A 57406-nucleotide genomic window follows, 5' to 3' on the forward strand; every position below is an offset into this window, starting at 1 on the left:
TCATTTTGCATAAGCTGCGTATTCTTCCGGATATACGGCAACAGCCATTTGAATTAATGCGTCCACTACATGGTGGTTCGGAAGAGAGCTTGCCGCATTATCAATCTGGAAGATTTGATCGTTCTTTACTGCGTTGACTTCGCTCCAACCCTCTGCAGCCTTGGCTTCACCGACCGGGTCCGCAGTATAATTGACATTAGTCAAAATTACATCCGGATTTGCAGCAATGGCAGATTCCTCAGACACTGCAACCCAGCTTTCTTGGTCAGCTAAAACGTTTTCTGCGCCAATGACCTCCAACATCTCATGCAGGAAAGTACCCTTGCCGAAGCTGTAAATACTCGGCGAAGGAGCAATTTCAAATAAAACGGTTTTCTTGTTGGTAATGGTCTTACCAATTTCAGAGATCTCATCAATGGTTGTCTGCATATCCGCGTTAATCTTGCGGACTTCCTCCGATTTACCAACACAGTCGCCAATAAATTGATTATCCAGCTGAACCCCTTCGAGGCTGGTGCTGGAGGGGATATCCACTACACAGATGCCAGCATCACGAACGCTTTTGAGCGGGTCTGTCCCACCGACATAGCTGATGCCAGAAACAAAGACAATATCCGGCTTCAAAGCAATTAAGGCTTCGGCATCAATATTCATCATATCAAACTGCGGCAGTCCTTCCTTCAGCTGATTGCTGTACATGGGCGACTGGGTGTCGATGCCGACAATCTTATCGGCCACACCAAGATCTGAGAGTAATTGTGTGACAGAAGGAGCAAGGGAAACAACAGTATTTACCTTTTCAGGAACAATAATATCGTTGCCAGCTCGATCCTTAGTCGGCAGCTGAGCAGCCGTGGATGCTCCCGAGGAGGCTTCTGTGGTAGTGGAGGAGGGGGAGGAAGCAGAGGAAGAGTCATCACCAGGCGAGCAAGCTGCAAGAGAGAGCAGCATGGCCACAGCCGTTAAGGTTGCCATAAATTTTTTCATCATATCCATTAATCTCCTTTGATTTTACTGGCATCAGGCAACAAAAAACCGTATTATGTTGCCATAATACGGGGGTGCGAATAACCACTGTTATTCCATAACAGAAGCCTTTCGAACCTTCTTAAATCCCGAAGAAGATGTCATTCGAACGTCTTCGGGCCGGTCTTCTGACTTTGAAACCGTAATAGCTGTTTTTTGCCTTCCCAGGAACCCCCAGTGGCCGTGCTCTTTCTAATGAAATTAAAAAGAGGACGAACATAAACAGCAGTTTCTTACAGCAGCGTGGCTCTGTTGGGGATTTGCACCCCATTCCCAGCGGCTTAGAGGCCGCATACCCGAAGCCAGTATTAAATTCATAATGAAAGTAACATAAAATAAAGAGCTTGTCAAGGAATCGGTAACAGGTTTGGTATTTTTTCAAATTATTCTAAAATTTTTCCATAAAATAAGTTTGAGACGCCAAAATAAGGCGGTAAGGCTAATTAATCCTGTTTTTTAACATTTGTTCGCCCTGTCCGCTGTTTAACATGAGAGAGAGGATTCTTCAATGCGGCATCCTCCATCTGCTGGCTGGATAAGTGGGTATAGATTTCGGTAGTGCCGAGATTCTCATGGCCTAAAATATCCTTAAGTACTCGAATATCCACATGCCCATGCTGGTACATCAAGGTAGCGGCCGTGTGGCGCAGCTTATGTACAGAATAACCCTGACCGCCTAAATCGATTTCATTCAAATATTTTTTTACAATATACTGAACCGTTTTCGGGCTGATCCGTTTTTTCTGTTTGCTGATGAAAAGTGCTTTTCTGTCTTGAAGTCCGTCTTTGGGGCGAACAGTCAAATAACGCTGAATTGCGGATACACAGGACTCGTTTAAGTAGACAATCCGTTCTTTATTGCCCTTACCGACAATGCGAAGGGTCTTGTTGCTGTTATGGACATCGCTGATATTCAGGCCCACCAGCTCCGAGAGGCGCAAGCCGCAATTGAGAAAAAGGGTAAGAATACAATAATCTCGTTCGGCGGTAGGGCCTTCTACTTTGGACAATAGTTCGAGCGATTGTTCCAGGGTTAGATATTTCGGCAACGCCTTCTTATTTTTAGGAGTCTCCAGTTCTTCAATGGGATTAACCTCCAGCTTATTGACCTTATTGGTCAGATACTTAAAAAAAGTCCGTAAGCTGGAGACTTTGCGGGAACGGGACGCGGCCTTATTTTGCCTATCCGTCCGCAAAAAGTTCATGTACTCATATACTTTTGTCAGTGTAATGGTTCGAATTAATTCAATGTTCACATCGCTAATTGTAATATCCTGAAATTCTGTTTGTTCAGAAACCAGATGTTCGCTTTGTTTGATATAACGAAAAAAAGTTCTCAGGTCTAAATAGTATTCTTCAACTGTATGCTCGGATTTACCCTTAACTGTTTCCATATATCCCAGAAACTCCTTAAGAATTTGTGGAGCTTCATCATAGATTGAGGTTCTCATGGTAGTAGCAACTCCGATCCCTTCCCTTAATTATACAAAATATTCATTTTGTATAATTAAGTATATCATAAGATTTCTTAAAAAGCAATGCCCCTATCCTCTTTTCTTTTCAGAGCCATAACATTTTTAAATCAAAAATAAAAAGCCGCCAATAAAAAATTTGGGCAGCTTTTGCTATTTTGTTTATTCCATGCGCAGCGCATCAACCGGCGCCAATTTTGAGGCCTTATAAGCCGGATAAACACCAAAAACAATCCCCGTTACAAGTGAGAACACCACTGAGGGCAGAATAGTTTTGCTGTTTAATGGGAATGTAATTTCCATTAAAGTAGCCCCGGAGGCTGAGATTGCATAACCCAGGAGTAAACCGGTCAAACAACCAATGAGAGAAATTAGAACGGCTTCGAACAAAAATTCAACCATGATGGACGAACGGCTGGCGCCAATGGCCTTTTTGATGCCAATCTCTCTTGTGCGTTCATTAACAGACACCAGCATGACGGTCATAATGCTTAAACTGGCGACCAACAAGGAAATGGCGCCTACCGCAGTAAGAATTAATGTGATAATCTCAAGCATATTAGAGAGATCATCGCGCTGCTTTGCCAGATTATTGGCGGCAAAGGCATTCTGTACACTGTTATATTGCTCCAAAGAAGCTACAATTTGCTTCCCGGCTTCTTCCAAGTCGGAACCTTCTTTTACCTTGACAACAATCTGGTCAAAGCTTTCCCGTCCAAGTGAGCGTTGAAAGGTTGTATAGGGCACATAAATAAATGTAGGAATATAGTTCCCCATAAAATTTTGTAAAAGCCCGCTGCCCGTCTTAATAATGCCGATAACCTCAAATTCCTCCAGCGTACCATTACAGGAAATTTGTATTTTTTTGCCGATGATATTATTTCTGCCGTATGCATTTTTTGCAAATGATTCATCGACTAAACAAACATTCGAATAAGAGCGGATGTCTTGCTGGTTCACCATCCGGCCGTGTAAAACTTTTAATGAAACAATTTCACGTGCTGATGGCTCTATACCCCAAACAAGGGCCTGCGTAGCCAAACGAGCTGTCGAAACCTCTGTGCTTTGTACAATGACCGGGGTGGCCTGTTCGATCTCCTGCAAAGTGCGAACCGCCTCCAAATCATCCGCCCCCAGCTGAACATTGGTTGCTTCCGGTAAAACGCTGACGGATAACCCATTCAATCCCAGTGAGTCCAGCTCCGCACTGACCGCCTCTGTTCCGAATTGGCTGATATTTCCGATAATAATGACCGATGAAACCCCGATGGAAACGCCCAGCACGGTTAAAAGGGTGCGAAAACGTTTGCGCCCCAAATTATGAAAGGCCGACTTAAGCAGATCAAGCATGGGAATCCTCCTCTGCAGAGGAATTTTTTACCCAGGCTCCTTCCTCTATGCCGGTAGGGTCATGAATGACCTCTTCCCCATGCTCCAGGCCTGAAAGAACAGCCACGCCGTTTTCAAATTCATCTCCAGTAGTGATGCTATGCTTAACGGCACGGTTATTTTCGATGGTCAGCACATATTCCGTACCGTCTTCCTCGGCCTGAATTGCCTCATAGGGCAAAATAACGACATGCTCCTTTTCCGCGGTGGTAATTTTGGCTTTAGCGGTAAAACCGGGTTTAATTTCGTCAGCAGGATTTTCAAGCGAGACCAATACCTCAACAATTGTATCCACACCTGAAGAAGAAGTCTTCTGCTTTGCTTGGTCGGAAATACGCTGAACTGTTCCGTAATAGGTGTTTTTAAAGCCGGATCCGGTAATTGTGGCCCGCTGCCCAACCTGTACATCCTGTATCTGTGTTTCGGGGACAGCAAGCCGTACCTGCATGTCCTCATTTTCTACAATGACAAACGAAGCCTGGGTTAAGTCCGTATGTTCCCCTTCCTTTAAGGAAACGGCAACCAGCCTGCCGCTTACCGGGGCTCGGATCTCTTCTGCTGCCTCCAGCTTCTTTTGAGCTCCACTACTGCTTTGAGAACTGGAGGAGGATAAAAATTTCTCATAGGCTCCATAGTCAGCATAGCTATCAGTGGATAAAGAGGTAGAGATCGGCGTTACCTTGGCCAATAGTTGGCCTTGCTGAACTTCTTCCCCCACAGCAACATAAATATGCTTAACCACCGCAAGCGAGTCGCTGTAAATATTCCTGGAAGAGACCCATTCGATGGTTCCTGTACAGGAAACGGAGTTTTCAGCTGTGATGCTTTCTGGCTTTACAAGCGAGACTGAAACCACCGAGCTCTCTGAAAATTTACCAATACAGAATATGCCAATAATTAAAATCAATGTAAAGAATATTAGCATCACATATTTTTCATTTTAATTCCCTCCATCCTATGGCTTTTAGTCTTTGATGCGGATGAGGTTTTATGAATTGAAAAACAAAAAAATTATGGAAATTGTATGCATAAAAATGAGCCGGCGACCTAAAATAAGCACTGAGGTGAACGAAAATGAGCATTATTCAATGTGATGAGGACTGCATCTATCAGAAGGACGGCTATTGCCAGCTGGAGTTGCCCTCGGCAATTACCAACTATACTGGAGATGGCTGTGTCCACTGCATTCGTGTAGTTCCTAAAGATCAATATGAAGCCGCCCGTTTTATCAGGGCCACTGACGCTCCTACGACTCAGCCAGCGCCTCAAACGCCTCCCGCACCGTATTGACGCCGATCAGTTCGATTTCACAGTCGCTCACCGGCCGCTTTTTTAGACAGTTGGCGGGTAGAATACAGCGGCGAAATCCTAGGCGCTGCGCTTCGCTGATACGCGCCTGGACATGGCTGGTCATGCGCAGCTCTCCTGCCAGACCGATTTCGCCGAATACAAGGGCATCTTCCTTAATGGGAACATCCTTTAAGCTGGAGATCAGCGCCATGGCGACAGCAAGATCTACCGCGGGTTCATCAAGCCGTAAGCCGCCTACAACGTTTACATAGGTGTCCAGGTTTGAAAAATAAAACCCCGCCCTCTTTTCCAGCACGGCAAGCAGTAAATTCATCCGGTTATAATCAAAGCCAGTTGCCATACGGCGCGGGTTGCCAAACCCGCTGGTCGTCGCCAGTCCCTGGATCTCGGCAAGAATGGGGCGTGTTCCCTCCATAACGCAGGTGACACAGGTACCTGAGACATGCACAGGCCTTCCCGAAAGCATAGCCATGGAGGGGTTGTCCACCTGTTGAAGGCCGTTTTCCCCCATGTCAAATACGCCAATTTCATTGGTGGAGCCAAAACGGTTCTTTACCGCCCGCAAAATGCGGTAGGTCATTTGACGGTCACCCTCGAAATACAGCACAGCATCGACAATATGTTCCAGCACCTTAGGCCCTGCAATGGCGCCATCCTTGTTGACATGCCCGACCAGAATCGCGGGAATTTCAAAGGATTTTGCTACATGCATAATCGCATTTGTGCATTCCCGTACCTGCGTAACGCTGCCTGGTGAAGAGGACAGCTCGGTATAATTCATGGTTTGAATGGAGTCGATCATAACAATATCGGGTTTTTCGGTGCGGATATGTTCAATTACAGCTTGAATATCGGTTTCTGTCAGAATATACAGGTTTTCACTGTGAACGCCCAAGCGTGCGGCGCGCAATTTAATCTGCCGGCCGGACTCCTCGCCGGATACATAAAGAATCTTCAGGCTGCGGCCTAAGTATTCGCAGATTTGTAACAGAATGGTCGACTTGCCAATACCGGGGTCTCCGCTAATAATCGTCAATGACCCTTTTACAATCCCACCGCCCAATACACGGTCAAGCTCTGAAAACCCAGTGTGGTAACGAATTTCTTCGTCGGTACTGATTTCATTAATTGCCACAGCTTTTGCCCTGTTCTCAGCATTCCTGACAGGCGCAGAAAATTTGCTCGGCGCCGCCTGAATTTCTTCAGTCAGGGTGTTCCATTGACCGCAGCCAGGGCATTTCCCATACCATTTAGGCGATTCGAAACCGCACTCCGAACAAATATAAATATTTTTTGCTTTAGAAGCCAATCTTTTTCACATCCATTATTTTGATTTTTTTAAGCTTAATCCGACAAATAATCCACCAGTCCATTATAGATTACAAAGGCCATCTGACGCTGATATTGGGTGGTGACCAGCTTGGCGGCCTCAGACTCGTTGGACAAAAAGCCGCATTCCACCAAAACCGCAGGCATATCCGCGTGCCATAACAGATAAATCGAGCTGGTCGCCGGCTTACACTCACGCTTGTTCTCCGGTTGGATCAGCGCAACCGTTTGTTCGCGTATGGACTCCGCGAGCTCTTTGCTGGTGGAGTCATTTGTGGAATAAAAAATTTGTGTTCCATAATAACGGCTCTCTGAAAAATGGTTTTGGTGGATGCTGACCAGGATGCAGTTCCCCTGCTCCTTCGTGATCTTCATGCGATTGTGGATATCACTGACCTTGCGTTCCCTGATTGTATCGAGCCCTTCATCATTTATTGCCCGGTCAGTTTCCCGCGTCATCACGACCCTGTAACCGGATTTTTCCAGCATCTCCCGCAGATAAAGGGACACATTTAAGTTGATCTCCTTTTCAAGGGCGCCGGTTGCCGCCGATGCTCCACCGTCCTCTCCCCCATGCCCAGGATCCAGAACAATAACCGGCGGGGTATTCTGAACAGCATTTGCTGCTGCCATGCGGTCCAGTTTCTGGCAGGATAAAAATGAGAATAGCAAAAATGCCAGGCAGCTAATGACAAGAACAATAATTGCAGATAAATAATTTTTGGTGGTTTTCAATCTTCTCACCCCATAGTTATTCTATGACAGTGAAAAAACGGTTATGCCCGGCGGCACTGGCTGTGTATGGAAATGCCGGAAAATCAGTGCTAAAAGGGAAGCTTATTCCCTTTTTCCAGCTGTCTCCGTGTCCAGCCATTCAAAATGCCGTCCCCTTCCTTTTCCATACAGCGCACTAATTCCAGGCGCATGCGGTCCAAAAGTGGTTTTGAGTCTGCCACTGCTGCCAGGTTATTAAGCTCGTTGGGGTCTTGCTGCATGTTATAGAGCTCGTCGATATCGGTCGGGTTCCAAATATATTTCCAGTTATAGCTGCGAAGCATGCGCTGCATATAAAGGCCGAATTGCTGCCCATTATAGGTACTATAGACGTACTTGCGCCAATTTTCCGGCACCTCTCCACCCAAAAGCGGCTGAAGGCTTTCTCCCTGCAAGAAATCCGGCTTTGGTATGCCGAACCAATCCAGTATCGTCGGCGGAATATCCAGCATATTGGTCACCAGCGCATGGCTTACCGTACCGGCCTTAATTTCAGCCGGGTAACGAATAGCCAGCGGCACACGTACAACATCGTCATACATAACATAATGCTTGTCGATCATATGCCTGTTGCCTGCCATGTCGCCATGATCCGCAGTGAAAAGCACAATAGTACGGTCCAGCTGCCCGGTCTGCTCTAAATAAGAAAGCACACGGCCGACAGCATCGTCTACCTGTGAGATATAACCATAATAAAGCGCTACCATGCGGCTGCACGCCTCCCAGCTCAGGTTCTGGGTCTCCCAGTTATATAGCTGCTGCCGCTGGATATACGGTTTATTGGTTAAGGGGTCATCAAAAGCCGCCCATTTTTCAATATCCTCCGGTTTATACATCGATGCAAAGGGTTCGGAAGGCCTGCATGGCAAATGAGGTTCAACAAAATCCATTTTTACATGCCAAGGTACTTCTTCCTTTGAAAATTCATCTATATACCGGATAATCTCCTCCGCATTCCTATGGGTACAGGAATCCTCCAGGGGAACCGGGTTCTTATCGCCGTAGAAGCCATGTTCATAGACTATACCGGGATACTCCTGTTCGATTCGAGCCTGGAGCTCTGCGGTTGGAACATAGTGCTCATAGCCAAAATCGAGCGGTGTATATTCCGGGCTCCCATGCCACGCTCCGACATAGGCGGTATGGTAACCGGAACGCTGAAGCTCCCGGGCCCAGGAATAGGCCTCCTTTTCCAGTGAGCGGACTGGAATGCCCTGGTCATAATTCCACAGGGCGCCGAACCTTTCCGCCCGCTGCCCGCAAACAAGGGACTGCCTGGCCGGGCAGCAGATGGGTATGGGGGTATAGGCCTGATCAAACCAGATGCCTTCATGCGCAATTCTGTCGATATTTGGCGTTTTAACCGGCCGGCGTCCGGAATAGCCTACACAGTCAAAACGTTGCTGGTCGACGCTGATGAATAAAAAGTTGGGTTTCATGTTTTAACAACTCCCCGGTTAATTATTTGGTGTTCTGGCAGAGTCTTTTATAAAATTGCCGAAATTAAATTGTTTTCAACCACGAAGCATGCTATAATACCCCCATCATAAGCAGGCGCTCAACAAGGAACGTCTGCCATCCTGAAGGGAAGTGTATTGATGAAAGATTATGCAAAGGTACAAAACCGGAACAGCTGGCTCCGGCATCCGACATTGGGCGACCCCTCCTTTGATACATTTGAAAAACTGGGCGATACGGTACACCGCTCAAATCCGCCTTGGGAATGGGGGGTAAACGGTTCCCTCTTCCGGGACCCCAAAACGGACAACTGGTATTATTATGCTGGCGTTTACCCCTATGGCTATGCCGTAGGGCCCGACCTTCCCCCCAGCACCTTTATCATATACCGTTCCTGCGATAAAGGCAAGTCCTGGGCCTGTTTGGGGCCAGGTTTTCAGCAGGATTTTTACCTGACAATCGACGGCCAGCAGGCTTTGATTAAAAGTCACCCGGATGTCGTGCTGCAATATGATGAGGAATGCGACCGGTATTGGCTGGCCTATGACTGGGGCAGCAGCGGAAATACCTGGGAAAATGCACACAGCAAAAACGCCTCTGATTCCGACTCCGGCGCCGGGCTTGCCTGGGCGATGTCACCAGAGGGGCCGTTTCACCCGCTGGAGATCCCATTTTTCAGTAATAAGAAGCAGTATGGACGTTTGGGTGTGTTCAGCCGCGGCTATGCTTCTACCGTTTTAAAGCGGAAAAATGACTGGATTGCTTTTATTCTCTGCGATGCAGATCAGCATTTTTGTTGGGGGTTGGCCTGCATGACGGCTCCGTCTCCGGAGGGCCCCTGGTCCGATGTGCATATCCTGCTTTCTGACGAGAGAGCCGAGTATTACCCTGCCCCTGTTGAATTTTACCCCTGTTTTACCCATGATGGTATTGTCTATGCACCGGCGACGTCGGTTTCTAAAAACCGTAATTATCAGGCGGTATTCCGTGCTGTGTTGGAGGAAGCGCATCGCCCGGAAGCATGGAGCTTGGCCTGGGACGGCGGTTTCTGGCATAGCCGGAATTTGGAAGACGAAAAATATGGCATCTGGGGGCAAACCATCAATGGTTTTGTCGAAAACGGACAATTTTATGTGATGTATCCCTCTAAGGATTCCAGGGACTACGGCACACTCTCGGTTGCCTCCCGTCCCTGGGCCCAGCCCTTTAGCGATGGGTTTACCTTTTCAGGACATGCAGGGAAATCCATCTCGCCTCTGCTGGCCGCCTACAAGGATTTTACACTGAATATGGAATTTACCTTTACCGGAACGGTGGGAGTCGCTTTTGATTACCACGGTATTTTAGGTTCGCATGCTCATTCCTCGGATGCCGTGCCGCATGTCTCTTGTTTCGATGGTTGCTATGCGATCATGCTGGATGAGTCCGGAACCGTTCGCCTGGAACGCAGAGGCCAATCGAAAGAGGCGCTTCTTTATAAACAGGAACGCTTTGTGGAGAACGTTCAGGCGGTTCATCTGCTTATTGAAAACCGGGACGGCATGCTTAAGATCCAGGTCAATGACAAATGCTTCTGGAGCGGTCCGGCAGAGGTCTCACGGGCGTGCCCGCTGGCCCTTATTGCACATGAATTTTCAATTCTGAACTGCAAAAAATTCCAGCTTACCGGGCCTGTGTTCCCCTATGAATTCAGCTATAACGCCTTTGAGGCGCTGTTAGGGGCAGGACAGCTTATGAGCAATTGGCAGCGGCCTGACAATTTGAAATTTGCCGGTACGGATGGTTTTGTCGGGGAGGGCGGCGTTTCTGCAAAATGGAACTTTATCGGCAGCTGGGTTTCATTATACGCCCCAAAATCACCGGACTTGGGTGAGATGGATATTCTGATTGACGGATATTTCTATACAACAATTTGTCTTACCGCTGAGGCTTGCATTCCCTCCACCCCGGTGTACAGGGTATCCGGACTTTCTCAGGGGCGCCACTGCTTGAGCATTAGGCCCAGAACTGGGAAAATTGCCTTGGACATTATAACCTTCGGTGGAGAAATAAGCCAGGAGTAACCCGCGCCCAATATAAAAAGAAAGAACTGGTAGGAGATCGGCGCTCCGCCAGTTCTTTTTATATGCCGAACGTCTAAAAATCCACTTGGTCCGGTTCGGGCGCAGCCCCACAGCCGCTTTCTATCTGTGTAATAAAGTTCATGTCCGCATCCGAAAGAGAAAAATCAAACAGTTGGGTATTTTCGAAAATACGTTCCGGTGTAACGGATTTCGGCAAAGGAATAAAGCCGTTTTGAATATGCCAGCGCAGGCAAAGCTGAGAGATGCTTTTTCCATATTTCTCCGCCATTTGTTTGAGCTCCGGCTGCTGGAAAACCGCACCGCCGCCAAGGGGGCTATACCCTTCTAATAAAATTTGATGCGCTTTACAGTAGCGGGTCACCTCTGGTTGAACACTGCCTGGACAAAGGCGTATCTGGTTAACCGCGGGTACTACCTTGGCGGTACAAAGCAGCGCATCGAGATGGTGCGGCATAAAATTACTGACGCCAATTGCGCGTATTTTTCCAGCTTGGTACAATTCCTCCATAGCCTGCCAGGTTTCTGCGTTGCTTTCCTGCCAATGGGAGCGAAACGCAGCAGGATTTGGCCAATGAATCAGGTATAGGTCAACATAATCCATTTGCAATGCCGCCAATGAACGCTCAAACGCCAGTTTTGCGGCATGATAGCCGTGATCGCTGTTCCAAAGCTTGGTGGTGACAAAAAGCTCGTCACGGGGAATCCCACTTTCTCGGATTGCTTGCCCTACACTTTTTTCGTTGCCGTAATAAGAAGCGGTGTCAATATGGCGAAAACCTAATTCAAGCGCCTTTTTTACCGCATTGACAGCCATTGCCCCCTCTTCCGCCAGCCAGGTGCCAAACCCAACGCAGGGAATAGAGACGCCGTTGCGGCAGGCTAAGCCGTCTGCCACGGAATATAATTGCATATACTCTCCTCCGTCCCAATTATCAATAATTTTTATATTCTATTTTTTATTATATACCGATTGTAAGCCATTTACAATGTACAATGCGGTAGGAGGGCTAAGCGTGCAATTTGTCCGGCGCCTTTGCGTAATAAACCGGCCTGCGTGGGAAAGCCCATCGCCTAAGGGCGGCAAAAAAGCAAGCGTTGGTTTTCATACCAACGCTTGCTTTTTCTGTGCAATTTATTCTATAGACAACAAGGCGCTATTCGGCTTCCTTTTTAATATGAAACATCTTTCTCAGAAAAAAACTAACAACCTTAGAACTACGCACAACAACCACTTTCATCTCAGCCAGCCTCCAATCATGACTATGTTTTCACATAAAAATTATGTGGGCGGTTTAGGCCTTGAGCAAGGCAATTCCTAACGCCACCATGATGACGGCAACAACGAATAAAATCAGCCCTGTTGGGCAAAAACAAGAAAGCACTAGGCCCAGGCCAAAAGCAATTGCGTATTGGGGCCGAAAACATTTACAATTTGGCCTCCTCATTAATGATCCTCCACCCTTCCTGCCGTCTTAATAACAGTATATACGGCGGGAAGTATTTTGGTGATAAGGAAAATATTAAACCTTGTTATTGAGCATAATCAGCGCGTCGCCCTCGTGCACTTCCACTGTAGCGGTGTTTTCAATAATAATATTACTGACTCCCATAGGAAAACCGTCCGCATACAGGCGGACATGGTCAAGTGGATATAGAAGCCCCTCATAAGTTACTGTACAAAAGCGGCAGCCAAACGGGAAGACGGAAAGCGTTTTTCCTGTTTGATTTTTAAACAGCATTTTTTTATTTCGAATCAGATAAATACTGGCGTCTGCATCGACAAGGCAGGCCTCTCCGCCCTGGGAAAGAATGTATTGCATAGTACATAAATTGGCGTAGGTATGGTCCAAACGGCCGCCGGTTGCACATAAAATGGTAAACCGGCGATAGCCTCTTTGTAAACCGGTTTTGACGGCAGCCATGGTATCGGTGTCATCCTTCATGACCGGCAGTTTAAGCCGCTCAATGGCTTCGGGTAAATCGGCGTCAAGTGAATCGAAGTCTCCTACCAGTAAATCCGGTAGGATTCCACAGGCCATTGCATGCTTCAATCCCCCGTCCGCGCAGATGACGAAGTCCCTATCCTGAATATAGTTTTTTATATAGGAAACATTTGAAACCGGCGCCGCGCTGATAATAACGCAAGCTGCTACCTTTTTTTCCATTCTTTGAAATCCTTTACTTCGTTGTACATGGCGGCATAGCTCTCATGGCGGGAAGGATTGATTTTACCCTTGTGCAGCGCCTCTAAGACAGCGCAGCCTTTTTCCTGCGTGTGAGAACAGGTTTGGAAGCGACAGTGCCCAAGATAGGGGCGAAATTCGCGAAAGCAATGCGGCAGGTCCTCTTTTTTAACCAAATGAAATGACTCCATCTGTATGGAAGAAAAGCCGGGTGTGTCGGCCACAAAGCCGCCGTCCTGTAAGGGAAACAGCTCCACGCTGCGGGTCGTGTGCCGCCCTCTCCCCAACTTTTTGCTGGTTTCACCGGTTTGTTGGCACAAGCCCTCTCCAAGCCCATTTAGCAAGGTGGATTTTCCGACGCCGGAATTGCCTGCGATGGCGGTTACCTTTCCTATCAGGCAATCCTTAACGGCTGAAAAGCGCTCGGGTTCTATTAAAGAAACGCAAAATACCTGAAAGCCTGCCTGCTCATATATTTCCCTGAGCCAGCGCTCATCCCCCAGATCTGTCTTAGAGATGACCAAAACAGGTTCAATTGAAAGATCCTCCGCCGCGGCGATGATCCGGTCGATCAGCAGCGGCTTGGGCGCCGGGTCATCTACGGATGCTAAAATAAGCATCTGGTCAATATTTGCAATAGGTGGCCGGACCAGTTCGTTTTTTCGCTCTTCAATTTTGTCGATGATACCACTGCCGTCGGCTTCAACGTGAAATTCCACATGGTCGCCCGCCAGGGGCTTTTGCTGTTCCTTGCGAAAAACACCGCGTGCGCGGCACTCATATACTGCATCAGCGGCTTTTACTGCATAAAAGCCGCTGATGCCCTTCAAAATAAGTCCCTGCATACGTTTTTCAAGTCCCCTGTTCCGGGGCTGGGGGCTCGGGAGTTATATTCGTACTTTCGTTATCACCCGTAGACTCCGGATCGCTCAGGTCATGATATTCCTCTTGCTTGAATTTTCCATCGTCAAAAAACAGTGTATAACGCGCCAGCAGTTCCCCGTCAATCATTACCCGAAGCTCATGCGTGCCGGTGTTTTCAAAGGTCAGCGACAAAAATTCGCCCGGAACGGCTGAGGGATTCAGCCCCTGCTTTTCCTGGACCTTTACGCCATCGATATAGGCGACCAGCGTAACGTCGCGGTTGATATTGGGCATCCGGATCGCAACCTCCAGCTTTTTGTTGGGCACCGAGGTTACCTTACCGGAGCTGTAGACCAACGTTACCTTGCTGTTCTTTTCCAGCTTGGTGCCCGGCAGCGGGCTGCATTCGACAACAACCCCCTTCTCCTTGCCTGTGTCGTCTTTTGGGGTGGCATCTACGACAAAACCAAGGTTTGTCAACGCCTTGCGCGCATCCTCCAGCTGCATACCGATGATCTCTGCAGGAACAGCAATGGTATTATCCTCTGGGCCGCCGCTGATATACAGATTTACGGTGCTGCCTTCTGCGACCGATTCTCCCTTGGCCGGGTCCGTGCGTACAACATGGCCTTCCGATACGGTCTCATCAACAATTTCAATCGAATTAGGAACCAGGTTCCGGTCCTGTAAAATCTTTTCAGCGTCTTCCTTTGTATAATTGGTCAGATCCGGAATTTCCTGCATGGTATTGCCCACATTTACATAAAGGGTAATTTCAGCGCCTGGTTTGACCTTCATACCCTCCGCAGGGCTCTGATCCAGGACCTCGCCCACTTCCTTTGAGGAATCCTGCTTCTGCTCCTCTTTAAACACAAAGTTTTTCTTGTACTCTTCATTTTCGTAGATTTCCGCTGCCTTCTGCCCAATAAAATTAGGCACTTCAATATCCTCCGCCGGCTGTTCGGCCTGGCAGCCTCTGAACAGAGCGGCAAACCCGAGCGCTACGGCAACAATCAGAAATGCCGCCAATACTCCCGCAATCACCAAGGGGGCCACATTTTTCTTTTTAGCGGCGGTGTCTGCTACCTCTTCATATTCATAATTGTCGTTATAAGCCGGGTCCGTGTTGCCGCGGACATTATTGATGGCGTCGATATATTTCGTCGGTTTTTCATCCTGAAAATACTGATATTGAAAGCGAATGCTTGGGTTTTTGCGAAACTCCGCAATATCCTCCAGCATTTCCGTTGCAGACTGGTACCGCTGCGCCGGATTTTTCTGCATAGCCTTCAGCGTAATTTCTTCAAGCCCCTCGGGAATATCCGGGTTGATTTCACGTGGCGGGCGGGGGTCTGCCTGCAGCTGCATGATTGCTACCGAAACGGCATTATCCGCCTCGAAGGGCAGCTGTCCGGTCAGCATTTCATAAAGCATAACACCGACGGAGTAAATATCCGTCTTACCGTCAACGACATCCCCACGCGCCTGCTCGGGCGCGATATAGTGGACGGAGCCAATAGCCTTATCTGTCATGGTTCTGGTCTCGCTATGCGCAAAACGGGCAATGCCGAAATCGGTGACTTTAATCGTGCCGTCCTGAAGCAGCATAATGTTCTGCGGTTTGATGTCGCGGTGTACAATTCCCTTTTGGTGCGCATGCTGCAAGGCGTTTAAAATTTGGACTGTAAAATGGATGGCTTCCTTCCAGGGGATTTGCTTTTGTTGCTCCAGATAATCCTTTAGTGTAATACCGTCAATATATTCTTCCACGATATATTGAATACGGTCGCCAAAACTCACATCATAAACCTTGACGATGCTGGGGTGCGACAACACCGCAATAGCCTTTGACTCATTCTTAAAGCGGCGGATGAACTCTTCGTTTCCCAGAAATTCATCCTTTAATATTTTTATTGCAACCGTTCGGTCGTCGATGGTGTCATATGCACGGTAAACCAGGGCCATGCCGCCAACGCCAATCAATTCATGGATTTCGTAACGACCGTCCAGCCGTTTTCCGGTATATTTATCCATTCTCTGTTCCCTCCATTAAAATCTCATGGCTACAACGGTGATGTTGTCTCCACCGCCGCCGTTTTTGGCGGATTCAATCAATGCGTTGCAATATTCCTCTAAGGTTTTTCCGTCGCACTCACTTCCCATAATTTCTTCATCCACATAATTTGTCAAACCGTCCGTACATAGGAGCAAAATATCCCCGGACTCCAGGCAAGCCTCTCGATAATCCACTTTTATGTCGGGGTTTACCCCAAGCACACGCGTAATGATGTTTTTATGAGGATGAAATTTGGCCTCCTGCTCGGTCAGATCTCCGTTGTCCACCATCTCCTGCACCATGGAATGGTCTGTGGTAAGCTGGCGGCTGATTCCCTGACGAACCAGGTAAGCACGGCTGTCGCCAGCATAAGCAATATAATAGGAGCCATTGACGACAACCGCTGCTACAATGGTGGTCCCCATTCCGCGCAGCGTTTTATTTTCCTGTGAAGCCGCGAATATAGAGGCGTTTGCCTTTCCGATGGTAGAGGCGAGCAAGCCCTGCAGCGCCGCCGTGTCCATGCCGGCACAATAGGCTGAAACCAGTTCGCAGGAAACGCTCTTTACCGCAATATCACTGGCAACATCCCCTCCATTGGCTCCGCCCATGCCATCGCAGACCACCATCCAAATGGCGCCATCCTCAAAGCTGCCGAAACGAAACGCATCCTGGTTTGTATTTCGGATTAAGCCGATATCCGTCTTACCGTATAGTTCCAATGTGATGTCCCTCCTCAAATTCTACCCTGCGGCGAAGCTGCCCACACGAGGCGTCGATATCCGAGCCCAGCGTCCGGCGTACCGTAGCGGTAATACCCCGTTCCCCCAGAATATCAATAAATTTCTGAAGGCGCCCCGGCGCACTTTTTTTATATGAATTTCCTGTGACATCGTTGACAGGAATAAGGTTGACATGGCACAACATACCGTGCAGCCGCCCGGCCAGCTCTTTAGCACAGGCATCGCTGTCATTCATATGCTGAATCATCGCATATTCAAAAGAAATACGCCGCCCGGTCTGCCGCGTATAGTACCGGCATGCCTCCAGCAGCTCCTCTACGCCCCACCTGCGGTTGATTGGCATCGTTTGTTCACGCAGCCTGTCGTTAGGCGCATGCAGTGAGACAGAGAGCGTTAATTGCAGCTTCCGGTTGGCTAGGGCATAGATTTTATCGACAACACCGCAGGTTGAAAGAGAGATATGCCGCATCCCTATATTCATTCCCTCAGGAGAAGAAACTAATTCCAAAAAACGCAGAACATTCTCAAAATTATCCAGCGGCTCCCCCATGCCCATCAGGACGAGGTTAGAAATCCGATCCCCCGCGTCCATCTGTGCCGACTGCACCTGTGATAAAATCTCCGCAGGCAGCAGGTTACGGGAAAAACCGCTTTTTCCTGTTGCACAGAATGTGCAGCCCATTTTACAGCCGGCCTGCGATGATATACACATCGAATAGCCGTGATGGTATTTCATCAGGACGCCTTCAACCAGCTCGCCGTCAGCGAGCCGGAACAAATATTTCACCGTTCCGTCCTGCTGCGAAATCTGCTTGCGCACAATTTCCGCAGAGGCAATGGCGTACTGCTCTGCCAAAACCTCTCGCAGCCCCTTGGGAAGGTTTTTCATCTCATCAAAGGAAGAAACCGCTTTCTGGTGAAGCCATTGATAAACCTGCAAAGCTCGAAAGGCCGGCAGTTTCAACTGCAAAAATATTTTCTTCAGTTCCTCCAATGTCATTGACTTTATATCCTGACGAGACAAAACACCGCTCCCTTCCATGACAATAAAGCAAACAGTTTGTTGCTATTATACCATATATTCCCTGAAGAGAAAAAGACTTTTACACGATAATTAAGATAAAATTAAAAATTCGGCGCCTTCTAGCTTCTGCGGAAGGCAGCCATAAAAAAGCCGTCAGGCCCGTTTAAACAGGGAAATAAAGTCCATTGGTTAGCAGGCTCTTCTATGCCGCGCCGCCAGCCTTTGGGCAGATCCAACCCGGCGGCGGCATAGTCCGGGTGTTCCCGCAGAAAACGTTCGGCAACCGCGCCGTTCTCTTCCGGGTTCAGTGTACATGTAGAATAAAATAAAAGCCCGCCTTTTTTGACCAAACGTGCGGAATTACAGAGGATCTCATATTGCAAGGCCGGAAAATCCGCCAAAAAATTTTTATCCTTATAGCGGATTTCCGGTTTTCGCCGGATAATGCCCAATCCGGAGCAAGGAGCGTCACACAAAACACGATCTGCCTGAACCGCGAATTCCAGGTCGTGCTGGGCATCTCGGATCCCGGCTTGAATGATCGAAAGCCCCAAACGTTCGGCGCCTGCTTCTATCAAACGGACTTTAGCCGGCGATTGGTCGAAGGCATATATTTTTCCCTGGTTTTCCATGAGTTCTGCCATCGTAAAGCTCTTGCCGCCGGGGGCCGCACAGACATCCACAATGGTTTCTCCGCTTTTTGGAGCTAAAAGCAGGCAGCAAAGCTGAGAGGATAAATCCTGCACATGGAAAAGCCCGTTTTGGTAGCAGAAATTTTGCTCGATGGCGCCGGAATTTGTAAGGGACAACGCGTCAGGCACTGCTGTAACGCCACTTGCCTTTACACTTAATTGGTTTAAGTCTTCCTCTATGGAAACAACGGATCCTTTCGTTGTGTTTGCCCGTATGTACAGAGGCGAATGCGCCTCTAAGGCTACAAGGATTTTTTCTGTTATATTCCTGCCATAGGCGCTTATAAAATGTTGTACCAGCCATAACGGGCATGAATAGAGAACGCTCCAATAAAGTAGCGGATCCTGCTGTGGATCCGGCCAGCAGATGTGATCCTGTGCGCGTATTAGATTTCTTAAAACAGCATTAATAAAGCCAGATGCCTTTACAACTTTTTTCTGCTTTGAAAGGTCGACTGCCGCGTTGACGGCAGCAGAATCGGGAATTTTATCCATGAATAAAATCTGGTAAACGCCCATTCTCAAAATTTCTAAAACGATGTTTGACATTTTTTTACACTTGATTTTTGAAAATTGACTGATGACATAATCCAATGTAATTCTTTTCTCCAGCACGCCATAAAAAAGGGCGGAAGCCAAAGAAGCCTCGCGCCCAGAAAGCTGATATTGCTGAAGCAGTTTATTTAAAACGATATTGGAATAGCTTTTATTCATTTCGACTCGCAGTAATGCTTCCAAGGCTACTGCGCGGGCATCCATCTTTGCCATTATTAATTTCGCCTCCTGTTTCCTGCTATCAGAAGAAGCCTCAGCAGAGAAAGCAGGGATGTAAAAGTGGCGGCAAGGTAAGTCATAGCCGCTGCGCTGAGCACCTTTTTAGCGCCGTTGAGCTCTTCCTCATATAAAATCCCGGATTCTCCCAATGCACGGATGGCCCGTGCGCTCGCGTTAAACTCAACGGGCAGGGTCACAAGCTGAAACAGTACCATCAGACTGTACAGTCCTATGCCGATGTAGACGACAAAATCATACTGTACCGGAAGCAACAGCCCGATTAATATCAGCGGCATGGAAAGCCGCGAACCAAGGTTTGTAATGGGCACTAAAATACCTCTGAGCTTAATAGGCACATACCCCTCAGCATACTGAAGCGCATGGCCTGCTTCATGCGCGGCTACCCCAACCGCGGAGATGCTGTTGCTGCCGTAAACATTCTGTGAAAGCCTGATAACCTTGGACGTGGGGTCAAAATGATCGGTTAAATTACCTGCGATTGTCGTAATTTGTACGTCTGTTACTCCACCGCGCAGCAAAACCTGGCGTGCCGCCTCGCTGCCGGTGACATTCCCATGGCTGGACAGTCTGGAAAATTTCTGGAATGTAGATTGTACCTTTGCCTGGGCATAAAGGGAAATAATGAGCGCAGGCAGCATAAAGAGAAAGGAATAGTAGTTAAAACCATAAAATCCCATGCTTATTCTCCTAATTGAATTTTATTTTCAAACGGATGCCCACGGAGAAAATCTGTTGCCTGCATACGTTTTCCCCCTTCAAACTGAACCTCCAGAAGTTTAAGGGCCTGGTGATCCCCACAGGCAACTACCAAGCCGTTATCGTCTACGGCAGTCCCCGGCTTTGCCATACTAGAGGAATGAAGCAATACAGAGCGATAAACCTTTAGTTTTTTACCATGCCATTTCGTACTGGCGATAGGCCATGGGTTCAGGCCGCGAATTTGATTATGAATTTCCCGAGCCGGCCTGAACCAATCAATTTCACTGTCCTCTTTGCTCAGCTGAGCGGCATAACAGGAGTCGCCTGTTTGGGGAACAGGCGTGATGCACCCAGCTTCCAGGCCAGCCACCGTCTTGAGCAGCAGATCGGCTCCCATTAAGGCGAGCCTGTCGAAAAGTTCCCCAGCGGTTTCGTTTTCTGCAATTGGTGTACGTTCCATCAGGAGGATATCGCCGGTATCCAATCCCTTGGCCATCCGCATCGTCGTAACGCCGGACTCCGGCTCTCCATTGATCACAGCCCATTGTATTGGTGCGGCGCCGCGATATTTCGGCAATAGCGAGCCATGCACATTGACACATCCGTAGGCCGGCAGCTGAAGGAGGCTTTCCGGCAGAATTTTACCGTAGGCCACCACAATTATCATATCCGGTTTATAGGTACTTATGAGCGAATAAGCCTCCTCTGTTTTTAAAGAAGCGGGTTGGTGGACAGGAAGGCCATGCTTCAGTGCCAGCTCCTTTACCGGCGGCGGAGTAAGAACATAGCCTCTCCCCTTCGGCTTATCCGGTTGCGTAAAGACCGCGCAGATTTCGTGCTTGGAATCAATCAGCTTTTGCAGGGAGGGTACCGCGAAGTCCGGTGTTCCCATAAAAACAATACGCATTACTTCAACTTCTCCAATTCTTTTTCATCTAACATGCGAATCGTACGCTTTTTAAAATTGATTCCATCAAGATGGTCGATTTCATGGCAGCAAACGTCAGCCTTGAGCTCGTCGGCCTCAAATTCAAATTCAACGCCATTGCGGTCCTGGGCGTGCACCTTAATATGCAAAGGCCGCTTGGTAATGCCGTACTCTCCGGGAAAGGACAGGCACCCCTCCAGGCACTCCTGTTCGCCGCTTTGTTCCATAATAACGGGATTTATCAACTCCAGCAGGTCGCCGTCGCCGGTATCAATAACCACAGCCCGCCGAAGCAAACCTACCTGAGGCGCCGCCAGGCCAACACCGTCGGCATTATACATTGTTTCAGCCATGTCATCCAGCAGAATGGCCAATTTCTCGTCAAACTTCTCTACCGGACGGCAGACCTTCTCCAGAATTTCGTCCCCATCCAATACAATATTGCGTATTGCCATGTTAACATCCCTTTCTGATTCGTTACATAATCATATCCGGATTCATATCGATAAAGATACTCACACCTGTGTTGCGCCGATCTGCCAGAAAATTTTTCAATAGCTGGTCGACCATTGAACGAAACCGCACGCTGTTACGGCATTTGATAATTAATTTATAGCGGTATTTTTGATTGACTTTAAAGACAGAAGCCTGCGTCGGCTGCAATACCCGCAGAGGCTGATCAGAAAACGTCCCTTTCATAGCCGCAGCCAGCGCCGCTAAAAAAACGTGGGCTCCTTTTTCTACTTTACTGGCGCTTACCCCGACAAAGCCCACCAGGCAAATATCGGAAAAAGGCGGGTATAGCATGGTCTGTCGGAGCAGGATCTCATTTTCATAAAAATGGTCGTAATTCTGCTGTGCGGCCAAATGAATAATGGCATTTTCAGGTGTAAAGGTTTGAATAATAGCCGTCCCTTTGTAACGCCCTCTGCCCGAACGGCCGACAACCTGAGTAAGCAGCGAAAAGGTCCGTTCGTAGCTCCTATAATCATCGGAATAAAGCTCCTGGTCCGCAGACAGTACGCCCACCAAGGTAACATTCTCAAAATCCAAGCCTTTTGCTACCATTTGAGTACCGATCATGAGGTCGTATTCCTTTCTCGAAAAGGCGCCCAGTTTGGTTTCATAATCGGTTTTAGACATCGTGGTATCTGCATCCAGCCTTAAAATACGCGCAGCTGGAAAAAGCTCCTGAATTTGCTCCTCGGCGCGCTGCGTCCCCGCACCAGCATATTTTACTTTGTTGGAGTGGCACTGCGGGCACTCCGTTTGAAAAGGCGCGGAATAACCGCAGTAATGGCACATCAGGCGCTTATTAGCGGCATGATAGGTCATTGAGATGCTGCAGTTAGGGCATGTGACTACATATCCGCAGCTGCGGCAGGAAACAAAAGTATGGTAACCGCGACGGTTGAGCAGGATGATAGACTGCCTGCGAGCCGCGAGGTTTTCATGCAGCGCCTGGTAAAGCGTACGGCTGACAGCGGTTGTGTTGCCGGTTTCAACCTCGTTATTCATATCTACAATTTTGACATCCGGCAGCTCGGCTTGTCCATATCTTGTCGAAAGACGGTTCAGCTGATATTTATTGTGTAGGGCATTGTAAAATGACTCAACAGAGGGGGTTGCTGATGCCAAAACCAGCAGTGCTTTATGGTAGGAACAGCGGAACTTAGCAATATCACGCGCATGGTAACGCGGTGCGGATTCCGATTTATAGGTACCCTCCTGTTCCTCATCCATAATGATTAAGCCAATATTATCCAGAGGCGCAAAAACAGCAGATCTTGTGCCGACAGCAATGGTCGCTTCTCCCCGCCGTACCCGCTTCCACTCATCCAGGCGTTCAGCAAGCGTCAGCCCGCTGTGGAAAACCGCTACATTCTTGCCGTACCGGCAGTGAAACAGAAAAACCATCTGGGGCGTAAGCGAGATCTCAGGGACCATTACAATGACGCCGTCCCCCTCCGCCTGTACCTGGTCGATCAGCCGAAGAAAAACCGAGGTTTTTCCGCTTCCCGTAACACCATAGAGCAAAGAAACAGCACCGGCCCGTTCCCGATAAAGACTGTACATCCGGTCAAATGCCGTCTGCTGCTCCTGAGAAAGGACAATTTTTTGCTCCTGACGTAGCGACTCCGCATTTACATAGGGATTACGGTCTATCTCTTCCTCATACAGCTCTAAAACACCCTTGGCGGCCAACGTATTTACTACTGCCGGTGTTGTGCCGGAGAAGTAGCAGACCTCTTTGACGGAGGCAGGGCCGCTTTCACTCAGCAGGTCGTAAACGGCTTGTTGCTTCACCGTCAGTTTGCATACCGGGCCCTCCTCTTTTAAGCGGGCCATTCTTTGCGTAGCATCGCCTATTTGGCGAACCGTAGTATTCTGCCGCTTTAAATACCCCTTTTGCGCCAGCTCCTCCAAGATGAGCGATTGTTCAGGCAAAGCCAGCGCTTTCAGAATGGCCTCCTTATCCTGTGCCTTTTTCCGGCCCATTAAATAGGCAACCACTTTTTTTTCTTCAGCTGTAAGCGCGCCGAGGTCACAATTGCCAGGAGTGGCATGAAAAGAAAAACGGACAGTCAGCTTTAAATTAATACCGGTCGGCAGCAATAAGCCGATAGCGTCAAAATAGGTGCAGAAATACCGCTGCTTCATCCATGAGACAAGGGCTATCCCTTCATCTGAAAGAAGCGGTGCTTTATCCAGCACCGCAGCAATCGACTTAATGGGAGCTGTTGGTTCGACCGTTTCGCAGGCCATTACCATACCGATTCGTTCCGTATTCGCTGTTCCAAACGGAACTTTTACACGGCAGCCAATCAGATTTCGCCCTAAAAGCTGGTCAGGGACCAAATAGTCAAATGGTTTGTCGAAATGATATACTGTATTTTTGACGGCCACCTTTGCTACAGTAACCATTCGTGTACCCCGGGTTTATTGCAGGTCATCCGTCGAGGCGGAATCTTCATTTGTACAAACAACCAGCTTATATGGATAAGTCATAAATTCTCGAACAGCGAGATCAACCGGCTTTTCCTGGTAGATCTGGCCCGAATTTTCCATTTCAGAGGTAATTTCACGCGCTCTTTTTGCAACGGCAACAACAAGTGCGTAACGGCTGACAGAGGCGTCAATTTTCAAATCTGCAGATGGCTTCAGCATGGTGATATCATCCTTTCAATCAAATCCTGATTTCTAGTGGTTTTGCGTTTTTCAGCATGGATAATTTCAGCTACTGCCTGGACGGCATCCGCTAAATCATCATTGATAACAACATAATCATAATCGGCGGCCTTTTGAATCTCATCTTTTGCGGCGGCGAGTCTCTTTTGTATGGCCTCCTCGCTTTCCGTACCGCGCTTTCTCAGGCGATGCTCTAAAACTTCGAGAGAAGGCGGCAGAATAAAGATTCCCACACAGTCAGGCCTTTTTCTCATCACCTGAGCCCCGCCTTGAATTTCGATCTCCAGAATTACATCATTCCCCATTTCGTTCCATTTTTGAATGGGCGCCAGGGGTGTTCCATAAAAATTTCCGCAATACTGAGCGTATTCAAGCACCTGATCTTTTGTGATGAGTTCCTGAAAGGAGGCTTCAGATAAAAAGTGATAATGAGTACCGTCTATTTCGCCTGGGCGCGGCATTCTTGTAGTGGCGGAAACCGAAAGACGAAGGTTTGGGTCGCTCTCCAACAGTTTTTGCAGAACCGTATCCTTTCCCGCGCCGGAAGGGCCGGAAAAAACAATCAGCAAACCATCATTCGTCATCTTCTTCCAGCTCCTCATCTTCCAGGTCGTCATCCCGCTCATTCAAGCGGTTAGCCACCGTCTCCGGCTGAACGGCAGAAAGGATGACATGGTCGCTGTCCGTTACAATAACGGCACGCGTGCGGCGTCCATAGGTCGCATCGATTAGTGAGCCACGCTCCTTGGCGTCCTGAATAATCCGCTTAATCGGAGCGGATTCAGGACTTACGATAGCCACCAAACGGTTGGCGGAAACCATGTTGCCAAAACCAATATTGATCAGTTTCATTTCTTTCTCCTTCTTGCTACATCTATCTTTGGTTTACTCAATATTTTGGATTTGTTCCCGGATCTTTTCAAGCTCCGCCTTCATGTCCACCACCATATGGGCAACAGCGGCATCTTGGGCCTTTGAACCGATAGTATTAGTTTCGCGGTTCATCTCCTGCACAATAAAGTCCAATTTTCTTCCTACAGCTTCATCAGCCTCAAGAAAGGAACAAAACTGCTCATAATGGCTGCGCAGGCGAACAGTTTCCTCTGCTACAGCCACCTTATCCGCAAAGATGGCTGCTTCAGTCAAAACCCGCTGCTGCTCAATTTGTGTGTCGGCCAACACTTCTTTCAAATGGATCAGTAATTTCTCGCGGTACTCGGCCACTGTCTGTGGAGAGCGGTCCTCTATTTGCGCAACGATCTGCATAATCGCCTGTGCACGCTGCAGCACATCCGCCTTCATGCGTTTTCCCTCTTCCCTGCGCATTTCAAGGAATGGGCGCAAAGCTTTTTCCAGCGCTACCGAGACAGCCGCCCAAACAATATCCTCATCCTCCGGTGACTTATGAATCATGAAAATATCAGGATAACGGGCAAGCGTACTAACGGTGACATCGTCTTGCAGGCCGTAGCTGCCAGCAAGCTCCCGCAGAGCTTTTACATAGCCTGAAGCAAGGGAATGGTTCAACTCTATTTTTGTTTCGGGGTCCTCCAACGCATCGATGGAGAGGAAAACATCTACCTTTCCCCTGGAAATATATTCCTTTAAATAAGCCTTGACCTTGTCATCCAAAAAGCTGTAGCTCCTGGTGATGCGAGAGGAATACTCAAAATAGCGGTGGTTCACTGAACGGATTTCCGCGATAATATGATAGCCGTTGACAGCGTTCTCATATCTTCCAAAGCCAGTCATGCTTCGAACCAAGGGTATCATCTCATTTTCTGTTTAATAATGGATTCCAAAATGAATCCATATCAAATATATTAACAGCTTTGCAGTGGCATTGTCAACCAAAACCGGCATTTCCAAGCATAAAAAGAAAAAGCAGGCGGCAGCTTACTGCTTCCTGCTCCATTCTTTTATGCGTTCATTTCAAAGCTTCAAGCACAGCTCCGTCAGACCGGATGAATCTGCTTTTCGGCGTCGCCATGTTTGCCGTCAATGCCATATTTTGCATCTCTGCGCTTTTTAAAGAAGTCAAGCGCCACCTTGGGGAATTGTGCATAGGAGAGAACGTCCTCCTCTTGCTCAATCCACTCGGCACATTCCTTTTTAAGGGATTCCAGCTCAGGCTCCAGTAAATCGGCAGGACGGCAGGTAATAATCTCCTCGCCGCCATTGATTTTTTTGGCAAACTCCGGATCGATCGGCACAGGCGTCGTACCATATTTACCGGAAACCAGCCCCTTAAATTCATTTGTGCACATCTTGTAGCGTTCGCCATTGATAACGTTAAACACAGCCTGGGTGCCCACAATCTGAGACGTTGGCGTAACCAATGGTGGGTACCCGGAGTCCTGACGAACCCGCGGAACCTCCTGTAGAACCTCTTCGAGTTTATCAGCCTTACCAGCTTGCTTCAGCTGCGAAAGCAGATTGCTGAGCATGCCGCCCGGTACCTGGTAGACCAACGCTTTAGTGTTGGTTGCCAGCATGCTTTGGTCAAGCAGCCCGCTGTCAATATATTTCTTGCGCAGCGTCATAAAGTATTCTCTGATTTCATTGAGCAGAACCAAATCAAGGCCTGTGTCATACTCTGTTCCCTTCAGAGCTGCGACAATAGACTCCGTCGGGGCATGGGAAGTTCCCAGCGCGAGCGGCGACATAGCGGTGTCAACGACATCGACACCAGCCTCGATGCCCTTGAGCAGGCACATGGAGGCTAAGCCGGAGGTATAGTGGGTATGGAGCTGAATCGGAATAGACACAGCTTCCTTTAAAGCCTTTACAAGGTTATATGTCTCATAAGGGGTAAGCAGAGCCGCCATATCCTTGATGCAGATGGAATCTGCACCCGTCTCTTCGATTCTCTTTGCGTAATCCACATAGTACTCGTTGGTAAAGACCGGACCGGTGGTATAAGAAATGGCAACCTGTACATGGGCCTTTTCCTTCTTTGCGGCCTTGATTGCTGTATTCAGGTTTTTAATATCGTTCAGCGCATCAAAAATACGGATAATATCAATGCCGTTGGCAACAGAACGCTGAACGAAATATTCGACAACATCGTCTGCATAATGGCGGTACCCCAGCATGTTTTGGCCGCGGAACAGCATTTGCAGCTTAGTGTTGGGGCACTTTTCACGAATAACCCGCAGGCGGTCCCACGGATCCTCGTTCAGAAACCGAAGGCAGGCATCAAAGGTAGCCCCGCCCCAGCATTCCAATGAGTGAAACCCGACCTTGTCCATTTTATCCAAAATAGGAAGCATGTCATCAATCGGCATGCGTGTGGCAATCAACGACTGATGGGCATCGCGCAGAACGGTTTCCGTAATCCCAATTTTTTTAGCCAATTTTCCTCTCTCCTTCTATCAATTTCATCGATGTTAATCCGCTATGCTTACTGGAGAGATACCAAGCCTGTACCGGAATCAACGCTGTCTCCTTTATTGACATGCACCGCGGCAACCGTAGCATCATGCGGCGCCATAATTTCGTTTTCCATCTTCATGGCTTCCAGTACAACGAGCACATCGCCCTTTTTGACGGCCTGGCCGGCGCTGACGTTGACAGAAACAATGGTACCGGGCATCGGGCAGGAAACAACCTCCGCACCGGCGGCAGGAGCTGCTGCAGCCTTCTTCTCAGGAGCCGGCGCGGGCGCGGCGGGAGCAGCCGCAGCCGGAGCAGCAGGGGCCGCCGCTACAGCGGGAGCGGCAGGAGCGCTTGCACCTGTTTCTTCTACTTGAACATCATAGGTTGTGCCATTTACAGTAATTTTAAGATTTTTCATAAGAAAATCCCCCTAATTTATTTTCAGCAAAATCACAGACTGAATTTATAATTGGATGTTTCCATGCTTCTTGGGCAGAGTCGTAACCCGCTTGCTGGAAAGCATTGCCAGGTTGGCAATCAGGCGGCTTCTAGTCTCCTCCGGCTGAATGACATCCTCAATGGCACCCTGAGCAGCGGCTTTAAGCGCGTTAGCCTCTTGTGCGGTGTAATCGGCAATAAGTTTTTTACGGGCCTCCACCGGGTTTTCGGCGCCCTTCAGGGCTTCGCTCTCCAGGAATAAAGCGGCGGCAGCCGGGGCCATTGCAGAAACAACAGCATCCGACCAAGCCATGGTGTAATCGGCATTCGCTCCACGCCCGGCCAATGCGATGTATACCGGACCATAAGCGCTGCCCGTAATAACTGTAATTTTAGCAGTGGTCGCCTCCGCATAAGAGGTACTGAGCTTCACCGCCTCACGCAAAGAAGCAAATTCAGAGGCGTTAACAAAGCTAACCACCGGAATGGAGAACGCATCGCAGAAGCGGACAAACCTCGCGCCCTTGGAGCAGGACGCGCTGTCAAGAACACCGTTAAAGCCCACCAAGCCCACTGTCGCACCGGACACCTGAGCAAGCGCTACCATGGCGGCTGTACCGTACGACGGGTAAAGCTCCCAGTAACCGCCCTCATCCGCTACCGCTCCAAAGACAGCTGCCATGTCGTCTGCAGCGCCCATTGCGGCGGGTACTACCGGAGCGGATAGATCTGCCACAGGAACGCCGCTCAGATTATTGGACGGCAATAAAGAGATCAGATCCCGTGCCATTGCCAAAGCTTCCGATTCATTTTCTACCGCCAGGCTGCAAATGCCTGCCTTGGAAGCACATTCCACCGAAGCCTCGCTGCCATCGGTATGAATCGTCAGCTCCGCCTTTTTATCCATAATGAGAAAATCGGCAGCAGAGGCCACCATCGCCAGCGTGCCGACGCAGGGGCCCAGTATTACCGAAATCTGCGGAACAACACCGGATAAGTTGTTGCTGTCTCTTAAAATATCTCCGTATGCCGCCAGGATATCGGCTCCTTCCGCCAGCTTTCCGCCGGCAGAATCATAGATGCCGATCACCGGCGCACCCGTCTTTACCGCAAGAGCGTAAATCTTTTTGATCTTATTCGCCTGCGCCTTACTCATGGCGCCGCCACAAACATCGCTGTTTTGTGAAAATGCGTAAACGGGGCAATCATCAATCATGCCGTATCCCGTGACAACTTCGGCAAAACCGTCACCCGACCGTGCAAGACCGTCAATTTCATTAAAAGTTCCCTCGTCCAGCAAATCCACGATTCGACGATAGCCTTTTGTTGCCTGTATTTCGCTACGGGATTCCGCGCTGACGTTACCCATGTGAATACCTCCTTATATGTTTGAATCCATTCAATTAAAAATCACCGAAATCAGAGTTTATTATAATATATTCTAAATGCAAAGACAAGCATTATTCAAAAAAAGGCATCAATCTTTACATATTTTTACGATTCTGGAAGCCTCTATGACCATTTGCCCATCTTTTTCTTGAAAACCGCGCTGTCTCAGAAGCTCTTTGATCTCAGGAACCCGGCTGGCTGCATATGCGGCGCCGTGGTTGACCCCGTAGGAAACCGCCGCACGCATGAGGGCATCGACGGCCCAGTTATGTTCCGCTGTAACCGTTGAAGCATCGCCGGCAAAGAACTGCATGGATAGGATGCTGACAATACCTTCAGAACAGGAGACGGTTTCAAAACCAATGTCCTCCGTTCCGTCTCGAAGCCAGAGAACCTCATCTTCTTCTGCGATCAGTGGATGCTTTTTTTGAAAAGCTGCTCTTTCTTCCCCTTTGAGCGGCAGTATTGTGACCATGCCTTCCGTCCTCCCTTTCTACGGTTTTTATTGAACGCTTGTCCTTTTGCGCCTCTGCCTTCAGCGCCCTTACTTCCTCGGCAGTCAAGCTCCGCCACTGGCCCGGCTGCAGCATTCCCAGACGGACAGACCCGACAGCCGTCCGTTTCAGCCTTGCGACCTCAAGGCCGACCAGCTCGCAGACCCTGCGGATTTCCCGGTTGCGCCCCTCATAAAGCGTGTACTCCAGCACGGCACGGCCCTGTTCCTGGCTCAACACCCGGACCTTAGCCGGCGCGGTCATTCTGCCGTCCAGTAGAACGCCGACCGTCATCTGTGTCAGCTGATCCTCCGTAATTCCCGGCCGGACCGTAACACGGTAAACCTTCGGCACATGATGGGCTGGATGCATCAAAGCATTGGCAAAGGCGCCGTCATTTGTCATCAGCAGCAATCCCTCTGAATCACGGTCAAGCCTGCCAACAGGATAGACTCTTTCCGGGATGTCCTGTACCAGCTCCGCAACACAGCGGCGGTTCATTTCATCACTCATTGTCGTGACGATGCCGCGTGGCTTGTGCAGCATAAGGTAAACGTGATCGGTTGTGTATTTTACCAATTCCCCATGTACGGTGACCCTGTCTTTTTTAGGGTTCACCTTTTGCCCAAGCTCCGCCGGGTGGCCGTTGACAGAAACCACGCCCTCCGTGATCAGCTCTTCCGCTTTCCGGCGGGAGGCTACTCCGCATTCCGCCAGCATTTTTTGTAACCGCATTTCTTTTTCCATTTTATTCATCCTTTTTATCTCAGCGGATGGCTCACGCCTCCGCTGCACTTCATCTATGCTTATTTTATAACAAGCTTTTAAAATAGTCCACGATTTTCTCCCACAAACTTTTTTCATGGAGTACGGGGGTCAAGCTGGATGCGGCGATCAGGTCGGTTGTTGCAACTACTTCTCCTTTTAAACGGTATGTAATCTGTCCGACACGGGCACCGTCCTTGACCGGAGCGTAGAAAAAGCGCGGCAATTCAACCGTACGGGTAAGCGCGGCGGCATCCTCCCTGGTCAAGCTCAGTGTATTCCCCTGGGCGCCTTTTACCGTTAGCGTTTGCTCCACCGCGCCAACAGCCGGTATTGCAAAGGTACAGCCGGAGTCATCCAGCGCAACGCTTTCCAAAATACTGAAGCCATAGTTAAACATCGTCTGATGGTCATTCCAGTCATCCGGGGCGTTCAGGGTGACCGCTACCAGGCGTATCCCGTCCCGCTCGGCGGCAGAAACCAGGCAGCGCCCCGATTTTTTTGTAAAGCCTGTCTTCACGCCGATGCAGCCCTCATACATGGATAAAAGCCGGTTATGATTGCTGAAACGTCTGCTTTGCTCGGGCGATATGTAAGGGATTGTATACTTCTTTTCCTTTACAATCTCCGCAAAATCAGGATTTGCCAGCGCTATAGTAGCCAGCAGCGCCATATCGTAAGCTGTTGAATAATGCGCCTCGTCATCCAGGCCGGAAGGGGTTACAAAATGGGTATCATTCATGCCGATATCCTTTGCCCGCCGGTTCATTTTCTCAGCAAAATCTTCTTTGGAGCCACTGATGGCAATTGCAACGGAATTTGCCGCGTCATTGCCGGAAACAACCAGCATCCCGGCAGCCAGCGATGTGAGAGACAGCTGGTCCCCCGCCTGCAGCCCCATAGAAGACCCTTCCACGCGGACCATCTCATCAGTAATTGTTACACAGCGGTCATCCAGCGCCGCTGTTTCCAACGCTATCAAAGCTGTCATAATCTTTGTCGTACTGGCCATTGGAAGGCGTTCCTTCTCATTTTTGGCGTACAGAACCGCTCCTGTGTCCGCGTTGATTAAAATAGCTGATTTCGCCGACACGGAAGGCAACTTCTCTTCGGCATGCGCAACAGCTGGAAAAGAAGCGAATAGAGCTGTAAACAGAAGAATTAGCGCTGTAAATTTTTGAACCATTCTACTTAACAAAACAACCACCTGCCCGCTCTAAGCTTATGCAGGTGGTTGTATAAATAGTCTGGTTTAAAGGAATAAACTTATAGCTGAGGGTCCTTCAGCGTAACGGATTCAGCCTCTGCCGGTTCATCCTTGTTGTCCTTTTTTTTACTGAATAATCCGCTTATGGTATCGACCACTTCCGGAACCATTCCGACAATCCGGTCCGCGGAGCTGTTATAAGGGTCTATCTGCAACAGCTTGACATTGCCGTTGCAAATTGTAATAAAAGCTACGGGGTTAATGGAGACTCCCGCACCGGCGCCGCCGCCGAAAAAGGTTTTCTCCGCTTGTGTCTTGGTAGGAAAATCAGATCCCCCCGAAGCAAAACCATAGCTGATTTTAGAGACCGGAATGATAACAGTCCCATCGGGCGAGGTGATCGGATCCCCGATAATGGTGTTAATATCCACCATTTGCTTTATCTTCTCAAGAGTCGTACCCATTAAGCCTTCAATTGGATGGTCGCTCATCAAATAACACCCCTTACTTTTTACTTTCATTATTAAAAAACAGCCGTGGAATCTCCAGGCGTTTTTATGTCTTTAAAATTTTGACACCCTGTATCAATGTGGACAGGCCAATCCACATAAGAAAAACAAGCCGGATACGCGCCCTGCTCTGCAAGCAAATCTCCGTCTTCTTCTCGTTAAAATCCGGAAAAATATGCGCCTCATATCTTTTACACCTGGCTGCCTGCACTAAAATGCTCACAGCAGGATAGGCGGCTGCGCACACCCTTCCATAGGTAACCGCCGTCTCGGCGGCATCTTCGCCGGCCACCCGAACAGAAAGGAAAAAGCGTCCGATAATCAAATGAGAAAAAAGCCTTTTGGCACTGCTTGCCGCCAGCCTTGAGAGCCCGCCCAACAGGCTCAGCAGCCCGGACAGCCCCCTTCCCTTTAGTAATTCCTTGAGCTTTCCGGATTTATCCTCCGGTTCCTTCTCTTTTTTTTCAGGCGGCGTTGTCTTTTGCCGCTTCTTTTTTTGTTCTTGAGGGGGAAAAACACGATAATTGATAAAAAGATACCGTATTGTCAATAGAAGCTGGTCAGTAAACACGATCTCCACATGAACAAAAGATATCAGCAACAAGGTTATGACTGCCAGAATCATGCCTAAAACAATAATAACAGTCATAAAACCCCTCCTGCCTTTTAATCCTGACTGTGCTCGCCTCTCTCTGTGTCGCTATCGCTCTCCGGTAGACGCGGCAGCTCATCAAGAGAGGAAAGCCCCATGCAGCGCAAAAAATCCGGTGTTGTTCCATATAAAAGCGGGCGTCCCGGCAGCTCAAGCCTTCCTTTTTCCTCCAGCAACCCCTTTGCTGTCAGACTGCCGATGACCCCAGAGCAGTCAACGCCACGTACCTGATCCACAAAGGCTTTTGTAACAGGCTGATTGTAGGCGACTATGGCCAAAACCTCCATACCAGCCTGTGAAAGCGGTGTATTTCTCCGCAAATCCAAAGCCTGCCGAATCAGCTCAGCGTATTCATGATTGGTACACATTTGGTAATTGTTTCCCAGGCGAACAATGCGCAGGCCGCCGTCATCAACATTAAATTGATCCATAGCGCTTTGTGCCAGCTTTTCAGCCGTAGCTTTATCCAGCTCCAGAACCTGGGCAATGCGATCCAGTGAAACCGGGTCGCCGCTTGAGAATAAAATGGCCTCTATGGCTCCACGGATTTTTCTGATCTCCACCTATGCTGCCCCCCATCCGTCAACTCGATCACATCACGGCCGTCATCGCTTTTTTCAACCCGAACCCGCTTACCCTTTATCAATTCAAGTATGGCAAGAAAGGTCGCTACTAAATCGGACTTGTCCTTTTTTTCTTCAAACAGCGCCTGATAAGGCAATTCCTGATTTCGGCGCAGGCGCCGCAAAATAGCAACAATCCGCGAGGCTACCGAGACAATCCGGTGGCTTACAATGCCGGAAAACGCCTCCGGTGCAGGCGGGAGCTTACGCTTTTTTTTACCTAACGCTGCCCGGTAAGCCTCCAGCAGCTCCATTGGGTCATGAAAGCGGCGATAGGTTTGATCCGCCTCAATCTGTTCGGGCGGGCGGACAAAAGCATTAAATGTAAAACGGTTTTCTAGCTCCGCGGCAAGCTTTTTACAATCCTGATACTCCATTAGCTCGCCTTCCAGCTCTTTACGCAGCTGTTCAGCCTCTTCGTGCTTTGGCAATAAAAACATGGTCTTCATATAAACAAGACGGGAGGCCATCTCCAGAAATTCACTGGAAATATCCATATCTTGCTCCTGCATGCTGTGGATATGATCCATATACTGATCCAAGAGCTCCGTTATGGAAATGTCGCAAATATTGACCTTATTCTTGCTCAGCAAAAACAGCAAAAGATCCAGCGGCCCTTCAAACTCTGAGAGCTTATAGGATAGCTTTTCCATAGAGATTTCTCCCTATTTATAGAAAAGCCATAAAAGGCAGGCGGGCCAGCCAATAAATCCCATTCCCCACTATGCTTCTAAGAAAATAGAGCGGGGTGTCCAATACACCTAGCAGCAGTAAAAAAAACAAGGCCATGGTGATATAATTTTGATATTGATAATATTTATAGGCCGCGCGGTCGGACAAAAATGCAGACACAATTCTCGAGCCGTCCAGCGGGGGAATTGGCAGCAGATTAAAGACCGCAAGCATAACATTAATAGAAACGAAATATTCGAAGAAAATTAAAAGCGCCTGAATAAACGAAGCGTTGAGTGAACCCAAGGTGAGCAGGACAACATTGAGCAACAGGGCCCCAACCAAGGCTGCCAGCAGGTTGCTGACTGGGCCGGCCAGCGCAGTAAAGGCCATGTCGCGTTTTGGCTTCTTAAAATTAGAGGGGTTAATCGGAACAGGGCGCGCCCAGCCGATACCAAAAAGAAGGATCATCAGCGAGCCCATTGGGTCCAGGCTGGCCATGGGGTTTAATGTGAGGCGCCCCTGATTTTTCGCCGTACGGTCCCCCAACTTATAAGCGATTAGTCCATGTGCAAACTCATGAAGAGGCAAAACCAGAAAAATAATAACAAAAACAGCCAGCAGCTGCATAATCAGGCTTGCGATATCAAGTCCTTGCCCCGCAAAGAGAGAGCGAAACGCGTATATCAGCATAAAACGAGCACCTTTCCTCATTTTTTATAAAAGTAATGGTTAAAATATTATAGTACATTCCCCATTAAAATACAAGTTCAGAAGTATGACGAAAAGATTAATTCGGCTTACAGATAAAAAAAACTTGCATTTATGGGATAAGTCTGCTAGAATATAAACGTTGCAATTATTGAAAAATCAGCCTTTTAAAGGAGGTGCAGATACATGGCAAAGTGTGATATTTGCGGCAAGGAGATTGTTTTTGGCATTAGAGTTTCGCATTCTCATAGGCGTTCTAACAGAGCTTGGAAGCCCAATGTTAAACGTGTGAAAGCGATTGTTAACGGGAGTCCGAAGCGTATTTATGCCTGCACCCGTTGCCTTCGTTCCGGTAAGGTTACCAGGGCTGTCTAATAAAGGTCAAAATTTAAGATTTTGATAAAAACAAGCTGGTTTTTCCGGCTTGTTTTTTATTTTCTTAAAAAGTATTGCCAGCCTTCCCTATCTTCATTCCCAGCATAAATATTTATAAACACAAGGACCACCGTACTCTGGCGGCGGTCCTGAACTCTGTTATATTTTTATTTTCTTTTCCCGTTTCAGTGCTTTATTGGCGAAATAAATCGTGCAGCTCATCCTGGCAAATCAGCTTGATGTTGTTCCTCGTCAGCACTTCAATGGCCTTTTCGTTATCTTCAACCCGGAAGATCATATACGCCAAATCCTTCTGCCTGGCGGTAAAGGCATAGGTGTACTCCAGATTAATTCCATTTTCACCAAGGATATGAAGAATATCATACAGTCCGCCGGCGTGGTCGGAAATAGCTGCTGCCAGCACCGGAGTGATAGAAAAAATATAACCTGCATCCTTCAGGAGGCATGCCGTTTGGTAAGAGTCGTCTACAATAATACGCAGGATGCCGAAATCTGGGGTTTCAGCAATAGAAAGCGCCCTCATATCTATGCCGTTTTCCCGCAGGACCTTTGTAAATTCGGCCAGGCGCCCGGCACGGTTTTCTAGAAATACGGAAATCTGCTTAACTGTCATGCTCTCTTCCCCCTAAATTATTTAGTAAAGATTGCGCTTATCAATAACGCGGACAGCCTTCCCCTCGCTTCTGGTAATGCTCTTTGGCGCAACAAGCTGAACCTTTGCGTAGATGCCCAGCATAGCCTTCATGGACTCCACCAGCTCTTTTTCACGGTTGGCAACCTGTTTGACCGTGTCGGAGAACATCTCCGGGGTCATTTCCACCTGGACATCCAGCTGGTCACTGTTATTTTCACGGCTGACAACAATTTGATAATTCGCCGGGTACCCCTTATTGAGCAGAACCGTTTCTATCTGGGACGGGAATACATTAACGCCCTTGACAATCAGCATGTCGTCGCTGCGGCCCATTGGTTTGGACATTTTTACATGCGTCCTGCCGCAGGAGCACTTTTTACGGTTTAACACACAGATGTCGCGTGTCCGGTAACGCAGCAACGGGAAGGCTTCCTTTGTGATGCAGGTGAAAACAAGCTCGCCCTTCTCCCCTTCCGGCAAAACCTCTCCGGTCACCGGGTCGATGATTTCGGCAATGAAGTGATCCTCGTTGACATGCATCCCGGTTTGTTCGCTGCATTCGAAGGAAACACCGGGACCTGATATCTCTGTCAAACCATAAATATCATAGGCCTTAATATGCAGCTTGTTCTGAATATCCTGGCGCATCTCCTCACTCCAGGCCTCCGCACCGAAAATACCGGCCTTCAGTTTAATTTGATCCTGAAGCCCGCGTTCACAGATGGTTTCACCCAGATAAGCGGCGTAGGAAGGGGTACAGCACAGAATGGTGGAGCCCAGATCGCACATGAACTGGATCTGGCGGTCGGTGTTTCCGGAAGACATTGGCAGCGTCAGGGAGCCCACCTTATGTGACCCGCCGTGCAGGCCCGCTCCGCCGGTAAAAAGTCCATACCCATAGGAAACGTGCACAACATCATCCCTTGTGCCTCCTGCTGCCACAATTGCGCGCGCGCAGCAATCCTCCCACAGATCAAGGTCATGTTGGGTATAAAAGGCGACGACCCTGCGCCCGGTTGTTCCGCTGGTAGACTGAATGCGCACTGCATCCTGCTGGGGAACGGCAAGCAGCCCGAACGGGTATGCTTCCCGCAGGTCATCCTTGGTCAAAAACGGCAGCTTGTGCAGATCCGCTACAGAACGGATGTCTCCCGGCTGAACCCCCTTCTCATCCATGAGCCTTTTGTAATACGGCACATGTGCATAAACATGCTCAACAGTTTTGACAAGCCGTTCGCTCTGCCAAGACTTAATCTGATCCTGTGAGGCGCATTCGATTTCTGGTTGATAATAGTTCTGCATGATAAAACCCTTTCCTTAATCTGATTTTCGCTTTTCCCTCTATGTTCACGTTACAATGATTTTATGAATGCCAAAAGAATTTGCCTAAAATTTAAGCATATTATATCACATCGGATTAGGAAACGTAAATAAAAAATTCATCTTTTATCACTTTTGCCGGGTTATTCTGCTATTTTAGATATTGCGCATAAAATAGGCCCCCACTATGCCGGGGGCCTATTTTAATATCAGGCAAATGGGTTTTCGTCCCTGTACAGCATGCTTTTAGGTTGATTAAAATCCACTTCTGGAATCCCCAGATAATCAAACAGCGTATACAACGCCCTGCCGACATGACCGAAGGCCACGGCGCCATGGTGCGGGTAACGCTTTGAAATAAGCACATGCCGGTAGAAACGCCCCATTTCAGGAATGGCGAATACTCCGATGCCGCCAAAGGAACGGGTCGCCACAGGAAGAACCTCACCCTGCGCGATATACGCCCGCAAAGCTCCCTCCGCGGTGGATTGCAGGCGGAAAAACGTAATGTCGCCTGAAGCGATGTCGCCCTCCAGTGTGCCGCGGGTGAAATCCGGTTCACCGCCATTTTCAAGCAGACGGTTTTGAATCAGCTGGAATTTAATGGCGCCCTCTCTCAGACAGCACAGCGGGGTATTTCCACAATGGAAAGCCATAAAGGTATCCTTCAGGGTGTAGTTGAACTTCCCTTCGATTTCCTGGCGGAACAGGTCGGCGGGCACGGAGTTGTTAATATCCAGCAGGGTTACCGGGCTCCCGGTAATGCAAGTTCCAATATATTCGCTGAGTGCGCCGTAAATATCCACCTCACAGGCAACGGGAATCCCTTTCGCTGCGAGACGGCTGTTTACATAGCAGGGCTCAAAGCCAAATTCTTTCGGGAAAGCCGGCCAGCACTTATCGGCAAATACCACATACTGACGGGCGCCCCTATTCTCCTCCGCCCAATCCAGCAATGTGAGCTCAAATTGCGCCATACGCGGCAATAGGCTGGGGTATTGATTGCCTTTATGGCCCAATTCCGCAGCCATATCCGCTACAACATCGGGAATGCGTTCATCCCCGGCGTGCGCCTTATAGGCCACCAGCAGATCCAGCTCGGAATTTTCCTGGATTTCAACCCCGAGCTCATACAGGCCCTTGATCGGCGCATTACAGGCGAAGAAATCCTGGGGACGCGGGCCGAAAGTGATGATTTTCAGGGAGGACAAGCCAATGATCGCACGCGCTACCGGGACAAAATCGTCGAGCATATCGCAAATTTCTTCCGGTGTCCCCACGGGGTATTCCGGGATGACTGCCTTCAGCTTCCGCAGGCCGAGGTTATACGAACAGTTCAGCATGCCGCAGTAGGCATCGCCGCGTCCGTTAATTAAATCGTCTCCGCTTTCTTCCGCAGCGGCTGCATAAAGCACGGGGCCTGAGAAATATTTTGCAATCAGGGTTTCCGGTGTTTCCGGTCCAAAATTACCTAGAAAAACCAACAGCGCATTACAGCCTGCCGCCTTGACATCCTCGATGGCCCTCATGGCATCTTTTTCGTTTTCAACGGTGATTTTACACTCATAAATCTGCCGGCCGCGGGACGCGTACGCCTCAACAACCGCCTGGCGGCGGCGTTCTGACAGGGAGATAACGAAGCAGTCCCGAGAAACGGCGATAACCCCTAGTTTTACGTCAGGAATGTTTTTCATGATATATAGCTCCTTATCCATTAAATTTTAATATTTTCACCATAGAGGCCTACGAACGCGCCTTGCTTTGCCTCATCGGAATCCGGATGAGCGACGAGCCATTTATTACAGGCCCAAAGCAGGCGATCCTCCTCATTTTGCACCTCGATCTCAGGCTTAACGGTATTTGTCCCGTGTGGCAGCAGTACTGCCACACGGAATCCGGACTTTCCGGCTGCCGTGCAGGGCGCATAATGCAACGTCGTTTCATAAAACTGCACCGCAGTCCCCGCCGGCACAGAAAAGGCTTCTACCTCTGCGGTATCGAGTTTTCCCCCTTTAAGCTTTTGCAGGGGCGCTACCAACAAGATCACATCGTCCGCAGCAATATTCAGCTCACTGTCCCGGTGGTACTCCAGACAGTTCAACAGATGGTTATTGCCGTTGCAATAACCAAGTTGGGCCGGCATGCCGCCGTAAAAGCGCTGAGACAGCTCCCGAAAAACCGCGAGGCTTTCCAAGGCCGCATCTCCGGGAACATAAACGGTTCCTTCTGAGGGCTGTTCCCCTGTTTTTTTCAGCACGGAAAGAAGTTCCGTGAAATCATAACCCGTTACGATTTTGCCATATTGTGAAAATGCTGGATCAAAAACGGATTGAATGTTCATCACTGCTCGACCTCCTCAAAGCTTCGATAATTTATAAAAATTTTCCTTTAATGCTGGATATAAGGAACGGTACAACTGGTAAAACGGTTCATATTGCCTGCTTTTTTCGGCATCCGGCTGCTGGGGCGGGTTGGTCCGAATCACACGGCGGCAGGCTTCCTCAACTGATGGATAAACACCCGCACCGACTCCTGCCAGGATTGCCACGCCCAGGGCCGGACCCTCGCTGGAAACCGTCGTCTGAACCGGACAGCCATATACGTCGGCGAGCATCTGGCGCCAAAAAGCGCTGCGGCTGCCGCCGCCGCAAGCCAGCATTTGATTAGGTGCGACCCCCATCCCGCGCAGAACATCCAGACAATCCCGCTGAGAATAGACGACGCCCTCCATCACTGCTCGAAGCATATCGTATTTGCTGTGGATCGCCGAGAGGCCGAAAAAGACGCCCCGGCTGTTCTCATCCAGCAAAGGTGAGCGCTCGCCCATTAGATAGGGCAGGTACAACAGCCTGTTCGCGCCAAGAGGTACCCGCGCCGCCTGCTGGTCCATCAGCATATACGGGTCTACACCCATGCCCTGCGCGGTATAGATCTCTTCACGGAAAAATTGATCCCGCAGCCATTTAAGTGACAGCCCCGCAGCCAAAGTGCAGCTCATTACTGTCCATGCCCCCGGAACCGCTGCGCAAAAAGTATGTACACGCCCCTGCGGGTCAATAGTTACCTGGTTGGAATGGGCGAAAATAACGCCGGAAGTCCCAATGGTTGTAAATGCTTTTCCTTCTTCCACCACACCGGTTCCAACGGCCGCGGCTGCATTGTCACCGGCGCCACCGGCCACAGGGATACCGGCAGCCAGGCCAGTCAGCTTCGCGGCAGCTTTTGTGACCGTGCCGGTAACAGCACAGGATTCATAAACCGGCGCCAAGAGATCGGGGTCGATCTCCAGGCTTTTCAGGAGCTCTTCGCTCCAGCAGCGTTTAGGAATGTCCATCAGGTTCATGCCGGAGGCATCCGACACATCGGTAGCAAAAACACCTGTCAGCTGGTAACGGATGTAATCCTTAGGAAGCAGAATATGACGGCACCGGGCATAAAGCTCCGGTTCATGTTTTCTCACCCACAGAATTTTAGATGCGGTAAAGCCCGTTAAAGCCGGGTTAGCGGTAATTTGAATCAACCGATCCCTGCCCACGCGCTCCGTAATCTCCCGGCATTCTTCCCCGGTACGCCCGTCACACCACAAAATACTTTTGCGTAAAACATTTCCCTCTTGGTCCAGCATAACCAAACCGTGCATCTGCCCTGAAATGCCGATGCCCGCAATGGCCTCCACAGCCACCCCGCTTTTTACTATAACTGCTTGGAGCGTCGAGACAACTGCATTCCACCAATCCGCCGGATCCTGCTCAGCCCACCCGTTTTGCGGCTGGTAAAGCGGATACTCCTGTGTGGCGGAAGCGATAGCCTCACCGTTTTCATTAAACAGGACCGTTTTGGTTCCCGATGTTCCCAAATCAATACCAATCAAATAATTCACAACATCCCACCTCTATGTGCCCAAAATATCAGTCTTATAAAAATGCTTCTTTAATCAAAGTTAACTCTAGTTTATCTGCCCCCACCCTGCTTGTCAATAAAAATATTGTCCTTTTCAAATTAAAACAAATTCTTTCTTGTTGACTATAGCCTATAATTTCTCTATAATAACAACAGATTTCGTGACGATTATTTGCGGCTTTTGCAGCATGATTAATTTAGGATAGAGGTGGCTTGTATATGGCTGTCAAAAAATTGCGGGTTGGCCTGATTGGACTGGGTGCGCGCGGCTCCTCTCTGCTGGAATCCGTCTTGCTGCCGATGGAGGATGTGGAAATTACTGCCGTCTGCGACGTTTATGAGGACCGCACAGCCTCTGCGACAGCTCTTCTGGAAAAGGCTGGAAAACATGCCCCGTCTGCTCTGCAAAGCGCAGACCAGCTGCTGCGGATGCCTGCTCTGGACGCCGTGGTCATCTGTAGTTCATGGGAAACCCATATTCCGCTTACCATTAGCGCTATGAAGGCGGGGGTACCGGTTGCCTGTGAGGTCGGCGGCGCATATAGCGTGGAGGACTGCTGGCAGTTGGTTCGCGCACAGGAACAAAGCGGTACCCCTTTTATGTTCCTTGAAAACTGCTGTTTTGGCCGTAACGAACTGATGGTTCTAAACATGGCCCGCCAGGGACTTTTCGGCGAGATTGTCCACTGTCAGGGCGGCTACCGCCACGACCTGCGGGAAGAGGTAGCCAATGGCTGGAAAAACCGCCATTACCGGCTCGACAATTACCTGCGCCGCAATTGTGAGAATTATCCGACCCATGAGCTTGGCCCCATTGCACAGGTGTTGAATATAAACCGTGGCAACCGTATGCTGGCACTAGTTTCGGTTGCTTCAAAGGCAGTCGGCTTAGAAGCATATTTAGAGCAGAAAGGCCTTTCTCTTCTGCCGGGCGGAAAGCCGCGTTTTGCCCAGGGGGATGTTATTACAACCATTATTCGCTGCGCAGGCGGCGAAACCATCCAGCTGACGCTGGACACCACCTTGCCCCGCCCCTATTCCAGAGGATTTCATATTCAGGGAACGAAGGGGATGTATGAAGAAGATAACCGTTCCATTTTTCTGGACGGAACACATAATGCCTACGATTTTGACTGGAAGCCTCAGTGGAATAATATTGAAGGCTACCGGGCCCAATATGAGCATCCCATCTGGCAAAAATACCTGCACAAGGGTGTCCGCGGCACCCACGACGGTATGGATTGGCTGGAATTTCGCAGGTTTTTTGACTGTATAAAATACCGGGAGCAGCCGCCGCTGGACGTTTATGATGCCGCAAGCTGGATGTGCATCTCTGCGTTAAGTGAGGAATCCATCGCCGCCGGAGGAGCGCCGGTGTCTATCCCCGACTTTACCAGCGGCTATTGGATTACCCGCAGGCCAATTGAGCTGGACTCCGTACATTTTCTATGATAGGGGCGATATTGGGAGACATCGCGGGGTCTCGTTTCGAGTTCAGCAAGCCGGAAGGCTTTAACGCAAAAACGGTCAGCCTTTTTGCAGATAATTGCTTTTATACCGACGACAGCGTCATGACCATTGCCACAAAATATGCGGTTCTGAACAATACCTCATACCGGGTGGCCTATGCGGATTTCGGTAAAAAATACCCGTTGGCCGGTTATGGAACCATGTTCAAGCAATGGATTGAAGACTTTACACATCAACCCTACCACAGCTTTGGCAATGGCTCCGCCATGCGAGTTAGTTTTATTGGCGAATATTTTTCTACCATTGAGCGAGTCCGTGAGGAAGCGCGGAAAAGCGCAATGTGCACCCACAACCATCCAGAAGGCATAAAAGGCGCGGAGGCGACCGCGGCATGTGTTTACCTGGCAAAGCACGGCCATTCCAAGCGGCAGATCAAGCGCTATGTCGAAAGGAATTTTGGGTACCGGCTCAACCGCCCGCTTTTTTTAACCCGTCCCTTTTCAAAATTTGATATCACCTGTCAAGTCTCTGTGCCGCTGGCTATTCGGTGCTTTCTGGAGAGTGAATCCTGGGAGGACTGCATCCGCAATGTGTTCAGCATTACCTGCGATACCGACACAATCGGCTGCATCGCTGGCGGTATTGCGGAAGCCTTTTACCGGGGAACCGGGCAGAATGACAAGGAATTATTGATGAAATATCTAGCAAAGCCCGGAGCAAATGGAAAGCGACATCTGTTCCTCTATGAATGGGCCGTAAAAGAGTATTAGGAGGGAGCTTTATCACTATTATCACCTATCAGTCTACTCAGGTTTTAGATATCCTGCACTCAGGTAAGGTGTACCGTGCTTACCCGAGCCGTACGCTTAACTATGCCTACAGCAGTTTAATCGACATGCTCGGGCTTCACTGTCAAGCCCCTATTTTCGGTTACCTGAAATACCACCGCCACCTTGCCGACGGCCGCCTTTCCAGCAGCGTGCGGCTAACGCTGAAGGTCCCAAGGGAGCATGTGAAGCTGACTGAGTTTCAGACCTGGGCGGAGTTTATTTATTACAGCAAACTGACGAAGCCTTATGACTACACGCAGCTGAAGCCGGAGGCCTTGCAGGGAAACACCACCGAAATCAGCCAGAAAAAGCTGGACCACCTGATCCGTTCCCTCAAAAGGCAGAAAAGCCCCTGGGCTTATCGGTTCCCGCAGGCTGTGCTGGAGGAAATCCGCCCCGAATGGGTAGCTGATTATAAAATACTGCTGTCCTCCACCTAAAGAAGGTTAACGGCGGACTAAAGTGATAAATGGAGGAGTTTTATGAAAAAAGGAAGCGCATGGGCTTTGCTGCCTATTTTAGTCTTCCTAGCCGTTTTTATTGGAAGTGGGATTGTTTTTAACAGTTTTTATGCTATGCCTGCAATCGTCGGCTTTATGATTGCCCTCATTGTTGCCTTTCTGCAAAACCCCAAACGGAGGCTGTCTGAAAAGCTTGCCAGTGTTACAGAAAGCATGGGTAATGAAAATGTTATGGTGATGTGCCTTGTTTTTGTACTCGCCGGCGCCTTTTCCGGTTCCATCAAAGCTGCGGGCGGCGTTGACAGTACGGTAAACTTTGGGTTGTCCATTATGCCGCCGCAAATCGCCGTGGCGGGTCTGTTCATCATCGGATGCTTCATCTCCACGGCGATGGGCACCTCTGTCGGTACCATCGTAGCCCTGACCCCTATCGCCGGCGGGATCAGTGAAAAAACGGGTATTGCCGGCGCGCTCTGCATTGGCGCTGTTGTAAGCGGCGCGATGTTCGGCGATAACCTGTCCATGATCTCGGACACCACTATTGCCGCCACCCGTACGCAAAATTGCAATATGAAAGACAAATTCCGTGAAAATATCCGAATTGTCTTACCTGCGGCAATCATTACGCTGATTCTTTTTCTGTTTTTGGCTGGTGGAGATTATCAGGTAAAGGGAGGCTTGGACTATAATCTTTTTCATATTCTCCCCTATCTTGTTGTCTTGGTTGGCGCCCTTTCCGGACTGAATGTCTTTCTTGTTTTGGTCATCGGTACGATTTTAGCTATTATCAGCGGTGTCGCCACTGGAACCATTGCGCCTGCGGATATCTTTATGGTAATTGCCAAAGGCCCGGATGGTGAAAGCGGAATCATGAGCATGTACGACATTACCGTAATTTCCATTGTTGTCGCGGGGATCATCGGCCTTGTCAAGGCCAACGGCGGGCTTGACTTTATTATGTATTTTATCAAAAAGCATGTTCGCAGCGCCAAGGGTGCCCAATTCGGCATCGCCGCGCTGAGCTCACTGATGGATATTTCTACCGCTAACAATACCATTGCCATTGTCATGGCCGGCCCGATCGCCAAGAATATCTCAGACGAATACCGAATCCCGCCGCGGCGTACGGCGGCCCTGCTTGACATTTTTACCTCTGTTTGGCAAGGAGTTATTCCCTATGGCGCTCAGCTGCTCTACGCAAGCGCGGGAGCGGCAGCTGCTGGACTTGCGCTTACTCCGCTGGATTTTCTCCCCTATTTATTTTACCCTTTCCTAATGGGGATCAGCGCGCTTTTATTCATTGCCTTTAGCAAAGCGCCTCAATCTGATCAGCGCTTAAACCCTGCTGACAATCAAACGGAGGAATCAACGAAAAATGGCTGAATCATCCCTTCTTCAGGACATCCAAGCGATGGATTTTATCTCCGCCCACGAGCATATCAGCTCTCTAGCTTCTTTTGGCGCAGCGGACGACTTGTTTTTTCCAGCGGATGAAATCCCTCAGCTGGAGCCATGCCGGAGCACCTATCTAAACGACCTGCTTCTCTCCCCTTATTATGCAGGGCCGCTATTTGCCGCCGGCTATCAGCCTAGTGACGGCCCTCTTGGGCAAAAGAAGTCTTTCTTGCAATGGTTTGAGCGCATCCGGCCCTCACTGGCCCTTACGCAAAACATTGGTACTTATCGCACGCTGTCTATCGCATTCCGTTCACTTTATGGCTGTACACTGGAGGATGCCGCGTCGGCTTGGCGCTTGAATCAGCAAATCGAATCCAATTACAGCAATTACCCGGCCTGGTATCAAAGCGTTATGCAGAGATCCAACACGAAACGGATAATCAAACCGGTTCACCCACAATATTTTCGCAATGCAGCCGATGGATTTGAAACACCCTATGCAAAGCCCATTGCGCGTATTGATTCCCTGTTCGGCCTCATCCGTGACAGTGGACTGGACTTTACTTGCCTACAGCGCTCCATGGGACTCTTCCCCCAAAAATTGGATGACTGCGTAGAAGCGGTTGACCACTTTTACAGCTTGATACAAGACCGAGCCGTTGGTATTAAGCAGCTTCAAGCGTATCGCCGCCCGTTGTACACAACCACCCCTGCTTATTCAGAGGCCCGGCAGGCATTTCCCGAGGCAATCGCCCACGGCGGGGAAGCCGCCCGAGTGGTTCAGGACTATTTACACCGCTGTATTTTAGAAAAAGCTGAGCAGCTGTCTCTTCCTTATCAAATACATACCGGTATGACTAACCTAAAAAACAGCAGCCCGGCCGATTTGGAACCGCTTGTGCAGCAATATCCACATATCCGTTTTGTGCTGCTGCACTGCTACCCCTATTTATCAGAGGCAGTCTATCTGGCGCGCACCTACTCGAATTGCTTTATCGACACCTCTTGGCTTGCTATTCAGGGGGATCGCATTCTTGAAAACGCCTTGACACAGTACCTTTCCATGTTGCCATTAAATAAGATTACCCTATCTGTTGACGCCACTTCTCTGGAAGAATATTATGGCGGTGTGGATATTAGCAGGAAGCTCCTAGCCCGTGTGCTGGGAAAGGCTGTACAGAAAAAAGAGCTGACCGTCGCCGGTGCTGAATTAGCGGCGGAAAGTCTGCTTCACACCAATGCCGACTCTTTGTATTCCCTCTGATCAATCAGGCAACGCCGGTGCTTGTTGGGAAATTTTAAACAAAAAATAAAGATAGTGACACGTTTTCCTGTGTCTACTATCTTTATTTTTCGAAAGTTTTTGAAAACTGCCAGCTATGCCGGTGGAGGAATCCCGTAAAAAGAAGCTTTCGCTTCAAATAGAGAGATTATTGTTAAATGGATGAATTGTGCATAGTGCATTTTCCCGGCGTGTTCAGCCAGAAACCAATTGAATAACTTCCTAGAAGAATTTTTCACCGCCCGTAAATGCACGACAGAAGTAAGTATATCGGGTCATTGATGGAAAGAAGCAAAGGAACACCACGGGGCCCGGCTTTAAGCCGTGAGCAGCGCCTCTTTCAACACAGCGCCAATCCCCTCAGCCATACACATAAACCCCAGGTCATTGGGATGGCAATTGTCCACCGTTCCGCCGTCGCCGCCAAACTTTAATAAAAGCTTGCTGCCATCGATAAAATAAACATGATGGTCTCCGCGCTTAAGCGCATTTTGAAATGTTGTTTCAATAATCTCAAGCCGCTGTTTTTCCGCCTCTGATAGGCGGACTTTAGGCCTTGAAACCATGATGACCGGCAGTTCCGGGTTTTGTTCTCGGATGCGCAGGAACATCCTTTCATGGGTATTACTCAAATGCCGGACCTCCGGCGCGTTATGGTCATAATCGTAAACAAATACAGACATTGGCAAACCGGCAATATAGTCGGCCATCAGGTCTTCTCCTTTTGCGCTTCCGGAAAAGCCCAGATTGATATAATCACAATCTAATTTGCGCGAAAGGATGCTTTGATATGCATTTCCGGGACGTGAAGCGCACCCTCCTTGTGTAATGGAGGAACCGTAATAAACAACAGGGGTTTTATATTGATATTCCCGGCCTATATTGACGGTTGAACCGGACTGCAGGCCAATTTCGAGTGACTGAACTCCGCTGTAAAGCGGAAAATTAATCATTATTTCACGCTCTGAGACACTGTCCAATTCTAATAATGAGTTAAAGGTGCTGCTTAAATCATAGGGTGGAATAAATGTACCGGCATAAATCATCCCCTTACCTTCGTCATAATACAGATCAAACCCGGCACTACCGGTCAACGTAATATGCGAAGCCCGATAGATAAAGTCCATCTTGGCCCGAATGGCAATATACGGCGAATTCGTTCGGAAACGCACCCGCCCCCCCGCTGTATTATGGTTTAAAGCGGCAACGTCCTGATTAATACCTTCAGCCACACGCGCAGGGATGCGTAAAAAAGAGGAGCCCGCGCTTTCCGGCAAAAGCAACCCATAAATCTGAAAGGGCTCTTGTAGGCAGGAATAAAAAATAACATCGTCATGGGTTTCCACTTGAGTTTCCTTAAAATTTTGATCTATCTCTTCAATTTTAGCCATATAACAATCCCCTTTTTGACTATAAATAACAAATTAACCTACGAAAACCAGTTATCAAATAAGCTAATCACATCGGATAACACTATATTATAAAAACGGCCAAGCCGCTGTTCAAAAAGCTGACCTCCGGATAGGTTACCAAAGGTTATGGGCTTTCAGGTCCTCAGTTTCATTTCCATGCTTTAAAATCATTTTTACTCCATCCACTTACTGCTTTTAACCGAAATGCCCCGTCCTCTCCTTTTTCCCTGGCACTTCGCTTTCGCAGGATAGACAGCGCCTAAAAAGTTTATTGAATTATATCAAATAAATATTTCCGATAAACCAAGTATTCGCTATGCGTTTTTTCCACATTTTTTCAAAATATTTGCTTTGCCGCCGCCTAAAAGATAATTTAAAAAGCTACTCAGCCATAAACAGAATAGCTTTTACCATTTGGTATATTTAATAAGTAGCGCTTAAGGGGTTCAATTGACTCATTCCCTTGCCGTCGAGTTGATCGATATAGGGAATCGCTTTACCGGCTCCCTGAACAACACAATACTGAGGATCTTCTGCCACATGAATTTTCATTTTAAGCTTTCGTGAAAGCAGCTGCGCAAAACCCGGAATTTGTGCTGAACCTCCTGTGAGGAAGCCCCCCTCCTCATAGATATCTCCCATAAGCTCTGGAGGCGTACCCTCCAGGATTTGCTGGCAAAGCTTAATGATTTCAACCGCTGGCTCGATCATGGCCTCCAGAAGCTCGTCGCTGTTGAGCTCTGCCCACTGGGGCAGACTGGTTACAGCGTTGCGCCCCTTGACACGATGAACCATTGGCTCCTGTTGCGGATAAAGGCAACCAATGGCTATTTTTGCATCCTCTGCCATGCGTTTACCAATCATCAAATTATATTTTCGGCGTACAAATTTGATAATTGCCTCGTCAAACGCATCACCGCCGATTTTTATAGAACCGCTCATCGAAATTCCGCCCAATGACAAAACGGCAATATCCGTGGTACCACCGCCGACATCAATCACAAAGCTTCCGTGCGGGGTAAAGATATCAATACCGGCACCCATCGCCGCGGCTACGGGCTCTTCTATCAGGCAGACCTTCCGCACGCCAAATGAGCTGACAGCGTCCACTACCGCGCGTTTTTCCACCTCGGTGACTTCGCAGGGAACGCTTACTACAACACGCGGCATAAAAACCCGGCTGCCGCAAATTTTTTTTAGATGATGGTTGATTAAATACTGGGCCAAATCAAAATTGGATATTACGCCGTTATTTAGAGGCTGCACAACATCAATTTTGGCGGAGGTGCGCCCCACCATGGCATATGCGGCGTTTCCGGTTGCCAAAACTTCATCCGTAGCCTTATTTACAGTGACCAGCGAAGGCTCGTCAACGATTACACCTTTTCCTTTTGCATATATTTTGATGTGGGATGTTCCAAGGTCAATTGCTAAATCCGTCCCTACCAAATCATCACATCCTTCATTAAGCTCATTCTATTATAATACGTCGCTTTCTTCTTTTCAATCCATTGCGGCAAGCAATTTCCTGAATAATCAGGGGGCTTCTTGTACCCCGTCCAGTTCTGCCGATGCGGCAGCCGCGCAGACCACAGCTTCCGCCCCATGCCGGTACAGGACGGAGGCACATTCATCAAGCGTAGCGCCGGTGGTGACTATATCGTCAACCAGCAGGATCCGCTTTTCCTTTACCGGAACCTTTCCCGTGAAGCAGTAAATCCCCTTGACGTTTTCACGCCGCTTGGCTTTATCCAGAAAATGCTGCTGAGAATGGCTGTCACGCTTTCCCAGGCATGATATAACCGGCGCCGAAAAATGCTTTGCCATTGCGTTTGCCAGCAGTTCCGCCTGGTTATACCCTCTCTTTTTCAGCCTCTTCTTAGACAGCGGCACAGCAACCAACATATCCGGCAGAAAATCGGGCTTTTGTTCGCGAAAAGCTTCTGCCATTGCACAGCCGTAAAAGCTTGCATATTCCCGGTAGCCGTTGAACTTGAAACGGATGATGGACTCCCGGACCGCGCCCTCATAGGCGTAGGGAGCAACACAGCTGGAACACGCCGTTTCTCTTAGGATGGAAAGACGCGGATTCCCCTTCCGGCAGTCCTCGCATAAGGGACTGTCCGACAGCAAGATTTGATTGCATAACACACAGCGCTGCGGAAAAATCAGACGCAGCAGATCATTAAAAAACGATTTCATTTTGGCTCTGCCCTTCCGACTCCGTTAAAAAATAGTACAGCCCGGAATAGCGCTTTGTTTTCCGATCGTTCTCCACCATCTTTTCAATTGTGGCACGAACACCTGCCAGAACCAACAGGTTTTTAGCCCGTGTAATCGCCGTATACAGCAAATTACGGTAATAAAGCTGTGACGGCCCCGGAAACATGGGAATAACCACCGCGGGGAACTCGCTCCCCTGGCTTTTGTGTACCGTCATTGCATAAGCAAGCTCCAGTTCTCCGGCAATTTCAAACTCATAGCCGACAATTCGGTCGTCCATCTGAACCGTCAGCAGGGATGCCTGCCGGTCGATCCCGCACAAAATGCCAAGGTCGCCGTTAAATACGCCTTCCCCGGTAGTCCCGTCCAGTTTGGTCCACATCAAATTATAATCATTCTTAATCTGCATAACCTTATCTCCCTCGCGGAATAGGATCCCGTTTAATGTAATTTCCTTCTTTTCCTTCGCGGGGGGGTTAATCGCCGCTTGAAGCTGTTTATTGAGCTCATTCGTCCCCACCTCTCCTTTGCGCCCGGGCGCAAGCACCTGAATGTCGGTCAAAGGCGAGTAACCGTAGCTTTTAGGCAGGCGAACGGCAGCAAGGTCAACAATTAATCTGGAAAGCTCCTGCACATTCCCACAGGGTAAAAAGAAAAAATCATTGCTGCGTATATTCAGCTCCGGCATTTGGCCGGCAACAATTTTATGCGCGTTTGTTACAATTAGGCTTTGCAGCGACTGGCGGAAAATTTCGTCGAGCTGCACAACAGGCAGTAAACCGGAAGCAATTAAGTCCCCCAGCACATTGCCTGCGCCAACGCTGGGGAGCTGGTCACAGTCGCCGACAAGCACGAGACGGCAGCCAAGAGGCAGGGCCCGGAGCAACGCATCGAACAAATTGACATCGACCATGGAGAGCTCATCCAGCACCAACGCATCGCAGTCCAATAAATTTTTCTCATTTTTGGCAAATACGGGGCGGTCATTTTCATCCCACTCTACTTGCAGCAGGCGGTGGATCGTCTTTGCTTCTTTTCCTGTCAGTTCGCTCATTCGCTTAGCGGCACGGCCGGTAGGCGCCGCGAGCAGTACTTTTTCCCCCTTGCGTTCTAAAATCTGAATAATAGCATTCAACGTCGTTGTTTTGCCTGTCCCGGGCCCCCCTGTTAAAATCAGCAGCCCCTTGGAAAGCGCCTGCCGGATTGCTTGCTTCTGTTTTTCTGCATACTCCAGAGCGCTGTCCCGCTCAATTTCCTTCATACAGGCATCGATGCCCACGATTTCCTGCGGAGGATAACGGAGCATCATTAAAATCCGGCTGGCGATATAGATCTCAGAGCGGCACATTTTCGGCAGAAAAAGGTAGTCGCGCCCATGAAAAGTACGGCTGTCCAGGGTTTGCTCCTGCTTCAGTTCGTCAATAACGGAGGAAATCAACGCCGGATCCACTCCAAGCATGTGGGCTGCGGTCGCACCGAGCTTGTCCGCGGGAATACAGGTATGTCCATTATTAAGATTGTGCTTAAGCACATAAATAACACCGGCCCGCAGGCGGCAATGGTCGTCCTGCGGGCGTTCCAGCATTGCCGCAATGGAGTCCACCCGTTCAAAGTCCACGCCAATGCCGTCCTCACACAGGCGGTAGGGGTCCTCCTGAAGCAGGTCCATGCAAGCAGGCCCGTAAAACTTCCATATTCGCACCGCCTCCTCTGGGCCGATGCCATATTTACTCAGATAGGCCATGATGTCCCGTATGCCATGCTGCTGATTAAATTCATCGCTGATTTTCTTCGCCTTGGCACGGGTAATCCCTTTAATAGTTGTCAGGCGTTCCGGTTCCTTTTCGATAACCTCCAGCGCATTCTCGCCAAAGCACTCCACGATCCTTTTGGCCATGGTTGCGCCGATGCCTTTGAGCGCTCCGGAGGACAAATATTTTAGAATCGCAGCGGAGCCGGAGGGCTTTGATTGCTCAAAGGCCTCCACCTTAAATTGGGTACCAAAGCTTGGATGCTTTACCCAGGCGCCGACAATGTGCAGCGCCTCACCCACACTGACCCATGGCATCGTACCCACAGCGGTGACAATTTCCTGTCCATTGTCAATTTCCAAAATAGTGTACCCGTTTTTTTCATTGCGGAAGATGATAGTCTCCACGCTGCCGGTCATCTCAAAAAGCTCTGATCGTTCCTGCATCATATACCCTCATGTTCTCTTTATCGAAAGTCTGTTTCCCTTCAATAAATTTAGTATAATACAATCCTTATGTATTTGCAAATGAACGCTTCAAAAGATTTGCCAGTTCTTCTTCGCTGCATATCTCCACCATCTGCGTGTCTCTGGCTGTCAGCTTGCAAACCCGCTTTGTTTCCTCATCCATGCCGCGGTCCAGGCAAAGTACCTTTTTCTCTTCTGTCCCCCCATACATGCGAAGCCGGTGAACAGCGCCTCGCAACGCGACTTCAGCTTCCTTTTCATGCCCATGAAAGGAAAACACAAAATAGATTTTCCCCTTCTTTTTACTCTTTAGCAGCCACAGCCACAGCCAGCGCCCGACTTCGGCGATGCCGATAATTGCCAGAAGTGCAAATATGAGCTTCCACATAAAAAATCACCTCGCTACATCTTATGTAACGGGGTGATTTTGGTTCCTAAAATGAAAATCACTATTTCAGCGCAGCCATCAACAAGCCGGCCCGGTCTGTCTTTTCCCAGGAAATATCCACATCCTCCCGGCCGAGCTGGCCATAGTTGGAAATTTGCCGGTAGATCGGGCGGCGCAGGTTTAACTCCCTGATAATTGCGCTTGGGCGAAGGTCAAAAACCTTTCTTACCGCCTCCGCCAGCTGCTCGTTCGTATAAGATGATGTGCCAAAGGCCTCTACCATGATGGAAATCGGGTGCGCGACTCCAATTGCGTAGGCAAGCTGCACCTCGCATTTTTTTGCCAGTCCTGAGGCGACAATATTTTTAGCCACATAACGTGCCGCATAGGCCGCAGAACGGTCTACCTTCGTTGGGTCCTTGCCTGAAAAAGCGCCGCCGCCATGCCGTGCATAGCCGCCATAGGTGTCGACGATGATTTTTCGCCCCGTAAGCCCCGAGTCCCCCACAGGGCCGCCCACCACAAAGCGCCCGGTGGGATTTACATAAAATTTTGTCTGCGCATCTAGCCAATGGGCCGGAATTACTGCTTTGACAACATGCGCTACAATATCCTTGCGGATTTGCTCCAGGGTAACCTCAGGGTCATGCTGTGTCGAAACCACTACCGTATCCACACGCACCGGCTTATTATCGTGATATTCAACCGTCACCTGAGCTTTTCCATCCGGGCGCAAATAAGGGAGCTCTCCAGCTTTTCTGGCCTCGCTTAAACGGCGGGTAATTTTATGGGCCAGCGAAATTGCAAGCGGCATAAGCTCCGGGGTTTCATCGCAGGCAAAGCCAAACATCATTCCCTGGTCGCCCGCGCCGGTTTGGTCGTCTTCATCCGTCGAGCCGTTTTGTGCCTCGTAAGACTGGTTCACCCCCATGGCAATGTCCGGAGACTGCATGTCAATGGAGGTCAGAACACCGCAGGTATTGCCGTCAAACCCATATTTGGGGTTGTCATAACCTACCCCCTTAACGACATCCCGTACAACAGCAGGAATATCCACATAGCATTCTGTGGATATCTCGCCCATCACGTGGATGACGCCCGTTGTTGCAGTTACCTCGCAGGCTACATGCGCCTGTGGATCCTGCGCCATAATCTGGTCCAGAACAGCATCGGAGATCTGGTCGCATAGCTTGTCTGGATGCCCTTCCGTTACAGATTCAGAAGTAAAATAGTGTTTAACCAATTTAATTGCCTCCTTTTTATTTCCTCATCGCGTTTTAATACAAAAAACAAAACCGTTCGGAGAAATCCGAACGGTTTTTATCCACCTCATCTTTCGGTTCCCCGCAGGATTTAGCACCTTGCCATATGTATGCAGGTTGCCGGGCATCACAGGGCCTGTTCCCTCCGCCGCTCTTGATAAGGAATATTCATTTTTTATTATTATAACACAAATACCAGTCTTGTCAAGAAACGCTTCAAAATAGGTTTTTCAGGAAAAAACTGTCAAGATAGGCTCAAGCCTGTAATCTGAGGCTGAATTTACGGAAGAACGGGAGCAACAGCCGGAAAACAACGCCGGCAATCACACTGTTCAGTGCCGCTTTCAAAAGATTGAAGGGAATAACGCCGATCCAAATGAGTGTGTCCATTGTTGCCTTGGGAATCCCGTAAATATTTACGGTAAAAATATAATTCATTGGAATCATTAAAATAGTCATCGCAATGGTTCCTAGTACCATGCCAATAATGGCATCCCGCATTTTCTGGCGACGCTTATAAAATTCCCCGACCAAAACGACCAAAGCCCCGGAGGCTACAAAGTGCATTACCAGACCGACCCAGCCGTCCGGGCTAAACAAAAAGGCCTGGATGGTGGAAACCAGGAACAGCACTACCAGCGCTGGAACCGTACCAAAAACAAGAGCGGCAATCAAAATTGGCACATCCGCCATGTCGTAAATCAAAAAGCCCGCCGCAGGAATAAGCGGGATTCTGACAAACGCGACCAGCACGACGGAAATTGCGGTCATCATCGCCAACTGCGCCATTTGAATGACATTTGTTTTTACGTTTTCTTTCATAAAACTGCACTCCTTTTGTGCTGCCTTTGCGCCAAAAGAAAAATCCCGCAGTAAAAACACTGCGGGACAAAACAACGTAATAAATACGCCATTCTTCTTCCATCCGGACTATACCGTCGGCTTTGGAATCACACCAAATCAGCTTTCGCGCGCGGGCTTGTCGGTTAAACCGCATTACCGCCGGTGGGGAATTTCACCCCGCCCCGAAGACAGCTTATTAATTTATTGATGTTATTATAGCAGCCTGTTACGTTTTTGTCAATCCTTCTGTAAATATTCCTCCGGGATACTCCGGTTAACCATTTCGTGGATATAATCCAAGCTGAAGTCGGGCGTACGCTGACGAACGCCATGTGCCGCTGCCAGCTCAGCCGTATACTCTGACAATGGATAAATGGTAATATCGCTGTAGCCTCTGTTATAGTGGGTAACGATCGGTTTAAACTGCATGCCGTCAAATACAACCTTGTCGGATCCGGGTTCTTTCGTCATCGTGACCGTCAGCAGGCCGCTGACCAGATTATAGCCATACGCCTGGGCAGAGACAAAATTACCGAATGCGTAGATTACCGGGCACTTCGTCCCGTCGGAGCGGGTCAATACGGTAAGCGGTTGGATGACATGGGCATGGTTGCCAAAAATAATGTCGGCCCCCCAGTCCACCATCTTTTGCGCCAGCTCCTCCTGATTCGGGGTGATCTGCGTGGTGTTTTCATTTCCCCAATGAACCGAAACCACTACCACGTCCGCCATGGATTTCGCTTTCTTAATCAGGCGCTCCATCTCCTCGGCCTCACTTGTATATACAACCCGCAAGTCCGTCCCCTGCGGCAGGCTGAGCCCGTTTGTCATCTCTGTAAAAGCGAGATGCGCCGTCTTAATCCCTTTGCTTTCCACAATTCGGATACGCTCCAGATCCTCCGTGTTCCGGTACGCGCCGATTACCTCCACCGGCTGGGTGTCCCAGTAATCCAGCGTGGCAATTAGGCCGTCCGTTCCCTTATCAAGCACATGGTTGTTTGCATGGCAGATCACATCGAACCCCAAGTCCACCAGGCTGTCCCCCACCTCTGTGGGGGAATTGAACATTGGGTAACCGGAAAGCGGCAGAATTTTACCGGCTAAAACCGTCTCCTGGTTTATGACAGCAATATCGGCGCGCTGAATATCCGCCTTCACCCGCTCATAAACCGGTGTAAAGTCATACCCCTGCCCACCGGTTCTTTTATTCGCCTGAATATAAATTCCGTCGTGAATCAGGTTATCCCCCGCGCCTAAAATCGTGATGGAAACAGGCTCCTCCGGTTCCGACGAAACCGCTTCGGGTTCGGAAGGCGCTTCCGGCGCCTCACTTGCAGGCAGGCTGCTGGCCTGCCCTGAAGAGACTTCTCCCTGAATGCCCGATGTCAGCCCAGTGTATTGCAACACAAGATAAGCGCAAATTCCCAAAATGCAGCACACAGCAACGATACCAACGCCGGCGACGATTTTATTGGGGAATATCGGAGTCTTATTGATGGGCATTGACCGGTATTTCTTAGACATTTTTCTGTGTTTTTTCATCTTTTTCACCTATTATTCTGAATATGAGCTGATTATAGCATAAACTTTTACAGAATCCTAGTAAAATGGCAAAAAATATCCTCTTTTCAAAAAAAGATAAAAACGGCTTGCATTTAATAGGGCTTTATCTTAAAATAGAATAGTAAATTGTGTTTCAGGTTCCTACAGAGCTGATAAAGGAGCAGGATGTATGATGAACAGTGCCTTCTTCATTCAGATATTCCTTTTGCTTCTCAAACGGCTGGGGTTGCCTGGGCGCCAGTTCAGTAGAATAAAGGCTGCGCCGTTTCGCCGCAGCCTCTTTTGATGCAAAAGGAGAGATGTTTTGTATGGCAGAGAAAAAAGTAGCAATTATCATGGGAAGCGACAGCGATTTTCCAAAGGTAGTTCCTGCAATCAAGCGGTTAAAAACATTTGGGGTACCGGTCGAGGTCCATGTAATGTCGGCTCACCGCACGCCGCAGGCTGCGGCAGATTTCTCTGAAAAAGCAGCAGAAAACGGCATCGGCGTCATCATAGCGGCGGCAGGAAAAGCCGCTCACCTGGGCGGCGTACTGGCTGCGCACACCACTCTCCCGGTCATTGGCATTCCCGTCAAATCCTCCACATTGGACGGCCTGGACGCGCTGCTTGCAACTGTGCAGATGCCCTCTGGCATTCCGGTTGCTACCGTCGCTATTGATGGGGCGGATAACGCCGCTATTCTGGCCGTTCAGATGCTGGCGCTTTCCGATAAAGGCCTGGCGGCACAGCTGGTACAGATGAAAAAAGAAATGGCGGAGGGCGTCGCTGAAAAGGATGCAGCCATTCAGCAGGAAGTTGAGTGTTTATAATAATGAAGCAGGATGAGGAGAATGAACATGAAGACAAAAAGCTTTAGTGACAGCTATAAAAATGCAGGCGTCGATGTAACCGCGGGCTACAAGGCCGTTGAATTGATGAAAAGCCACGTGGCCCGTACCACCATACCGGG

The 57406-nt window shown here is 49.1% G+C and carries 58 protein-coding genes and 3 riboswitches (2 of these 61 only partly in view); of the genes, 11 read left to right on the plus strand and 47 right to left on the minus strand.

Annotated elements, in window-relative coordinates; all coding sequences use genetic code 11:
* Positions 1 to 4, minus strand: the start of a protein-coding gene (locus DPQ25_RS09065; RefSeq protein ID WP_112332850.1) for a FecCD family ABC transporter permease. The gene continues 1031 nt to the left of window position 1, outside the view; only the first 4 of its 1035 coding nucleotides appear in the window; the start codon lies at positions 2 to 4; its stop codon lies beyond the left edge, outside the window.
* Positions 1 to 990: an ABC transporter substrate-binding protein gene (locus tag DPQ25_RS09070; RefSeq protein WP_242978273.1), complete on the minus strand. Its 990-nt coding sequence runs from the start codon at positions 988 to 990 to the stop codon at positions 1 to 3. Before DPQ25_RS09070 ends, DPQ25_RS09065 begins: the two co-directional genes overlap by 4 nt.
* A 137-nt stretch (positions 991 to 1127) precedes the next feature.
* A riboswitch (cobalamin riboswitch) is annotated at positions 1128 to 1341 on the minus strand.
* Between the two features lie 128 nt (positions 1342 to 1469).
* Complete coding sequence (locus DPQ25_RS09075; RefSeq protein ID WP_112332851.1) at positions 1470 to 2477, minus strand: tyrosine recombinase XerC; 1008 nt, start codon at positions 2475 to 2477, stop codon at positions 1470 to 1472.
* 183 nt (positions 2478 to 2660) lie between these two features.
* The gene (locus tag DPQ25_RS09080) at positions 2661 to 3848 is read right to left on the minus strand and encodes an ABC transporter permease (RefSeq protein WP_112332852.1); all 1188 of its coding nucleotides are present in this window, start codon (positions 3846 to 3848) and stop codon (positions 2661 to 2663) included.
* A complete protein-coding gene (locus DPQ25_RS09085) occupies positions 3841 to 4812 on the minus strand; it encodes an efflux RND transporter periplasmic adaptor subunit (protein ID WP_112332853.1) in 972 nt (323 codons plus the stop codon). Before DPQ25_RS09085 ends, DPQ25_RS09080 begins: the two co-directional genes overlap by 8 nt.
* Positions 4813 to 4961: 149 nt before the next feature.
* Here DPQ25_RS09085 and DPQ25_RS14525 point away from each other — a divergent pair, with 149 nt between their 5' ends.
* On the plus strand, positions 4962 to 5177 hold the full coding sequence (locus DPQ25_RS14525; protein WP_146740543.1) for a hypothetical protein: 216 nt from the start codon (positions 4962 to 4964) through the stop codon (positions 5175 to 5177).
* Here DPQ25_RS14525 and radA read toward each other — a convergent pair.
* The 3 genes from radA to DPQ25_RS09100 all read right to left on the minus strand — a co-directional run bounded on the left by radA (position 5134) and on the right by DPQ25_RS09100 (position 8740).
* Positions 5134 to 6507, minus strand: coding sequence for a DNA repair protein RadA (gene radA, locus DPQ25_RS09090; protein WP_112332854.1), 1374 nt, complete (start codon positions 6505 to 6507; stop codon positions 5134 to 5136). The genes DPQ25_RS14525 and radA overlap by 44 nt on opposite strands.
* 35 nt (positions 6508 to 6542) lie before the next feature.
* Positions 6543 to 7262 (minus strand): N-acetylmuramoyl-L-alanine amidase, encoded by a 720-nt coding sequence (locus DPQ25_RS09095; RefSeq protein WP_242978275.1) that lies wholly within the window; start codon positions 7260 to 7262, stop codon positions 6543 to 6545.
* Positions 7263 to 7351: 89 nt separating this feature from the next.
* A complete protein-coding gene (locus tag DPQ25_RS09100) occupies positions 7352 to 8740 on the minus strand; it encodes a sulfatase-like hydrolase/transferase (protein WP_112332855.1) in 1389 nt (462 codons plus the stop codon).
* A gap of 159 nt (positions 8741 to 8899) precedes the next feature.
* On the opposite strand from DPQ25_RS09100, the gene DPQ25_RS09105 reads away from it, so the two are divergent.
* Entirely contained in the window at positions 8900 to 10822 is a 1923-nt protein-coding gene (locus tag DPQ25_RS09105) for a hypothetical protein (protein WP_112332856.1), read from the plus strand.
* Between the two features lie 73 nt (positions 10823 to 10895).
* On the opposite strand, the gene DPQ25_RS09110 is transcribed toward DPQ25_RS09105, so the two are convergent.
* Positions 10896 to 11753 carry an aldo/keto reductase gene (locus DPQ25_RS09110; protein WP_112332857.1) on the minus strand — a complete coding sequence of 286 codons (858 nt, stop codon included), beginning with the start codon at positions 11751 to 11753 and terminating at the stop codon, positions 10896 to 10898.
* 103 nt (positions 11754 to 11856) lie between these two features.
* Between DPQ25_RS09110 and DPQ25_RS15390 the strand changes: the two genes are divergently transcribed.
* Positions 11857 to 12162 carry a hypothetical protein gene (locus DPQ25_RS15390; protein ID WP_242978276.1) on the plus strand — a complete coding sequence of 102 codons (306 nt, stop codon included), beginning with the start codon at positions 11857 to 11859 and terminating at the stop codon, positions 12160 to 12162.
* Between the two features lie 201 nt (positions 12163 to 12363).
* Here DPQ25_RS15390 and DPQ25_RS09120 read toward each other — a convergent pair whose 3' ends face one another.
* The 25 genes from DPQ25_RS09120 to DPQ25_RS09240 form a co-directional block, all read right to left on the minus strand.
* The gene (locus tag DPQ25_RS09120) at positions 12364 to 13008 is read right to left on the minus strand and encodes a thiamine diphosphokinase (protein WP_112332859.1); all 645 of its coding nucleotides are present in this window, start codon (positions 13006 to 13008) and stop codon (positions 12364 to 12366) included.
* Positions 12993 to 13871: a ribosome small subunit-dependent GTPase A gene (gene rsgA / locus DPQ25_RS09125; protein ID WP_112332860.1), complete on the minus strand. Its 879-nt coding sequence runs from the start codon at positions 13869 to 13871 to the stop codon at positions 12993 to 12995. The genes DPQ25_RS09120 and rsgA overlap by 16 nt, the downstream gene beginning before the upstream one ends.
* 7 nt (positions 13872 to 13878) lie before the next feature.
* Entirely contained in the window at positions 13879 to 15924 is a 2046-nt protein-coding gene (gene pknB, locus DPQ25_RS09130; RefSeq protein ID WP_112332861.1) for a Stk1 family PASTA domain-containing Ser/Thr kinase, read from the minus strand.
* 15 nt (positions 15925 to 15939) lie between these two features.
* Entirely contained in the window at positions 15940 to 16668 is a 729-nt protein-coding gene (locus tag DPQ25_RS09135) for a Stp1/IreP family PP2C-type Ser/Thr phosphatase (RefSeq protein WP_177576965.1), read from the minus strand.
* Complete coding sequence (rlmN, locus tag DPQ25_RS09140; protein WP_177576967.1) at positions 16652 to 17731, minus strand: 23S rRNA (adenine(2503)-C(2))-methyltransferase RlmN; 1080 nt, start codon at positions 17729 to 17731, stop codon at positions 16652 to 16654. The genes DPQ25_RS09135 and rlmN overlap by 17 nt, the downstream gene beginning before the upstream one ends.
* A 101-nt stretch (positions 17732 to 17832) precedes the next feature.
* The gene (rsmB, locus tag DPQ25_RS09145) at positions 17833 to 19173 is read right to left on the minus strand and encodes a 16S rRNA (cytosine(967)-C(5))-methyltransferase RsmB (protein WP_242978278.1); all 1341 of its coding nucleotides are present in this window, start codon (positions 19171 to 19173) and stop codon (positions 17833 to 17835) included.
* A 2-nt stretch (positions 19174 to 19175) separates the two neighbouring features.
* Positions 19176 to 19877: a zinc metallopeptidase gene (locus DPQ25_RS09150; protein ID WP_112332864.1), complete on the minus strand. Its 702-nt coding sequence runs from the start codon at positions 19875 to 19877 to the stop codon at positions 19176 to 19178.
* A gap of 2 nt (positions 19878 to 19879) precedes the next feature.
* Positions 19880 to 20806: a methionyl-tRNA formyltransferase gene (gene fmt / locus DPQ25_RS09155; protein ID WP_112332865.1), complete on the minus strand. Its 927-nt coding sequence runs from the start codon at positions 20804 to 20806 to the stop codon at positions 19880 to 19882.
* Positions 20806 to 21282, minus strand: a complete 477-nt coding sequence (gene def, locus DPQ25_RS09160) for a peptide deformylase (protein ID WP_112332866.1) — start codon at positions 21280 to 21282, stop codon at positions 20806 to 20808. Before def ends, fmt begins: the two co-directional genes overlap by 1 nt.
* A 22-nt stretch (positions 21283 to 21304) precedes the next feature.
* On the minus strand, positions 21305 to 23752 hold the full coding sequence (priA, locus tag DPQ25_RS09165; RefSeq protein ID WP_112332867.1) for a primosomal protein N': 2448 nt from the start codon (positions 23750 to 23752) through the stop codon (positions 21305 to 21307).
* Positions 23753 to 23767: 15 nt separating this feature from the next.
* Positions 23768 to 23995 carry a DNA-directed RNA polymerase subunit omega gene (rpoZ, locus tag DPQ25_RS09170; RefSeq protein WP_112332868.1) on the minus strand — a complete coding sequence of 76 codons (228 nt, stop codon included), beginning with the start codon at positions 23993 to 23995 and terminating at the stop codon, positions 23768 to 23770.
* On the minus strand, positions 23989 to 24600 hold the full coding sequence (gene gmk, locus DPQ25_RS09175; RefSeq protein ID WP_112332869.1) for a guanylate kinase: 612 nt from the start codon (positions 24598 to 24600) through the stop codon (positions 23989 to 23991). Before gmk ends, rpoZ begins: the two co-directional genes overlap by 7 nt.
* A complete protein-coding gene (gene remA / locus DPQ25_RS09180; protein WP_112332870.1) occupies positions 24590 to 24868 on the minus strand; it encodes an extracellular matrix/biofilm regulator RemA in 279 nt (92 codons plus the stop codon). The genes gmk and remA overlap by 11 nt, the downstream gene beginning before the upstream one ends.
* A 33-nt stretch (positions 24869 to 24901) precedes the next feature.
* Positions 24902 to 25780 (minus strand): YicC/YloC family endoribonuclease, encoded by an 879-nt coding sequence (locus DPQ25_RS09185; protein ID WP_112332871.1) that lies wholly within the window; start codon positions 25778 to 25780, stop codon positions 24902 to 24904.
* 191 nt (positions 25781 to 25971) lie between these two features.
* Entirely contained in the window at positions 25972 to 27372 is a 1401-nt protein-coding gene (locus DPQ25_RS09190; protein WP_112332872.1) for an oxaloacetate decarboxylase subunit alpha, read from the minus strand.
* A 47-nt stretch (positions 27373 to 27419) separates the two neighbouring features.
* Positions 27420 to 27812 carry a biotin/lipoyl-containing protein gene (locus DPQ25_RS09195; protein WP_112332873.1) on the minus strand — a complete coding sequence of 131 codons (393 nt, stop codon included), beginning with the start codon at positions 27810 to 27812 and terminating at the stop codon, positions 27420 to 27422.
* A 45-nt stretch (positions 27813 to 27857) separates the two neighbouring features.
* The gene (locus tag DPQ25_RS09200) at positions 27858 to 29201 is read right to left on the minus strand and encodes a carboxyl transferase domain-containing protein (protein WP_112332874.1); all 1344 of its coding nucleotides are present in this window, start codon (positions 29199 to 29201) and stop codon (positions 27858 to 27860) included.
* A gap of 108 nt (positions 29202 to 29309) precedes the next feature.
* Positions 29310 to 29696, minus strand: a complete 387-nt coding sequence (locus DPQ25_RS14530; protein WP_146740544.1) for a hypothetical protein — start codon at positions 29694 to 29696, stop codon at positions 29310 to 29312.
* Positions 29617 to 30462, minus strand: a complete 846-nt coding sequence (locus DPQ25_RS09210) for a pseudouridine synthase (RefSeq protein ID WP_112332876.1) — start codon at positions 30460 to 30462, stop codon at positions 29617 to 29619. Before DPQ25_RS09210 ends, DPQ25_RS14530 begins: the two co-directional genes overlap by 80 nt.
* A 64-nt stretch (positions 30463 to 30526) precedes the next feature.
* Positions 30527 to 31666 (minus strand): D-alanyl-D-alanine carboxypeptidase family protein, encoded by a 1140-nt coding sequence (locus tag DPQ25_RS09215; protein WP_112332877.1) that lies wholly within the window; start codon positions 31664 to 31666, stop codon positions 30527 to 30529.
* A gap of 80 nt (positions 31667 to 31746) precedes the next feature.
* Positions 31747 to 32178: a GerW family sporulation protein gene (gene ytfJ / locus DPQ25_RS09220; RefSeq protein ID WP_112332878.1), complete on the minus strand. Its 432-nt coding sequence runs from the start codon at positions 32176 to 32178 to the stop codon at positions 31747 to 31749.
* Positions 32179 to 32242: 64 nt separating this feature from the next.
* A complete protein-coding gene (locus tag DPQ25_RS09225; RefSeq protein WP_112332879.1) occupies positions 32243 to 32845 on the minus strand; it encodes a DUF2953 domain-containing protein in 603 nt (200 codons plus the stop codon).
* 17 nt (positions 32846 to 32862) lie between these two features.
* Positions 32863 to 33411 carry an SMC-Scp complex subunit ScpB gene (gene scpB / locus DPQ25_RS09230; protein ID WP_112332880.1) on the minus strand — a complete coding sequence of 183 codons (549 nt, stop codon included), beginning with the start codon at positions 33409 to 33411 and terminating at the stop codon, positions 32863 to 32865.
* Complete coding sequence (locus tag DPQ25_RS09235) at positions 33381 to 34124, minus strand: segregation and condensation protein A (RefSeq protein WP_112332881.1); 744 nt, start codon at positions 34122 to 34124, stop codon at positions 33381 to 33383. Before DPQ25_RS09235 ends, scpB begins: the two co-directional genes overlap by 31 nt.
* A gap of 16 nt (positions 34125 to 34140) precedes the next feature.
* Entirely contained in the window at positions 34141 to 34836 is a 696-nt protein-coding gene (locus tag DPQ25_RS09240) for a site-2 protease family protein (protein ID WP_112332882.1), read from the minus strand.
* Positions 34837 to 35040: 204 nt separating this feature from the next.
* Between DPQ25_RS09240 and rpmB the strand changes: the two genes are divergently transcribed.
* Positions 35041 to 35229: a 50S ribosomal protein L28 gene (rpmB, locus tag DPQ25_RS09245; RefSeq protein ID WP_112332883.1), complete on the plus strand. Its 189-nt coding sequence runs from the start codon at positions 35041 to 35043 to the stop codon at positions 35227 to 35229.
* Between the two features lie 193 nt (positions 35230 to 35422).
* On the opposite strand, the gene DPQ25_RS09250 is transcribed toward rpmB, so the two are convergent.
* From DPQ25_RS09250 to xylB, 5 genes are all read right to left on the minus strand, one after another.
* Positions 35423 to 35863, minus strand: coding sequence for an ACT domain-containing protein (locus DPQ25_RS09250; protein ID WP_112332884.1), 441 nt, complete (start codon positions 35861 to 35863; stop codon positions 35423 to 35425).
* A gap of 21 nt (positions 35864 to 35884) precedes the next feature.
* On the minus strand, positions 35885 to 37186 hold the full coding sequence (locus tag DPQ25_RS09255; protein WP_112332885.1) for a phenylacetate--CoA ligase family protein: 1302 nt from the start codon (positions 37184 to 37186) through the stop codon (positions 35885 to 35887).
* A gap of 227 nt (positions 37187 to 37413) precedes the next feature.
* Positions 37414 to 38898, minus strand: coding sequence for an L-fucose/L-arabinose isomerase family protein (locus DPQ25_RS09260; RefSeq protein WP_207657304.1), 1485 nt, complete (start codon positions 38896 to 38898; stop codon positions 37414 to 37416).
* Between the two features lie 20 nt (positions 38899 to 38918).
* A complete protein-coding gene (locus DPQ25_RS09265; RefSeq protein WP_112332886.1) occupies positions 38919 to 39545 on the minus strand; it encodes a DUF4867 family protein in 627 nt (208 codons plus the stop codon).
* Positions 39546 to 39560: 15 nt separating this feature from the next.
* Positions 39561 to 41084, minus strand: a complete 1524-nt coding sequence (gene xylB / locus DPQ25_RS09270; RefSeq protein WP_112332887.1) for a xylulokinase — start codon at positions 41082 to 41084, stop codon at positions 39561 to 39563.
* A gap of 239 nt (positions 41085 to 41323) precedes the next feature.
* Here xylB and DPQ25_RS09275 point away from each other — a divergent pair, with 239 nt between their 5' ends.
* The 5 genes from DPQ25_RS09275 to DPQ25_RS09295 are packed head-to-tail and all read left to right on the plus strand — an operon-like array spanning position 41324 to position 46527.
* Positions 41324 to 42556, plus strand: coding sequence for a Gfo/Idh/MocA family protein (locus tag DPQ25_RS09275; RefSeq protein WP_112332888.1), 1233 nt, complete (start codon positions 41324 to 41326; stop codon positions 42554 to 42556).
* Positions 42557 to 42567: 11 nt separating this feature from the next.
* A complete protein-coding gene (locus DPQ25_RS09280; RefSeq protein ID WP_242978280.1) occupies positions 42568 to 43344 on the plus strand; it encodes an ADP-ribosylglycohydrolase family protein in 777 nt (258 codons plus the stop codon).
* The gene (locus tag DPQ25_RS09285; RefSeq protein ID WP_242978281.1) at positions 43323 to 43844 is read left to right on the plus strand and encodes a hypothetical protein; all 522 of its coding nucleotides are present in this window, start codon (positions 43323 to 43325) and stop codon (positions 43842 to 43844) included. The genes DPQ25_RS09280 and DPQ25_RS09285 overlap by 22 nt, the downstream gene beginning before the upstream one ends.
* Before the next feature lie 42 nt (positions 43845 to 43886).
* Complete coding sequence (locus DPQ25_RS09290; RefSeq protein ID WP_112332890.1) at positions 43887 to 45248, plus strand: Na+/H+ antiporter NhaC family protein; 1362 nt, start codon at positions 43887 to 43889, stop codon at positions 45246 to 45248.
* Complete coding sequence (locus DPQ25_RS09295; protein WP_112332891.1) at positions 45241 to 46527, plus strand: amidohydrolase family protein; 1287 nt, start codon at positions 45241 to 45243, stop codon at positions 46525 to 46527. Before DPQ25_RS09290 ends, DPQ25_RS09295 begins: the two co-directional genes overlap by 8 nt.
* A gap of 335 nt (positions 46528 to 46862) precedes the next feature.
* On the opposite strand, the gene DPQ25_RS09300 is transcribed toward DPQ25_RS09295, so the two are convergent.
* From DPQ25_RS09300 to DPQ25_RS09335, 8 genes are all read right to left on the minus strand, one after another.
* Positions 46863 to 47936, minus strand: coding sequence for an SGNH/GDSL hydrolase family protein (locus DPQ25_RS09300; protein WP_112332892.1), 1074 nt, complete (start codon positions 47934 to 47936; stop codon positions 46863 to 46865).
* A gap of 444 nt (positions 47937 to 48380) precedes the next feature.
* Complete coding sequence (gene mreB / locus DPQ25_RS09305) at positions 48381 to 49406, minus strand: rod shape-determining protein (protein WP_112332893.1); 1026 nt, start codon at positions 49404 to 49406, stop codon at positions 48381 to 48383.
* A gap of 87 nt (positions 49407 to 49493) precedes the next feature.
* On the minus strand, positions 49494 to 50159 hold the full coding sequence (locus tag DPQ25_RS09310) for a ComF family protein (protein ID WP_112332894.1): 666 nt from the start codon (positions 50157 to 50159) through the stop codon (positions 49494 to 49496).
* Positions 50143 to 52377, minus strand: a complete 2235-nt coding sequence (recD2, locus tag DPQ25_RS09315) for an SF1B family DNA helicase RecD2 (RefSeq protein ID WP_112332895.1) — start codon at positions 52375 to 52377, stop codon at positions 50143 to 50145. Before recD2 ends, DPQ25_RS09310 begins: the two co-directional genes overlap by 17 nt.
* Positions 52378 to 52444: 67 nt before the next feature.
* Positions 52445 to 52786: a hypothetical protein gene (locus DPQ25_RS09320; protein ID WP_112332896.1), complete on the minus strand. Its 342-nt coding sequence runs from the start codon at positions 52784 to 52786 to the stop codon at positions 52445 to 52447.
* 61 nt (positions 52787 to 52847) lie between these two features.
* Positions 52848 to 54029: a methionine adenosyltransferase gene (gene metK / locus DPQ25_RS09325; protein ID WP_112332897.1), complete on the minus strand. Its 1182-nt coding sequence runs from the start codon at positions 54027 to 54029 to the stop codon at positions 52848 to 52850.
* A gap of 83 nt (positions 54030 to 54112) precedes the next feature.
* A riboswitch (SAM riboswitch) is annotated at positions 54113 to 54212 on the minus strand.
* Positions 54213 to 54303: 91 nt separating this feature from the next.
* Positions 54304 to 54870 (minus strand): ECF transporter S component, encoded by a 567-nt coding sequence (locus DPQ25_RS09330; RefSeq protein WP_112332934.1) that lies wholly within the window; start codon positions 54868 to 54870, stop codon positions 54304 to 54306.
* An 87-nt stretch (positions 54871 to 54957) separates the two neighbouring features.
* A riboswitch (FMN riboswitch) is annotated at positions 54958 to 55085 on the minus strand.
* Positions 55086 to 55128: 43 nt separating this feature from the next.
* Positions 55129 to 56433, minus strand: coding sequence for a CapA family protein (locus tag DPQ25_RS09335; RefSeq protein ID WP_112332898.1), 1305 nt, complete (start codon positions 56431 to 56433; stop codon positions 55129 to 55131).
* Between the two features lie 329 nt (positions 56434 to 56762).
* Here DPQ25_RS09335 and purE point away from each other — a divergent pair, with 329 nt between their 5' ends.
* Positions 56763 to 57266 carry a 5-(carboxyamino)imidazole ribonucleotide mutase gene (gene purE, locus DPQ25_RS09340; RefSeq protein ID WP_242978282.1) on the plus strand — a complete coding sequence of 168 codons (504 nt, stop codon included), beginning with the start codon at positions 56763 to 56765 and terminating at the stop codon, positions 57264 to 57266.
* Between the two features lie 27 nt (positions 57267 to 57293).
* A protein-coding gene (purM, locus tag DPQ25_RS09345) for a phosphoribosylformylglycinamidine cyclo-ligase (RefSeq protein ID WP_112332899.1) crosses the window boundary here: on the plus strand, positions 57294 to 57406 show its start. The gene runs 928 nt beyond the window's last position; the window shows 113 of its 1041 coding nt (coding positions 1-113); its start codon is at positions 57294 to 57296; the stop codon falls past the right edge of the window.

Source organism: Hydrogeniiclostridium mannosilyticum (assembly GCF_003268275.1).
In the GTDB taxonomy this organism is placed as follows: Bacteria; Bacillota; Clostridia; order Oscillospirales; family Acutalibacteraceae; genus Hydrogeniiclostridium; species Hydrogeniiclostridium mannosilyticum.

Bases quoted from the DNA above. Each gene is read 5' to 3' on its own strand.
- DPQ25_RS09070 (WP_242978273.1), bottom strand. From the start codon at position 990: ATGATGAAAAAATTTATGGCAACCTTAACGGCTGTGGCCATGCTGCTC.
- DPQ25_RS09075 (WP_112332851.1), bottom strand. From the start codon at position 2,477: ATGAGAACCTCAATCTATGATGAAGCTCCACAAATTCTTAAGGAGTTT.
- DPQ25_RS09080 (WP_112332852.1), bottom strand. From the start codon at position 3,848: ATGCTTGATCTGCTTAAGTCGGCCTTTCATAATTTGGGGCGCAAACGT.
- DPQ25_RS09085 (WP_112332853.1), bottom strand. From the start codon at position 4,812: ATGCTAATATTCTTTACATTGATTTTAATTATTGGCATATTCTGTATT.
- DPQ25_RS14525 (WP_146740543.1), top strand. From the start codon at position 4,962: ATGAGCATTATTCAATGTGATGAGGACTGCATCTATCAGAAGGACGGC.
- DPQ25_RS09100 (WP_112332855.1), bottom strand. From the start codon at position 8,740: ATGAAACCCAACTTTTTATTCATCAGCGTCGACCAGCAACGTTTTGAC.
- DPQ25_RS09105 (WP_112332856.1), top strand. From the start codon at position 8,900: ATGAAAGATTATGCAAAGGTACAAAACCGGAACAGCTGGCTCCGGCAT.
- DPQ25_RS09110 (WP_112332857.1), bottom strand. From the start codon at position 11,753: ATGCAATTATATTCCGTGGCAGACGGCTTAGCCTGCCGCAACGGCGTC.
- DPQ25_RS09120 (WP_112332859.1), bottom strand. From the start codon at position 13,008: ATGGAAAAAAAGGTAGCAGCTTGCGTTATTATCAGCGCGGCGCCGGTT.
- rsgA (WP_112332860.1), bottom strand. From the start codon at position 13,871: ATGCAGGGACTTATTTTGAAGGGCATCAGCGGCTTTTATGCAGTAAAA.
- pknB (WP_112332861.1), bottom strand. From the start codon at position 15,924: ATGGATAAATATACCGGAAAACGGCTGGACGGTCGTTACGAAATCCAT.
- rlmN (WP_177576967.1), bottom strand. From the start codon at position 17,731: ATGGAAGGGAGCGGTGTTTTGTCTCGTCAGGATATAAAGTCAATGACA.
- rsmB (WP_242978278.1), bottom strand. From the start codon at position 19,173: ATGGCAAAGATGGATGCCCGCGCAGTAGCCTTGGAAGCATTACTGCGA.
- DPQ25_RS09150 (WP_112332864.1), bottom strand. From the start codon at position 19,877: ATGGGATTTTATGGTTTTAACTACTATTCCTTTCTCTTTATGCTGCCT.
- fmt (WP_112332865.1), bottom strand. From the start codon at position 20,806: ATGCGTATTGTTTTTATGGGAACACCGGACTTCGCGGTACCCTCCCTG.
- def (WP_112332866.1), bottom strand. From the start codon at position 21,282: ATGGCAATACGCAATATTGTATTGGATGGGGACGAAATTCTGGAGAAG.
- priA (WP_112332867.1), bottom strand. From the start codon at position 23,752: ATGGTTACTGTAGCAAAGGTGGCCGTCAAAAATACAGTATATCATTTC.
- rpoZ (WP_112332868.1), bottom strand. From the start codon at position 23,995: ATGCTGAAGCCATCTGCAGATTTGAAAATTGACGCCTCTGTCAGCCGT.
- gmk (WP_112332869.1), bottom strand. From the start codon at position 24,600: ATGACGAATGATGGTTTGCTGATTGTTTTTTCCGGCCCTTCCGGCGCG.
- remA (WP_112332870.1), bottom strand. From the start codon at position 24,868: ATGAAACTGATCAATATTGGTTTTGGCAACATGGTTTCCGCCAACCGT.
- DPQ25_RS09195 (WP_112332873.1), bottom strand. From the start codon at position 27,812: ATGAAAAATCTTAAAATTACTGTAAATGGCACAACCTATGATGTTCAA.
- DPQ25_RS09200 (WP_112332874.1), bottom strand. From the start codon at position 29,201: ATGGGTAACGTCAGCGCGGAATCCCGTAGCGAAATACAGGCAACAAAA.
- DPQ25_RS14530 (WP_146740544.1), bottom strand. From the start codon at position 29,696: ATGGTCACAATACTGCCGCTCAAAGGGGAAGAAAGAGCAGCTTTTCAA.
- DPQ25_RS09210 (WP_112332876.1), bottom strand. From the start codon at position 30,462: ATGGAAAAAGAAATGCGGTTACAAAAAATGCTGGCGGAATGCGGAGTA.
- DPQ25_RS09215 (WP_112332877.1), bottom strand. From the start codon at position 31,666: ATGGTTCAAAAATTTACAGCGCTAATTCTTCTGTTTACAGCTCTATTC.
- ytfJ (WP_112332878.1), bottom strand. From the start codon at position 32,178: ATGAGCGACCATCCAATTGAAGGCTTAATGGGTACGACTCTTGAGAAG.
- DPQ25_RS09225 (WP_112332879.1), bottom strand. From the start codon at position 32,845: ATGACTGTTATTATTGTTTTAGGCATGATTCTGGCAGTCATAACCTTG.
- DPQ25_RS09235 (WP_112332881.1), bottom strand. From the start codon at position 34,124: ATGGAAAAGCTATCCTATAAGCTCTCAGAGTTTGAAGGGCCGCTGGAT.
- DPQ25_RS09240 (WP_112332882.1), bottom strand. From the start codon at position 34,836: ATGCTGATATACGCGTTTCGCTCTCTCTTTGCGGGGCAAGGACTTGAT.
- rpmB (WP_112332883.1), top strand. From the start codon at position 35,041: ATGGCAAAGTGTGATATTTGCGGCAAGGAGATTGTTTTTGGCATTAGA.
- DPQ25_RS09250 (WP_112332884.1), bottom strand. From the start codon at position 35,863: ATGACAGTTAAGCAGATTTCCGTATTTCTAGAAAACCGTGCCGGGCGC.
- DPQ25_RS09255 (WP_112332885.1), bottom strand. From the start codon at position 37,186: ATGCAGAACTATTATCAACCAGAAATCGAATGCGCCTCACAGGATCAG.
- DPQ25_RS09260 (WP_207657304.1), bottom strand. From the start codon at position 38,898: ATGAAAAACATTCCTGACGTAAAACTAGGGGTTATCGCCGTTTCTCGG.
- DPQ25_RS09265 (WP_112332886.1), bottom strand. From the start codon at position 39,545: ATGAACATTCAATCCGTTTTTGATCCAGCATTTTCACAATATGGCAAA.
- DPQ25_RS09275 (WP_112332888.1), top strand. From the start codon at position 41,324: ATGGCTGTCAAAAAATTGCGGGTTGGCCTGATTGGACTGGGTGCGCGC.
- DPQ25_RS09285 (WP_242978281.1), top strand. From the start codon at position 43,323: ATGGGCCGTAAAAGAGTATTAGGAGGGAGCTTTATCACTATTATCACC.
- DPQ25_RS09290 (WP_112332890.1), top strand. From the start codon at position 43,887: ATGAAAAAAGGAAGCGCATGGGCTTTGCTGCCTATTTTAGTCTTCCTA.
- DPQ25_RS09295 (WP_112332891.1), top strand. From the start codon at position 45,241: ATGGCTGAATCATCCCTTCTTCAGGACATCCAAGCGATGGATTTTATC.
- DPQ25_RS09300 (WP_112332892.1), bottom strand. From the start codon at position 47,936: ATGGCTAAAATTGAAGAGATAGATCAAAATTTTAAGGAAACTCAAGTG.
- DPQ25_RS09310 (WP_112332894.1), bottom strand. From the start codon at position 50,159: ATGAAATCGTTTTTTAATGATCTGCTGCGTCTGATTTTTCCGCAGCGC.
- recD2 (WP_112332895.1), bottom strand. From the start codon at position 52,377: ATGCAGGAACGATCAGAGCTTTTTGAGATGACCGGCAGCGTGGAGACT.
- DPQ25_RS09320 (WP_112332896.1), bottom strand. From the start codon at position 52,786: ATGTGGAAGCTCATATTTGCACTTCTGGCAATTATCGGCATCGCCGAA.
- DPQ25_RS09330 (WP_112332934.1), bottom strand. From the start codon at position 54,870: ATGAAAGAAAACGTAAAAACAAATGTCATTCAAATGGCGCAGTTGGCG.
- DPQ25_RS09335 (WP_112332898.1), bottom strand. From the start codon at position 56,433: ATGAAAAAACACAGAAAAATGTCTAAGAAATACCGGTCAATGCCCATC.
- purE (WP_242978282.1), top strand. From the start codon at position 56,763: ATGGCAGAGAAAAAAGTAGCAATTATCATGGGAAGCGACAGCGATTTT.